Source organism: Bacillus sp. mrc49 (assembly GCF_002803435.1).
Genome location: NZ_PHNG01000800.1, coordinates 115,344 through 172,716 on the forward strand (window position 1 = coordinate 115,344; position 57,373 = coordinate 172,716).

At 41.3% G+C, this 57,373-nt stretch carries 60 protein-coding genes and 1 riboswitch (1 of these 61 running past the window's edge); of the genes, 38 read left to right on the forward strand and 22 right to left on the reverse strand.

Features of this window, described 5'->3' with window-relative positions; all coding sequences use genetic code 11:
• The first annotated feature begins 430 nt into the window (after positions 1-430).
• The 3 genes from CVN76_RS26875 (at position 431) to CVN76_RS26885 (ending at position 6,521) form a co-directional block, all read left to right on the forward strand.
• Positions 431-3,790 carry a CDP-glycerol glycerophosphotransferase family protein gene (locus CVN76_RS26875; RefSeq protein WP_157805815.1) on the forward strand — a complete coding sequence of 1,120 codons (3,360 nt, stop codon included), beginning with the start codon at positions 431-433 and terminating at the stop codon, positions 3,788-3,790.
• Positions 3,772-5,859: a CDP-glycerol glycerophosphotransferase family protein gene (locus CVN76_RS26880; RefSeq protein WP_100533752.1), complete on the forward strand. Its 2,088-nt coding sequence runs from the start codon at positions 3,772-3,774 to the stop codon at positions 5,857-5,859. Before CVN76_RS26875 ends, CVN76_RS26880 begins: the two co-directional genes overlap by 19 nt.
• Positions 5,860-5,920: 61 nt before the next feature.
• Positions 5,921-6,119, forward strand: a riboswitch (cobalamin riboswitch).
• A gap of 162 nt (positions 6,120-6,281) precedes the next feature.
• Complete coding sequence (locus CVN76_RS26885) at positions 6,282-6,521, forward strand: hypothetical protein (protein WP_100533753.1); 240 nt, start codon at positions 6,282-6,284, stop codon at positions 6,519-6,521.
• A gap of 25 nt (positions 6,522-6,546) precedes the next feature.
• On the opposite strand, the gene CVN76_RS26890 is transcribed toward CVN76_RS26885, so the two are convergent.
• The 6 genes from CVN76_RS26890 to CVN76_RS26915 all read right to left on the reverse strand — a co-directional run bounded on the left by CVN76_RS26890 (position 6,547) and on the right by CVN76_RS26915 (position 12,104).
• Complete coding sequence (locus CVN76_RS26890) at positions 6,547-6,735, reverse strand: hypothetical protein (RefSeq protein WP_061143120.1); 189 nt, start codon at positions 6,733-6,735, stop codon at positions 6,547-6,549.
• Between the two features lie 91 nt (positions 6,736-6,826).
• Positions 6,827-7,030 carry a YheE family protein gene (locus CVN76_RS26895; RefSeq protein WP_100533754.1) on the reverse strand — a complete coding sequence of 68 codons (204 nt, stop codon included), beginning with the start codon at positions 7,028-7,030 and terminating at the stop codon, positions 6,827-6,829.
• Between the two features lie 63 nt (positions 7,031-7,093).
• Positions 7,094-8,290, reverse strand: a complete 1,197-nt coding sequence (locus tag CVN76_RS26900; RefSeq protein ID WP_100533755.1) for a YheC/YheD family endospore coat-associated protein — start codon at positions 8,288-8,290, stop codon at positions 7,094-7,096.
• On the reverse strand, positions 8,287-9,660 hold the full coding sequence (locus CVN76_RS26905) for a YheC/YheD family endospore coat-associated protein (RefSeq protein ID WP_100533756.1): 1,374 nt from the start codon (positions 9,658-9,660) through the stop codon (positions 8,287-8,289). Before CVN76_RS26905 ends, CVN76_RS26900 begins: the two co-directional genes overlap by 4 nt.
• A complete protein-coding gene (locus tag CVN76_RS26910; RefSeq protein ID WP_100533757.1) occupies positions 9,657-10,727 on the reverse strand; it encodes a YheC/YheD family endospore coat-associated protein in 1,071 nt (356 codons plus the stop codon). Before CVN76_RS26910 ends, CVN76_RS26905 begins: the two co-directional genes overlap by 4 nt.
• A gap of 3 nt (positions 10,728-10,730) precedes the next feature.
• The gene (locus CVN76_RS26915; RefSeq protein WP_100533758.1) at positions 10,731-12,104 is read right to left on the reverse strand and encodes a YheC/YheD family endospore coat-associated protein; all 1,374 of its coding nucleotides are present in this window, start codon (positions 12,102-12,104) and stop codon (positions 10,731-10,733) included.
• A 455-nt stretch (positions 12,105-12,559) separates the two neighbouring features.
• Between CVN76_RS26915 and CVN76_RS26920 the strand changes: the two genes are divergently transcribed.
• From CVN76_RS26920 to CVN76_RS26930, 3 genes are all read left to right on the forward strand, one after another.
• A complete protein-coding gene (locus CVN76_RS26920; protein WP_061143115.1) occupies positions 12,560-12,916 on the forward strand; it encodes a YlbF family regulator in 357 nt (118 codons plus the stop codon).
• 121 nt (positions 12,917-13,037) lie between these two features.
• Positions 13,038-13,904 carry a Cof-type HAD-IIB family hydrolase gene (locus tag CVN76_RS26925; protein ID WP_100533759.1) on the forward strand — a complete coding sequence of 289 codons (867 nt, stop codon included), beginning with the start codon at positions 13,038-13,040 and terminating at the stop codon, positions 13,902-13,904.
• Positions 13,905-14,032: 128 nt separating this feature from the next.
• Positions 14,033-14,287, forward strand: a complete 255-nt coding sequence (locus CVN76_RS26930; RefSeq protein ID WP_057912515.1) for a transcriptional regulator SplA domain-containing protein — start codon at positions 14,033-14,035, stop codon at positions 14,285-14,287.
• A 174-nt stretch (positions 14,288-14,461) separates the two neighbouring features.
• Here the strand turns inward: CVN76_RS26930 and CVN76_RS26935 are convergent, their stop codons facing one another.
• On the reverse strand, positions 14,462-14,914 hold the full coding sequence (locus CVN76_RS26935; RefSeq protein ID WP_232732487.1) for a DinB family protein: 453 nt from the start codon (positions 14,912-14,914) through the stop codon (positions 14,462-14,464).
• Between the two features lie 239 nt (positions 14,915-15,153).
• On the opposite strand from CVN76_RS26935, the gene CVN76_RS26940 reads away from it, so the two are divergent.
• Positions 15,154-15,552: a hypothetical protein gene (locus CVN76_RS26940; protein ID WP_100533760.1), complete on the forward strand. Its 399-nt coding sequence runs from the start codon at positions 15,154-15,156 to the stop codon at positions 15,550-15,552.
• Positions 15,553-15,620: 68 nt separating this feature from the next.
• Here CVN76_RS26940 and CVN76_RS26945 read toward each other — a convergent pair whose 3' ends face one another.
• The gene (locus CVN76_RS26945) at positions 15,621-16,499 is read right to left on the reverse strand and encodes a dimethylarginine dimethylaminohydrolase family protein (protein WP_198512662.1); all 879 of its coding nucleotides are present in this window, start codon (positions 16,497-16,499) and stop codon (positions 15,621-15,623) included.
• 160 nt (positions 16,500-16,659) lie between these two features.
• On the opposite strand from CVN76_RS26945, the gene CVN76_RS26950 reads away from it, so the two are divergent.
• Both CVN76_RS26950 and CVN76_RS26955 read left to right on the forward strand, forming a co-directional pair.
• Positions 16,660-18,276 (forward strand): long-chain fatty acid--CoA ligase, encoded by a 1,617-nt coding sequence (locus CVN76_RS26950; RefSeq protein ID WP_100533761.1) that lies wholly within the window; start codon positions 16,660-16,662, stop codon positions 18,274-18,276.
• Positions 18,277-18,379: 103 nt separating this feature from the next.
• Positions 18,380-19,171 (forward strand): enoyl-CoA hydratase, encoded by a 792-nt coding sequence (locus CVN76_RS26955; RefSeq protein WP_442857613.1) that lies wholly within the window; start codon positions 18,380-18,382, stop codon positions 19,169-19,171.
• A 74-nt stretch (positions 19,172-19,245) separates the two neighbouring features.
• Here the strand turns inward: CVN76_RS26955 and CVN76_RS26960 are convergent, their stop codons facing one another.
• A complete protein-coding gene (locus tag CVN76_RS26960; RefSeq protein WP_100533763.1) occupies positions 19,246-19,434 on the reverse strand; it encodes a YhzD family protein in 189 nt (62 codons plus the stop codon).
• Positions 19,435-19,762: 328 nt separating this feature from the next.
• On the opposite strand from CVN76_RS26960, the gene cysK reads away from it, so the two are divergent.
• From cysK to CVN76_RS27000, 8 genes are all read left to right on the forward strand, one after another.
• Positions 19,763-20,686, forward strand: a complete 924-nt coding sequence (gene cysK / locus CVN76_RS26965; protein WP_100533764.1) for a cysteine synthase A — start codon at positions 19,763-19,765, stop codon at positions 20,684-20,686.
• Positions 20,687-20,859: 173 nt separating this feature from the next.
• Positions 20,860-22,068: a metallophosphoesterase family protein gene (locus tag CVN76_RS26970; RefSeq protein ID WP_157805816.1), complete on the forward strand. Its 1,209-nt coding sequence runs from the start codon at positions 20,860-20,862 to the stop codon at positions 22,066-22,068.
• Between the two features lie 20 nt (positions 22,069-22,088).
• On the forward strand, positions 22,089-25,106 hold the full coding sequence (locus CVN76_RS26975; RefSeq protein ID WP_157805817.1) for an ATP-binding protein: 3,018 nt from the start codon (positions 22,089-22,091) through the stop codon (positions 25,104-25,106).
• Between the two features lie 41 nt (positions 25,107-25,147).
• Positions 25,148-25,555: a hypothetical protein gene (locus tag CVN76_RS26980; RefSeq protein WP_232732488.1), complete on the forward strand. Its 408-nt coding sequence runs from the start codon at positions 25,148-25,150 to the stop codon at positions 25,553-25,555.
• A 380-nt stretch (positions 25,556-25,935) separates the two neighbouring features.
• Positions 25,936-26,760 (forward strand): ABC transporter ATP-binding protein, encoded by an 825-nt coding sequence (locus tag CVN76_RS26985; protein WP_100533768.1) that lies wholly within the window; start codon positions 25,936-25,938, stop codon positions 26,758-26,760.
• Entirely contained in the window at positions 26,753-27,448 is a 696-nt protein-coding gene (locus tag CVN76_RS26990) for a (2Fe-2S)-binding protein (RefSeq protein WP_100533769.1), read from the forward strand. The genes CVN76_RS26985 and CVN76_RS26990 overlap by 8 nt, the downstream gene beginning before the upstream one ends.
• Before the next feature lie 170 nt (positions 27,449-27,618).
• The gene (gene yhaM, locus CVN76_RS26995) at positions 27,619-28,557 is read left to right on the forward strand and encodes a 3'-5' exoribonuclease YhaM (RefSeq protein ID WP_061143104.1); all 939 of its coding nucleotides are present in this window, start codon (positions 27,619-27,621) and stop codon (positions 28,555-28,557) included.
• Positions 28,558-28,655: 98 nt separating this feature from the next.
• Entirely contained in the window at positions 28,656-28,838 is a 183-nt protein-coding gene (locus tag CVN76_RS27000) for a sporulation YhaL family protein (protein WP_053344914.1), read from the forward strand.
• Between the two features lie 46 nt (positions 28,839-28,884).
• Here the strand turns inward: CVN76_RS27000 and CVN76_RS27005 are convergent, their stop codons facing one another.
• Positions 28,885-29,751 (reverse strand): peptidylprolyl isomerase, encoded by an 867-nt coding sequence (locus CVN76_RS27005; RefSeq protein ID WP_100533770.1) that lies wholly within the window; start codon positions 29,749-29,751, stop codon positions 28,885-28,887.
• Between the two features lie 200 nt (positions 29,752-29,951).
• Here CVN76_RS27005 and CVN76_RS27010 point away from each other — a divergent pair, with 200 nt between their 5' ends.
• Together CVN76_RS27010 and CVN76_RS27015 are read left to right on the forward strand one after the other, a co-directional pair.
• Entirely contained in the window at positions 29,952-30,035 is an 84-nt protein-coding gene (locus CVN76_RS27010; protein WP_081092482.1) for a YjcZ family sporulation protein, read from the forward strand.
• A 184-nt stretch (positions 30,036-30,219) separates the two neighbouring features.
• The gene (locus tag CVN76_RS27015) at positions 30,220-30,303 is read left to right on the forward strand and encodes a YjcZ family sporulation protein (RefSeq protein WP_034314699.1); all 84 of its coding nucleotides are present in this window, start codon (positions 30,220-30,222) and stop codon (positions 30,301-30,303) included.
• A gap of 116 nt (positions 30,304-30,419) precedes the next feature.
• Here the strand turns inward: CVN76_RS27015 and CVN76_RS32000 are convergent, their stop codons facing one another.
• Positions 30,420-30,602: a hypothetical protein gene (locus CVN76_RS32000; protein WP_061143102.1), complete on the reverse strand. Its 183-nt coding sequence runs from the start codon at positions 30,600-30,602 to the stop codon at positions 30,420-30,422.
• Positions 30,603-30,710: 108 nt separating this feature from the next.
• Positions 30,711-31,295, reverse strand: coding sequence for a DUF3267 domain-containing protein (locus CVN76_RS27025; RefSeq protein ID WP_100533771.1), 585 nt, complete (start codon positions 31,293-31,295; stop codon positions 30,711-30,713).
• A 196-nt stretch (positions 31,296-31,491) separates the two neighbouring features.
• Here CVN76_RS27025 and CVN76_RS27030 point away from each other — a divergent pair, with 196 nt between their 5' ends.
• Positions 31,492-31,818 carry a DUF1878 family protein gene (locus tag CVN76_RS27030; RefSeq protein ID WP_100533772.1) on the forward strand — a complete coding sequence of 109 codons (327 nt, stop codon included), beginning with the start codon at positions 31,492-31,494 and terminating at the stop codon, positions 31,816-31,818.
• Between the two features lie 2 nt (positions 31,819-31,820).
• On the opposite strand, the gene CVN76_RS27035 is transcribed toward CVN76_RS27030, so the two are convergent.
• From CVN76_RS27035 to CVN76_RS27060, 5 genes are all read right to left on the reverse strand, one after another.
• Positions 31,821-32,399, reverse strand: coding sequence for an HTH-type transcriptional regulator Hpr (locus tag CVN76_RS27035; protein ID WP_057912500.1), 579 nt, complete (start codon positions 32,397-32,399; stop codon positions 31,821-31,823).
• A 190-nt stretch (positions 32,400-32,589) separates the two neighbouring features.
• Positions 32,590-32,952, reverse strand: coding sequence for a YtxH domain-containing protein (locus CVN76_RS27040; RefSeq protein WP_100533773.1), 363 nt, complete (start codon positions 32,950-32,952; stop codon positions 32,590-32,592).
• A 589-nt stretch (positions 32,953-33,541) separates the two neighbouring features.
• Positions 33,542-34,060: a tryptophan transporter gene (locus tag CVN76_RS27050; protein WP_100533775.1), complete on the reverse strand. Its 519-nt coding sequence runs from the start codon at positions 34,058-34,060 to the stop codon at positions 33,542-33,544.
• A gap of 127 nt (positions 34,061-34,187) precedes the next feature.
• Entirely contained in the window at positions 34,188-35,291 is a 1,104-nt protein-coding gene (gene serC / locus CVN76_RS27055; protein ID WP_100533776.1) for a 3-phosphoserine/phosphohydroxythreonine transaminase, read from the reverse strand.
• A gap of 228 nt (positions 35,292-35,519) precedes the next feature.
• Positions 35,520-35,942 (reverse strand): HIT family protein, encoded by a 423-nt coding sequence (locus tag CVN76_RS27060; protein WP_100533777.1) that lies wholly within the window; start codon positions 35,940-35,942, stop codon positions 35,520-35,522.
• A 659-nt stretch (positions 35,943-36,601) separates the two neighbouring features.
• Here CVN76_RS27060 and CVN76_RS27065 point away from each other — a divergent pair.
• The 3 genes from CVN76_RS27065 to CVN76_RS27075 all read left to right on the forward strand — a co-directional run bounded on the left by CVN76_RS27065 (position 36,602) and on the right by CVN76_RS27075 (position 39,356).
• A complete protein-coding gene (locus CVN76_RS27065; protein ID WP_100534207.1) occupies positions 36,602-37,345 on the forward strand; it encodes an ABC transporter ATP-binding protein in 744 nt (247 codons plus the stop codon).
• Positions 37,338-38,546: an ABC transporter permease gene (locus CVN76_RS27070; RefSeq protein WP_100533778.1), complete on the forward strand. Its 1,209-nt coding sequence runs from the start codon at positions 37,338-37,340 to the stop codon at positions 38,544-38,546. Before CVN76_RS27065 ends, CVN76_RS27070 begins: the two co-directional genes overlap by 8 nt.
• A 105-nt stretch (positions 38,547-38,651) precedes the next feature.
• Entirely contained in the window at positions 38,652-39,356 is a 705-nt protein-coding gene (locus tag CVN76_RS27075) for an EcsC family protein (protein WP_100533779.1), read from the forward strand.
• Positions 39,357-39,386: 30 nt separating this feature from the next.
• Here the strand turns inward: CVN76_RS27075 and CVN76_RS27080 are convergent, their stop codons facing one another.
• Positions 39,387-40,598, reverse strand: a complete 1,212-nt coding sequence (locus CVN76_RS27080; RefSeq protein ID WP_100533780.1) for a M20 family metallopeptidase — start codon at positions 40,596-40,598, stop codon at positions 39,387-39,389.
• Between the two features lie 87 nt (positions 40,599-40,685).
• Here CVN76_RS27080 and CVN76_RS27085 point away from each other — a divergent pair, with 87 nt between their 5' ends.
• Entirely contained in the window at positions 40,686-41,294 is a 609-nt protein-coding gene (locus CVN76_RS27085; RefSeq protein ID WP_100533781.1) for a phosphatase PAP2 family protein, read from the forward strand.
• A gap of 338 nt (positions 41,295-41,632) precedes the next feature.
• Here CVN76_RS27085 and CVN76_RS27090 read toward each other — a convergent pair whose 3' ends face one another.
• Positions 41,633-42,148 (reverse strand): antibiotic biosynthesis monooxygenase family protein, encoded by a 516-nt coding sequence (locus CVN76_RS27090; RefSeq protein WP_100533782.1) that lies wholly within the window; start codon positions 42,146-42,148, stop codon positions 41,633-41,635.
• 297 nt (positions 42,149-42,445) lie between these two features.
• Between CVN76_RS27090 and hemE the strand changes: the two genes are divergently transcribed.
• The 3 genes from hemE (at position 42,446) to CVN76_RS27105 (ending at position 45,244) form a co-directional block, all read left to right on the forward strand.
• Positions 42,446-43,489, forward strand: a complete 1,044-nt coding sequence (hemE, locus tag CVN76_RS27095) for a uroporphyrinogen decarboxylase (protein ID WP_100533783.1) — start codon at positions 42,446-42,448, stop codon at positions 43,487-43,489.
• A 56-nt stretch (positions 43,490-43,545) separates the two neighbouring features.
• A complete protein-coding gene (hemH, locus tag CVN76_RS27100) occupies positions 43,546-44,481 on the forward strand; it encodes a ferrochelatase (protein WP_100533784.1) in 936 nt (311 codons plus the stop codon).
• Between the two features lie 187 nt (positions 44,482-44,668).
• Positions 44,669-45,244 (forward strand): TetR/AcrR family transcriptional regulator, encoded by a 576-nt coding sequence (locus CVN76_RS27105; RefSeq protein WP_100533785.1) that lies wholly within the window; start codon positions 44,669-44,671, stop codon positions 45,242-45,244.
• 142 nt (positions 45,245-45,386) lie between these two features.
• Here CVN76_RS27105 and yhfH read toward each other — a convergent pair whose 3' ends face one another.
• The gene (gene yhfH, locus CVN76_RS27110) at positions 45,387-45,515 is read right to left on the reverse strand and encodes a protein YhfH (protein ID WP_081092480.1); all 129 of its coding nucleotides are present in this window, start codon (positions 45,513-45,515) and stop codon (positions 45,387-45,389) included.
• 168 nt (positions 45,516-45,683) lie between these two features.
• On the opposite strand from yhfH, the gene CVN76_RS27115 reads away from it, so the two are divergent.
• The 7 genes from CVN76_RS27115 (at position 45,684) to CVN76_RS27145 (ending at position 53,207) form a co-directional block, all read left to right on the forward strand.
• The gene (locus tag CVN76_RS27115; protein WP_100533786.1) at positions 45,684-46,418 is read left to right on the forward strand and encodes an MBL fold metallo-hydrolase; all 735 of its coding nucleotides are present in this window, start codon (positions 45,684-45,686) and stop codon (positions 46,416-46,418) included.
• Positions 46,419-46,463: 45 nt separating this feature from the next.
• Entirely contained in the window at positions 46,464-47,453 is a 990-nt protein-coding gene (locus CVN76_RS27120; protein ID WP_100533787.1) for a lipoate--protein ligase, read from the forward strand.
• 179 nt (positions 47,454-47,632) lie between these two features.
• Positions 47,633-49,177: a fatty acid--CoA ligase family protein gene (locus CVN76_RS27125; protein WP_100533788.1), complete on the forward strand. Its 1,545-nt coding sequence runs from the start codon at positions 47,633-47,635 to the stop codon at positions 49,175-49,177.
• A gap of 174 nt (positions 49,178-49,351) precedes the next feature.
• Complete coding sequence (locus CVN76_RS27130) at positions 49,352-49,879, forward strand: HD domain-containing protein (RefSeq protein ID WP_100533789.1); 528 nt, start codon at positions 49,352-49,354, stop codon at positions 49,877-49,879.
• A 198-nt stretch (positions 49,880-50,077) separates the two neighbouring features.
• Complete coding sequence (locus CVN76_RS27135) at positions 50,078-50,740, forward strand: LuxR C-terminal-related transcriptional regulator (protein WP_198512663.1); 663 nt, start codon at positions 50,078-50,080, stop codon at positions 50,738-50,740.
• Between the two features lie 247 nt (positions 50,741-50,987).
• Complete coding sequence (locus tag CVN76_RS27140; RefSeq protein WP_100533791.1) at positions 50,988-52,253, forward strand: M48 family metallopeptidase; 1,266 nt, start codon at positions 50,988-50,990, stop codon at positions 52,251-52,253.
• 144 nt (positions 52,254-52,397) lie between these two features.
• Positions 52,398-53,207, forward strand: a complete 810-nt coding sequence (locus CVN76_RS27145) for a YitT family protein (protein WP_061143078.1) — start codon at positions 52,398-52,400, stop codon at positions 53,205-53,207.
• Positions 53,208-53,375: 168 nt separating this feature from the next.
• Here CVN76_RS27145 and CVN76_RS27150 read toward each other — a convergent pair whose 3' ends face one another.
• Positions 53,376-53,612, reverse strand: coding sequence for an IDEAL domain-containing protein (locus CVN76_RS27150; protein WP_057912478.1), 237 nt, complete (start codon positions 53,610-53,612; stop codon positions 53,376-53,378).
• Between the two features lie 300 nt (positions 53,613-53,912).
• Here CVN76_RS27150 and CVN76_RS27155 point away from each other — a divergent pair, with 300 nt between their 5' ends.
• Positions 53,913-54,473: a competence protein ComK gene (locus CVN76_RS27155; RefSeq protein WP_100533792.1), complete on the forward strand. Its 561-nt coding sequence runs from the start codon at positions 53,913-53,915 to the stop codon at positions 54,471-54,473.
• Positions 54,474-54,880: 407 nt separating this feature from the next.
• On the opposite strand, the gene CVN76_RS27160 is transcribed toward CVN76_RS27155, so the two are convergent.
• Complete coding sequence (locus CVN76_RS27160) at positions 54,881-55,252, reverse strand: hypothetical protein (protein ID WP_100533793.1); 372 nt, start codon at positions 55,250-55,252, stop codon at positions 54,881-54,883.
• Between the two features lie 293 nt (positions 55,253-55,545).
• On the opposite strand from CVN76_RS27160, the gene CVN76_RS27165 reads away from it, so the two are divergent.
• The 3 genes from CVN76_RS27165 to addB form a co-directional block, all read left to right on the forward strand.
• Positions 55,546-56,160 (forward strand): TVP38/TMEM64 family protein, encoded by a 615-nt coding sequence (locus CVN76_RS27165; RefSeq protein ID WP_100533794.1) that lies wholly within the window; start codon positions 55,546-55,548, stop codon positions 56,158-56,160.
• A gap of 32 nt (positions 56,161-56,192) precedes the next feature.
• Positions 56,193-56,753, forward strand: a complete 561-nt coding sequence (gene lepB, locus CVN76_RS27170; RefSeq protein WP_100533795.1) for a signal peptidase I — start codon at positions 56,193-56,195, stop codon at positions 56,751-56,753.
• 192 nt (positions 56,754-56,945) lie between these two features.
• Positions 56,946-57,373, forward strand: the start of a protein-coding gene (gene addB, locus CVN76_RS27175; RefSeq protein ID WP_100533796.1) for a helicase-exonuclease AddAB subunit AddB. 3,070 nt of this gene lie beyond the right edge of the window; only the first 428 of its 3,498 coding nucleotides appear in the window; it begins with the start codon at positions 56,946-56,948; its stop codon lies off the right edge, out of view.

The following is a 57,373-nucleotide window of genomic DNA, read 5'->3' on the forward strand; positions in this document are numbered from 1 at the left end:
TGCGCGAACGGATATAAGAATTTGTTTGAGTGCATGTAAGCTGTTTAGAGACAAGTACAGAAGGTAGCAGGTCCGAGTCCCTTTATTATAGGGGGTTGAAGCATATGGATCAGGAATAATCACCTAAAAGAAGGGGAGTAAAAATTAATCAGTTGAACAAAATTGATTTTCTAAAATAAGGAAAAAACACCCACTTTGGTCTCATGAAGTTTTGATGTTATTCGCATGATTTGGTATAATTTTATGTTTAGAAGCATGCAATCTACTAAATGATAAAAAGGACCACAATATATTAATTTATGGAATTATTAGAATATATTTTAAGCAAGGGATTGTCATGTACAATAAATAACGACTGTTTTCTTATAGGATGATAGTCAAAGAGAATGAACAAAGTGCTACATTACATGGAAAAAAAGGTGATCAACTAGTGGAAGCGATTCATGCAACCGATTTTAATTTAAATGGCTCAAAGATTGAAATAATCCTGAATGGAATTATAGAATCAGCCAACTTGATATTTCGAAATAATGATACAAAGGAGGAACATATTTACGAGCATGTAAATTGTGAAAGTTTGAACGAAGAAACCCGTTTGACCATCACACTTGATAATATGAACTGGCCAGATGTCCATAGGACAACGTATACCATATTGCTTAAAATGAACGAAGAGTTGTTCAGACTGACAAAGCCTACAATTAAAAGATTGAAGAATCGATTGTTCGCCCGCTCTTATTATCAAATTTCACAAACGGAAACTGCGACCATCTTTCTGAACAAAAAAAATACCCTAAGTATAATGTACGGTAATTCAGCAAGCGTATTCCGTGCCTCCTGTAAAGTGGTTTCAGATACTTTACATATTACAGAGATGGAAGTGGCAGGAGATAAGGCAAGGTTTTTCCATGAAGAAGGGGAGTTAGGTAAGTCATTACTCACTATATATGATCCTGTCACCAAGCATACCTCAGCCATTGGAGCAGTGCAGGGCGGAAAGAATTCACTGGAAGTGGATGTATCCAAGCTGGCTGAAATTCCTACGGCTGCCGATGTGTACGTGGAAGCGAAAATCGGCAAGGTTTTGAAGTCATTTAAGCTTCTGTTCCATCCAAACCTTGTTCAGACACATCGTGAGCTCTCCTTTTACGAAATGGATTCTCTAAGTGATGCAATCGAAAGCCAAAAGACGCTGTACTTTGATGAATTCGAAATAAAGGGTGACCATCTTCAAGTTCGTTTGATGGAACCTTCCTGTCAGTCCGCTTCCGTCGTTTTTGAAAAGAGTACATCGGTGGAGTGGGTACAAACGCACGAATTCAAGCAAGATGGGCAACGATTAATCATTGATTTGAAAAAAATATTTAACGATCGTTTCTTTAAAGAGGGTCAAAAGTGGAAGGTTTATGTCAAAGAAGTTATGGCCGGGGAAGTGCAGGTAAGGAAATTAAAACACTTTTCAGCACCTAAAGCTCCTCAAATGGGACAGGTACCTCTTGAAGTCGTAAAAACCCAGGCAATGGCTTATATATCGCCTAAAGCAGAGTTGGGAATATTATTAGGAAAAAGTGAAGAAAAAATCAATAATGCGAGTTTCTATATTACGAAAAATAGACTGCCCATGCATGACTTAAGCTTTCATAAATATGAATTGTCTTTTTCGATAGAAAATATCCAAGATGCCGATATAAACTCCGTGCAGATTGTGATGAAAAATAGACAAAGCGGTGAAATTCATCGGGTGCCGGCTACCGTGAACAGAAACTCCCGGAATATTGGACTCCACTCAAATTTGGAATCATTCATTAGATGCGGAATCACCCCATCTAGGTGGGACGTTTCCATTGAGATAACGTATGCGAATATTATGGAAGTGAATCGGGTTGGTTTTTACGATCAAAAGAAACTTCCGATGGAAGAAAGGTATTTACGTTCGGTCGAGGTCGATGAGGAGAATGTTTTTACACCGTATTTAACAGCACGGAATGAACTCTCTTTTGTTATCGGTACAGAGTTTGCGCTTCGGCATGAAAAATTAAAGTCAAAAATTCTAATTAAGAATGTGTCTCTAAAAAAATCGATACTTGAAATCGAAATAACGCTTTCCTTGCCAGACGCTGAAAGTTATCAAGTGAAGGGAATGCTACTCAGGCATCGTAACAATGAGGCATTTGCGCAGTTCCCTGTTACTGTAAAGAAGAAGAGCATACTAGCCAAAGTCAATTTGGCCGAACATGAATTTGAACAATTTTATTGGGATTTCTACGTATTGGTCGACGTTGAAGGCGAGGATTACGAAATAAAGCTTAAGCGTCCAACAGACCATGTCCGGAAAAAATTGAATGGGACAATCAGGGATCATTCATACCAAAAGGATGCCGATCATGTCGTATACCCTTACATTACAAGGAGCAACTCCCTTGCCTTAACATATAGAATGAAAAGCTTATATGAAGCGCCAATCTACAAGTGGAAAGAAAAATTTTCCTACATCCTTTATCAAATGCTTAATAGGTATTATGACCATAAAAATATCTGGCTCGTGTACGAGAAGATGTCCGAAACTGCACAAGATAATGGCTACCACTTCTTTAAATATTGCTACAACGAAAAACCGGAAAGAAATGTCTTTTATATCATTAAGAAAGATTCTCCTGATATGGCCAACCTTAAAGGGTATGAGGACCGTGTAATCCATTTCATGAGCGTTAAACACTTGGTGTACTTATTCGCTTCCAAATTACTCATCGCTTCTGAAACCAAGGGACATTCCTATGTGTGGCGTGTACAAAAGGGCAAAGTGATGGAGTATCTGAGAAGAAAGCGGATTGTCTTCCTGCAACACGGAGTTCTTGGTTTAAAGAAAATAGACAGTACGTTAAATAAGGGATCTTCAGAGGAAGTGGATTTGTTCGTTACCTCTTCAGATTTCGAAAAAGAAATCGTGAAAAACTATTTTGGATATAATGAGAAGGATATCATCGTAACCGGTTTAAGTCGCTGGGATGACGTAAACAAAGAAGAAACTCCGATAAAACGCCAAATATTCTTGATGCCTACGTGGAGAAATTGGCTTAATGAAGTGTCAAACGAAGAATTCATCGAATCGAATTACTTTAAAAATTATATCGGTTTATTGAATTCCGAGAAATTGATGGATTTACTTAGGATGCACGATGTCGAATTGAAATTTTATGTCCATCCCAAATTCCAGCCATTTATCGAACAATTCCATACAACTTGTGACCAAATCGAGATCATCAAGTTCGGTGATGTCAATATCAGCAAGTTGATCCGTGAATCGGCGCTTTTGATCACAGACTACTCAAGTGTAGCTTGGGATATGTACTATCTTGAAAAACCGACAATCTTTTATCAGTTCGATCTTGAAGAATATACGGAATTACAAGGAAGCTACATGGATATGAACAAGGAGTTATTCGGTGATCAGGCACTTGATCCGGATGAATTGATCACTTCCATTGAAAATAGCGTGCGTAACAACTTTGAGGAACAAGATATCTTCAAGGAGAAAAGAAGCCATTATTTTGCTAATATCGACAATAAAAATAGCGAACGTATATATGATAATATTGTTAAAAATGAAAAAAGATTGAGGCCAAGGAGAGTTTCCTTCTTTAAAAAACTCTCAAAAGTGACCGTGCTGAGAAAGCTGTGGCGCTTGGCGAAGCGAGGGAAAGTAACAAGGAAGCTGGCTTTTTCATTAAGAGATCATTTAATGAATCTGAATGAAAGGGGGATACGCGGCCTATGGAACAGAAGAAGATAATCACGGTGGATAATCTCATAAGTGAAGACGAAAAAATTTCCTTTCAATGCAAGGACCCCAAGTCACTGAATATCATCGGCATTGAAAAAACCATGAAAATCAGATGGACCTTCGAGACGGAAATGATCGATTCCAAGATCGTCATCCACCTGAAAAATTTTTCCGCAGAATATTATCAAGCGGCATCCAGATGGGATTTGTATATGGAAGCAAGTGGCGAATTGCATCGAATACAAATTAGCGGGGGAAAGAATGAGTATTTCCATTCGATCCCCTCTATTGGCGTTCAAGTGATCACCCCTTATATTACGGCATCAGGCGGACTGAGCATTGTCATCAAACAACCGATCCACCTGTCGGATGAGGTCCTTTCAGCAAAACTATCACTGAAATCCTTGCGTTTTAAGGGTACTATTCTGACGGGTACCGTACGCCTTGAATTGAAAGAGGAATATGAACTGGTTGGAATGGTCCTAAAGCAGAGGGATGTTTCGGATAACACGCAGTATATATTCCCTGTTAAAGGAAAAGGTCATAAACTGTCTTTTACAATCGATGTTAAGTCGATGGAATGGCGTCCGTTTTATTATGATTTCTATTTAATGGTCAGGGTAGGGGGGAAGGACCACTATATTCGTTTGAAGAACCCTACGTGCATGGCCTTGAGAAAGTTGAACAAACGACTTTTTGGCATGTCCTATACCTTTGATAACGGATATTGGGTATATCCATATTTGACGGCATCAGGCACTGTGGCACTGACTTATAAGGAAAGAACCGAGTACGAGACGAACATGCACTTTTTTAAAGAAGTTCTGGCTTCGTGGGTTTATAGACTGCTGCTTCCCTACTATAAAAAGAAAAACATTTGGCTGATTTACGAGAAAACCGCTGACAGGGCTCAAGATAACGGATACTACTTCTTTAAATACATCTATGAAAATCATAACCGTCAACAAGCATATTACATCATTAAACCTGATTCGGAAGATTACCCGAAATTGGAAAGCATGAAAAATAGAGTCGTTGAATTCATGAGCTTTAAATATATGGTGTTCATGTTTGCCGCACAGCTATTGGTATCCTCCGAAACTAAAGGGCATGCATACGACATAAGAATTCAAAAGGGCAGGATCAGAAAAGCGATGAATTATAAGCCGCTTGTCTTTTTGCAGCATGGCGTTATCGGATTAAAAAAACTTAACAGCATCTTTAAAAAATCCAGCATTAACGCACCAAGCCTTTTTGTCGTTTCCTCACCCGAGGAAGGCAAGATCATCCAGAATCATTTCGGCTATAACAAAAACGAACTGATTGTCAGCGGCCTTCCCCGCTGGGATGTCATTGAAAATAGATCGAACGGGAAAAGGATTTTAGTGATGCCGACATGGCGCGTATGGCTTGAAAACTTACCTTTTGAGGAAGTGGAAAAGAGTGAGTATGTACAAGTATTCAAAACTTTTTTACAATCAAAAGAATTGAGCAGGTTATTGGAGCAGCATGATTTGACGCTGCATTTTTATTTGCATCCTAAATTCAAGGACTTTATCGAACATTTTTCCATTGATAATCAGCGGTTCACGATTTCCAATGAAGAAGACTTGAATACCTTATTGATGGAAGCATCGATGTTGATTACGGATTACTCGAGTGTCGCCTGGGATATGTTTTATCAAAAAAAACCTGTTGTTTTTTACCAATTCGATCTCGAGACATACAATAAGTATCAAGGAAGTTATATGAATATGGATAATCAATTATTTGGTGATCAGGTATTCACTACAGAAAAGTTGATTTCGACGATTAACGCCTATGCCGAAACCGGTTTTGCGGAAAAAGAAGCATTTGGCCAGTTAAGGAAAACATATCTTCCATATATCGATCATTCCAATAGCCGCCGGGTCTATGAGCAAATTCATGCAAAGCAAGGTCTGTTGAAAAAAATTAAACGCAAGCAGCGGATTACAAGGATTTTGAATAACCCTTTTGTACGTTCACTTTGGAAAAAATTCAACGGTATCAACTTCGTTAAGGGAATGGCGGAAACCATAAGGCTGAAAACGAGATGATCGTTCATCGCGTGAGCGGATTGTAATCCAGGAAATAATTTGATACATTTAAATGGAAAACTAAATAAGTCTAGAAACGGGTGCGGATATGAAACATCTATTTATCTGCTTAAAAGGGAAGCCGGTTGGAATCCGGCGCTGTCCCGCAACTGTATATGTGAGCGATTCGAGTGATGCCACTGTTTTCTGCAAAAGGGAATGGGAAGGTTCGAAAAGCGTTGACCATGAGCCAGGATACCTGCCTGTTTTTAGCACATCATCAAATGCCTACGAGGATAGGGGATGTTACGTGCGAAAATTGGCAAAAGCATGCTTTCATTTTTAAAAATGAAAAAACATGTTTATTTTTGTTATGCTTCGTTTGCATTCAAACAACTTCCTTCCGGGAAGTTGTTTTTTTATTTTTTAAGGGGGGAATACAAATGTTTGGAACGGTTAAATATTTCACGGATCATCTTAAAACCCAGGTTATGTACAATTTTTCGGGAGGGGAAACGATTTCTTTAAGCGGAAATCGTGAAAAACTTACAGAGGAAATCAATGGGCAAACAATAAGTTCCGCTGAAAAGGAATTATTTTCCCGTAATCTGGAAGTCGCCTATGAGAGTGTGGTTCGAGAAATGTTCGGGGAAACAGTCCTGCTCCAAAAAGAGCTCTCCTAAAAGAGAGCCCTGGCAATAAGGTCGTCTATTTATTGATGTTAGGATCGGTCTCGTCATAGAAATCATGTGCTTCTTCAATGTTCCGAAGATCAGCGGCCTCATAAACATTGCCGCCTGCCAAGCCTTCATTGATATAGCGATCGATGTCAAGGAAGGCGGAATCCCGTCCATCATACTCGCTATCCTTTAAAAAAGTCATTTTTTCTTTGTCCAAAATAAATCCCTCCTAACCTTTTCATTAGTATAGGCAATAGAGGGATTTTTATTCTTTTCAAGCTTTCCTAAAAGCAATTGGACGATACGGTTTATTCATAAACATGATAGACCATCAAGTCATGTATCATGGTTTTGAGTTTCGGTTCATCTTCCATTGCAGGTGGGTTGGCTGTCCATTCGATGGTTCCATCTTTATGATATAAAGCCTGGATGGATTGTCTATTGTAATAAAAGGAAATTTTCCACCCTGGCAGGTTCTTATGCAGCGGTGCCCATTGAAAATGACTGATCATATGTATTACCTCCATATATGCTGTCTCACATTACATTATAATGGAAAACGGCAGCAGGAGGTGTTATTTTATTTTCCTGTTGGAAAAAGTTAATTCCATGAAAAGGTTTTTTAAATGTAAAAGCCGATTAGCTTCGATTTCCTCTTCGTCGAATTGCATGGGCTTGGAGTTCACTTCGTAAATGAAGAGCGAGCCCGATTCGTCTTCACCGATATCAATCGAAAATTCGCCGAGAAAGCCAATTTTTTTTGAAAGAATTTCTCCGCATTTTTGGGCGATTCTAGCCAATGTTGAATTTAGCCTTTTTGATTGCAGGTTTTGATAGGGATAAAGCTTACCGCCTCGAGGAGTGTGTGTAGTGATTTCCTGCAGTTGTGACATTCTTACAGCTTTGCCCGTTACTTTATAAAAGCCTTTTTCATAATGGACGAGAACCCTGTAATCGTAACGGTGACCAAGAAGTTTTTTTGGTACGACCGCCCGCTGAGCCAGGTAATTTCTTTTTAATAAGTCCTTTTTTTTCGTTTCCCAGAAAGAAGCGAAATTCGAGAAAGTCTCGCTGTGTTTCAGGCTGTTGAACAAAAGTGTATCATCAGGATTTTTGCGGAGGGTGTAAATGCCTTTTCCCTGGCTTCCTTTACAAGGTTTTAAGTAGATGTGCCGATGTGTATCAAGGAATGACTCCAAACATTCGCGCTTTTGCAGGATCGCTGTTGCCGGCAGGTGCTTGGTGAGGGAGCCATCATCCATCAAAGCTTCGAACATTAGATATTTATCCAGGAAACCTGGATTGAAAATGTTCACATGGTGCTCATTGAAATGGCTCATGAGTGATTGGAATTCTGCCGAAGCCTCATAGCCCCTGGAGGGTATACGATTATAAACAATATCAGGAAGCGGCATCTTACACTCGATCCACTTGTTTGAATCGGATGAAAATACATAACCTCTCATTGAACCGGAAGCAAATTCCTTTCCCGTGAATGCATAGGGTAAAATCCCATGTTGGAAAAGATACAATGATAAATCCTGAAAAAGGGCCAAGTTACCGCCCAACCCTGTTTCCTTTTTCGGATTGAACGAAGTCATTATTCCAACAACGAGCACCCGGCTTCCCGGAAATTCGGTGATCGGGCAGAGTCCTTGACCTGAAAGCTCATTGCTATAGTTTATCTCTTCATCTGCAGCACCTGCAAAAAGTACTGTATCCTTTTGATCATGGCACCAAGTTTCCGAACCGCTATCATAAAAAATATTCATCGCTGCACACTAATGGCGTTTGTAATCGTCTGTTCAGTCAAATAAATGGCATAATCGAGGCTGAGCTTTCTGGTCAACAATTCGAATTCCTTCAATTTGGGATGGGAGAAGATGGAGCGTCCTGGCTTGGAATTCGCTTCAAACATCCAAACCTGCCCTTTTTTATCCAACCCAAAATCAAATCCGATTTCCGCTATGATGCCATCCAGATGCTTTTCCATGCTTTCGCTTAATAAGAGTGCTGCTTCAGATAGTTTGCGTTCCACTTCTTTTGCCTCTTCGTCATCTCCAAACAGTTCGGCAACCGTTTTGATGACCCCGCCGCTTTTAATATGGGTTGTGACACTGCCTGCGCCGGCAATTTTGGCGGCAATTGCGGTTACTTGCCATACTCCATTACTGTCCTTGTTAGTATGAACCCGGAAATCGACTGGTCGTTTTTCGGAACGGATGAGTGAGATGCCCTGTTGGACGATAAGATTCTCTAGCGGTCGGTCATGAAATAGGTGTTTAACGATTGATTCCAGTGTGGAGAATTTTTGTAATTTATTCTCCCTTGCTTCATTTGTATAGCGGCAATAGTAAACATTCTCATGCTTATCATAAAGGATCTGGTGTATGCCGAGGCCGAGGCTGCCATGAATGGGCTTGATATAAACCTGTCGATAATGGGAAAGAAGCGTCTCTACCACGGATATGGATTGAAATGGATAGGTTTCAGGCAGATATGGCAGTGCCTGCTCATCTGCACATAATCTTTCATTTACGTCCCATTTATTGAAAAACCCCGGATTGAACCATGGAATGGTATAGTCTTTTTGGAATTTCTGCTTCACTTCTTTAGGGCCGTCGCGATTTTCGGTCAACCGGTTGGGAAGCCGATCATAAATGACGTTAGGAAATGGGAATTCCTGAATGTGCCAATTATCATTCTCGAACACATAGCCCTTGATTGTTTCTTCATCCCAATTGATGACATTCTCCCCAAAAATGAAGGGGATGCAGCCTGTAGTCCGGCTAAGTGAAAGAAGCTTTGAGAAAAATGGCGATCTTTCACCTAGAGGTTTGTTTGACAGGCCAGTGAAGCCTGAAGAAAAAATACCTACCAAAGGGCCGATATGGATGGTCTTGCCGTATATGAATAAATGAAGGGGGATATCGGTCAAATCGAATTTTAACGATTCCGCGAGACTTTCCGATAGGACGATGGATTGATTGATGGCCGGGTTTTGTTTCACACTGGCAGGACATGAATGCTGTCCGAAATATATCAATTCGATCTCTGCCAGATCTCCAAGTTCTGAAGGGTAAAAGAGAACGTTGCCAGGGATGACGGCGATTTCGACAGGAAAAGTCTTTCTCACTTTCATTCACCTGCCTTCTGAAGATGATTAGCTAAATATTGGCTATATTGCAACGGTGCCCGATGAATATCCTTCATATTCTCCGGCTGCAGTGCCTGGATGATTTTCCTTCCGGGTTTTGAATTAATGTCCATTATCCATAACTGGCCCTTTTTATCGATGCCTAGATCGATTCCCAATTCGAATAGTCTTTCAAACACAGCCTCGATTTCGGCAGGCAGGGTACGGAGTATATGCTGGATCTTTTGTTCGACGGCAATCGAAATGGTTTCCGGATTTTTTTTGATGAAGGCATCCAATGTTATGGCTTCTCCGCCTGTTGCCAAATTTGAGGTGATTCCATCCTTTTGGCCGGTGCGAATCCCTCGGCCCCGTTCCACCCATTGGTTCCTCTCATTTTTTTGCAGCAGGATGCGTAAATCGAACGGTTCATGTTCTTGGTTGCAAAGTTCCAAATATGGCTGGCAAAGGTATTTGTATCGATTCAATAAATGCTGCAGCCATTTGTTCAGCTGTGATGTAGAAGTGAATTGGCGATCATATTTCGTGCCTTTTTTTGTCATGGATACCAAAGTGCCGTCATCGTTTTTGGAAAGAAGGTAAATTCCCGTACCGCCTGCACCGAATTCAGGCTTGATGATGATTTTATCCAGGCGCTCCAGATGACCGATAATATCTTCAGATGTAGATACTTGGACGGTCTCTGGGAAAAACGCTTGAAGAAGGGGGTGCTTTTTCAGGGTTTGATAAACTTCCCACTTACCAGGAAGCCCGAGCCCTAAGAAGCTGGAATGTTCCTTTAACCAATTGATTTTATTTCGTGTTTCCGATGGTTGACGCGATAGACCATGGAAACAGCGATCATAAATATAATCAGGAATATTAAAAGATGCAGCAATCCACGTCTCCTTTTCTGGATCAAACCGTTCGCCCCGCACTTTCTTAAGGTCACTATCAATATTTTCGGGCGTGAATTTACAAACGGTCATATTGAAGGGTTTTGCCGTTTTAGCTATTTCGGTGAAGTAGTGGTTTTCATGTGAATCCGACGTTGCCATTAATCCGATTAACACGTGTTAGCAACTCCTTTTATCGATGTTTTCGCTGTTGAGGGTCAGCATGAAATCTATGATGGATTTTACTGAAGGGCGGAAGGTTTCATAATTGCCCTGAAATTTTTTCGAAGGTTTGGAATTCACCTCGATGATCCATGGATTTGTATCGACATCAAGTGCTAAATCGATTCCCAGCTCCCCGAAAGATTCGTCATGGTGTTCAACAATTGCCTTGGCCGTGTTTTTAGCCAGTCGTATCAGTTTTTGATACAAACGGCCAGAATCGGGGTAATCAAATGCTTCCTTGAGGAAATCCGAGCCGTTTTTCATCAAACCACCTTGTGCAAGATTGGAAACGATGGCACCTTGTTCCCCTATCCGTGCAACCATTGATGAAACCTTCCAGTTTAGCAGTTCGTTTTGATGAAGAAGGATGCGGAAGTCCACCTTTCTTTGATCGGTTTCGTATAAGGAAATCCCTTGTTGCAGAATGAAGGTTTGCTTTCTGGATAGTTTTTTTAATGTATGGAACAATTGCTCATCTGAGTCGGCAAAAAGCAGTTCCTGTTTTTTTCCGGAGGGCTCGATTTTCCATTTTCCAGATACTTGCGTTAATCTGCATATATTTTTACCTTGACTGCCTGATACCGGTTTAAAATAGATAATCGAATGCCTTTCTATGAAGGTCAGGAATGTCTCCTGTTCGCCAAAAAGTATCGTATCAGGCAAATTTGACAACAGCTCACTTTCTAAGCTCAGAAGCTGATGAACATCATATTTGGAAAGGAACCTCCCGTTGAACATCGGTATGGATTGTGCCTTGAGTTCAGTTTTAAACAGCTCGAATGATGGCGATGCTTCAAGCTTTCGTGAATGTATCCGGTTATAAAACACATCAGGAATTGGGATAGTCAAGGTTTGCCAGCCCTTTTGTCCCGCGACAAAACCTTCGATTATCCCTTCTTGAAGAGACTGCACTTTCACTAAATAGAAGGGGATGCCTTGCTGATTACAATAAGATGTCATTTCCTGATAGAATTTTTCCATCTCCCCGAAAGTTCCGTCTTGCAACGGAGATTGATTGGTGAGAGCAGCGAAAGAAGGGCCTATTTGAATTTTCCTTCCTTCCGGATGAAAAAAAACGGATATTGGATCTGAAAAGGCAGGCAGTGATAAAAATTGATTCATATCATATGAAAGTTTCAATGTAGGCCCTGATGAAGGGAATGGCTGCACAAGGACCGGGACAGATCGGCATCCAGCCATGATCGTAACGGGTTCTCCGAAATGAAGGCCCCATTCCCCAAATAGCTTTTCTTCGATAAACAGGAGCGCCTTCTTTCTTGTCACTGCAGGGTTTACCGTAATGAAAACCTTCTGATGGTTAATATTCATATCAATTCCCCGTTTGCACTAAGTTTGTTAACCCTTTCCAATTAAATGATGGGCAAAAGTGGATAACACATTCTATGTTTTTGAGAGTAGAAGGTGTCATGATGCCATCGTTTCATACAATATAAATCACATGTCAGTGGCAGCTGATGTCCACCAGTCATCCAATGTATGTTATCAAGCAGCGGTGTTACTTTACAGAATATGAAAATTTCCGTTCAGACAGAAGTAAAGAACGGGTACAACAGAAAAAAATCCCTCTTAATGATGGATGAAGCAATGCCACGAATCGAAAAAAAAACTCGGTTGATATTCTTGAATATACAAGTGGCTGCTGCTTAGATAACGTCGAATTCCACGATTATCAAACTGTTTGATAAGGAAGACGTGTAATTCGCAAGCGGATTTGTTATAGTGGAAAAGGTGTAGGAATACAATGATACCGGGAGGGGAAATACATGAGTAACGTATATGATGCAGCGTATGAAATGGAAAAGGCAATCCGGGCAAGCAATGAATATGCTGACTTGCAACGATTATATGATCTTGTCAATTCCGATGAAGCAACAAAAGGAATGTTTGAAAACTTCCGCAATCTGCAAATGTCATTGCAGCAAAAACAAATGATGGGCCAGGAGATCGCTCCTGAAGAAGTGGAACAAGCACAAAAGACGGTACAGCTAGTCCAACAAAACCCAACCATTTCTCAATTGATGGAAGCTGAGCAACGGATGAGTATGGTCATCGCCGACCTCAATAAAATAATCATGAAGCCGCTTGAAGATTTATACGGCTTGCCTGAACAAGAGCAATAAGCTACTGTTACTCCCAGCCTCAAAGTGGTTGGGAGTTTTTTTATATGGACCACTATTTGTTCTACTCTGTAAATTTTAGTCATAAATTTTACAGAGGATATTACAGATGGGGGAGATCAGCATGGTATATCGTCTACTTGCGGTCAATATCGACGGGACGTTGCTCCAGTCTAATGGCCGTTTAAATAAATCGACTAAAGAAGCAATCGACTATGTGCACCAAAAAGGTGTCCATGTTGCACTAGTGACGTCAAGAAACTATCATTCAGCAAAAAAAGTGGCCAAAGCCCTAAAAATAAATCCGATGATCGTTGCCCAACAAGGAGCTTTTGTGGGAGCTTCCATCGAGAAGCCCATGATGGTAAAAAGAATTTCAGAAGAACTGACCGCAGAGCTCGTCCAAATGCTTGAAAAAACCGTTTGTCAAATTATGCTCATTCATGAAAAATACTCGCTTGGCAATCGGGTGAACCTCCCTGAGAATTTGCTTGGCAAAACGGTCATGTATTTGAATGATCAAAACTTTTATGCTCAAAATTATGTGGATGATATCAGTGAAGAGCTGATTGATAAGCCAATGGCACCAACGAAAATGGATATTGTATTTTCAGAACAAAGTGATCGAAGCGATATGCTGAAATTGATAAAGGAAATGTTCCCTGAGGTGGATGCGGTTCTACACCCAGGCCATAAGATGACAATCGTTCCGAAGGGGGTTTCGAAATGGAGTGGCGTGCTTTATTTAGCCGACCATTTAGAGGTGAAAAGGACGGAAATCGTCTCGATAGGAGATGGATTGGATGATATGGAGATGATTGCCGGATCCGGTCTGGGAGTTGCCATGGGCAACGCGGATGCGGAAGTGAAGAATGTGGCCAAATGGATCACTCGCTCCAATGACCAAGACGGCGTTGCGTATATGCTGAAGGAATTTTTCCGCAAGCAGCATCCCATCGAATTTTTGCAGAAGATGAATATGCTTAAATGAAACATGAGGCTCCTTCATTCATTAAAGAGGGAGCCTCAAGATTTTTGGGGACTTAGCATCATTTCATAAATAATTCTCCGCACCTTTCCGTAAACTATAGAAAATCAGCAAAGGAAAGGAAGGATATTATGGGAGTAATCAACGCGAAAGAAGTACAAGTAGGAGACGAGGTATTTGTGATCTATAATAATCCCCATGTCCCAACCGTTTCCAATATAAGGGCCGCGGAAATCGTTCCCCATCCAAAGGACCCTAATGCTGTCGCTTTATTCCTGAACGATACATTCCATACAATCGAGGACGATGATGCCTTATTCTCCTCCGAAGCCGCAGCCGAACAAGCATATAATGACTTTATTGAAAATCAGGATCAGTTAACGTAAGGACTCACCCAAAAGCAGCCCCCGCTTCCTTAGCGGGGGCTGCTTTTGAATTTCCTCGCAAATGCCAAACTCATGAATGAAAGCCAAAATTCGCGAGTAAAAGCACAAAACTCGCGAGAAAAATAATAAAAAAGCTGTCATCCATTTAAAAAAAAGGAGTGACAGCTGGCAGAATTATTGATTAGTTGATTGAATGATGATCTTCATTGCGTGAATTTGGCCAATGTGATTAACTTCGTGCTGGACTACGAAATTAATGAATTCGCCTATAGTTTCCATTCCCATGAAAGGTTGTGCGGCTTTTTCTGTCAGGCGTTCTTCGGGAATTTCAAGCAGGCGGCCAAGTTGTTCTTGCAATTGTTGTGTCAGTGTATCGACTGAAGGTACATCGCCGGTCCAGGCGGCAGGTTTTGAGCCATATCCGAATAGCTGGCTGTAATTGGCAGGCAAAGTGCTGCTATCATCCAATAGGAACTTTTCCGCTGCGGTAAGAACGTGTCCTAGATGCCAGTGGATGGTATTATTAAAACCTTCAGGCTGTACATCCATAAGTTCTGGAGTGACTCCCTCGATTTCTTTCAAAAGACTTTTGCGCATCATTGTCAGTTGGTTTTTTACATAATTCATTTTACATTCCCCTTTAATCTATTTTCTAGGTAACTTATAGAAGTATAACAAGGTTATTGGTACATAATCAATTTTCCTTCCTTGGAAACAATGTCAGAATGCAGGTTTGGCTATATCCAAAGGGAAAAGCCCGAATTTATTACGTCCCGCTAACTCCGCCTATTGATAATGTACGGGGAATAGTATAATGAAAAATAATATGGATAATTAATCCACTAATGTATAGGGAGATGACATGGATGAAAAAGAAGCCATTTATACTAGCACTTAGCTTATTGCCCATAGCGTTAGTGACAGGGTGTTCAACAAAGGAGGAACATATCTCGATTCAAAAACTTGAAAACAAAACCTACCATTTCGAGGCCTATAAACAAGAAATAGAAAAGAGAGATTCAGAAAAAGCAAAGGAAATTTTGAAGAATGCGGATTGGCGTGAATATGTGTTGGAGAAAGACCATCCTAAGGCGGATTTTATCTTTTATTTTAATGATGATAAAAATGAAGGGAATATAGCGGTGTATTATGTTTGGATTAATCCCGATGATCATGTAACTGAATTGACGCGGGATCAGCATAAAAAACACGTTAAATTGAATCGTGATGATTCAAAAACCATATTAGATTTGCTAAACGAATGAATAGCCAGCCAGCGAAAGGAAAACCGGACTTCCTGATTGGGATGTCCGGTGAAGAGCAGGGTTTCGTGCTAGGCAAGTCCTGTCATTTTTTTCGTTGTCCGCAATAGAGGCATGGTACAGCAGCGGAAAGAGCCTCCTGACTTGATGATTTCACTTATATCGACTTCAATGATTTCATATCCTCGTTGACGTAGCTGACGATTGACTTGTTCATTACAAGGCAGACTGAATAATTTTTTATTGCCAATGGAAAGTACGTTGGTTCCCAATGTGAATTGTTCTTCTTTTGTCACTTCAATTAAGTCATAGCGCGAAGCTAATAGATCCAACTCTTTTTTTGTGTGGGCTTCAGGAAAAATAAGCGCCTCTGTCGGTGAAATCACATTGAAAACACAGTCTAGGTGAAGGAACTTCTCAATGAAGGGAATGGCGATAATATCATATTCCGGTAACAAGGACTGAAGGTGCTGGATGGATGTTTCGTCCGTCCGATCACTGACCCCGATATAGATCGTTCGGCCATCAATGATGACATCGCCGCCTTCAATATGATTTTTGTGAAGGTTGAAAAACGGAATATCATTCGTTTCAAGCCAGGATTTCAAGATAAGTTCTTCGCCCTGCCTGATATTTGTAGCCATTTCTGCTACGTAAACCGTGTTGCCGAGAGTGAATCCGATATCTCTTGTAAAGACTTGTTCTGGATATGTACTTTCTGGAGGCAGTTTAATGACCTCAATTCCTTCTCGTTCAAGTGCCTTGGTAAAATTGGCATGTTGCTCCACGGCGCGTGCTTGATCTATATTTTCCTCCATGAACTCCTTTTGCGTTTCATTAATGATGTCACGAATCGCCATATGACGAGGTTCACAGACAATCACCCGTGATAGCTTTGAATATTCACTCGCACAATACGCCTCTAATTCTTCGTTTATTCTATTTACCATCAGTGAGCTCCCTCTAAATATAATTGTATCTTTACTATTACCTTTTTTTTCTAGAAAGAAACATAAAAATTCAATCAAAATAAACCTCTAGGGAAAAAGGATTATTTTTTTTCTGGTCGAATATATAATGAAGGCGTTTTCATATAAGGGGGAGATTGTAATGATGGATACTCCGTTGATCATGACTCAAATCATTGAAAGAGCGGAAAAGTATTTTTCGAAAAAAGAAGTAGTTTCGCGTACGGATGGTGGAATCCATACTTATACATATGCCGAGATCGCAGCACGCACAAGAAGACTTGCAAGTGTATTGGGCAAATTCGGAATAAAGACGGGTGATCGTGTCGGGACGCTTGCCTGGAATCATCATAGGCATCTGGAGGCTTACTTTGCTATTCCATGCTCTGGAGCCGTCCTCCATACCATTAATATGCGTCTTTCTCCTCAACACGTTTCTTATATCGTTAATAGTGCAAAAGATCGGTTATTATTGATTGATCCCGATGTGATCCCTTTATTGGAAGCGATTAAAGATGAGCTGCCGACGGTGGAAGGATATATCGTTATGACCGATAAAGCCGAGCTTCCCGAAACATCCCTGTCACCGTTATACCATTACGAATCATTATTGGCCGAAGGGAATCCAAAACAGCCATTCATCGAGGATTTGGATGAGAACGCTCCTGCGGGCATATGCTACACTTCCGCCACGACAGGGAACCCAAAAGGTGTGGTTTATTCACATCGCGGGATATTGCTGCATGCGATTGCACTGGGGCTGGCCGATTCCACTGCCATCAGCGAAAGGGATGTCGCCCTTCCAGTCGTGCCCATGTTTCATGTCAATGCTTGGGGCATGCCTTTTGCCAGTGTATGGTTCGGGACAAAGATGGTTTTGCCTGGACCGTATTTCACACCGAAGATATTGGCGGAGCTGATAGAATCGGAGAAAGTCACCATTGCGGCCGGGGTACCGACGATCTGGCTTGGGTTGTTGAAGGAGCTTGAAGAAACCAGCCATGACACGAGCAGCATTCGCGCAGTGTTATGCGGAGGTTCGGCTGCACCCAAAAGCATGATTAAGGCATTTGAACAAAAACTTGGAATTCCGTTTCTGCATGCCTATGGGATGACGGAGACAAGCCCGCTCGTTTTCATTTCCAAACCAAAAAGCTATCAGGAAGGCCTGCCTGAAGATGAGCTTTATGAATTGAAGGCTAAGCAAGGCCTTGTCGCGCCAATGATCGAAATTAAAGTGGTCGGTCCTGACGGGGAAGTATCACCTGATGGAAAAGAAATGGGCGAATTGCTGATAAGGGGACCTTGGATTGCAGACGAGTATTTTCAAGATGAACGTACAGAGGATACGTTCAAGGATGGATGGCTATATACAGGCGATGTCGTCACGATAGATGAGGAGGGATTCGTGAAGATCGTCGATCGGACCAAAGACCTGATCAAAAGCGGCGGAGAATGGATTTCTTCGGTCGATCTGGAGAATGCATTAATGGCCCATGAAGGGATTTTTGAGGCGGCGGTCATTGCGGTTCCTCATGAAAAATGGCAGGAGCGCCCGATTGCCTGCGTTGTTTTGAAAGATGCATATAAAGGGCAAGTGACCGAGGAAAACATCATCGAATTTTTAAAGCCGCAGTTTGCAAAATGGTGGCTGCCGGATGAAGTGGTCTTTTTGGATGAGATTCCAAAAACGGGGGTTGGAAAGTTTCTGAAGCGGGCCTTGCGAGATCAGCTTCAGGATAAATATATAAAGAATTAATGAAGTGATTTCATATAATCATAACTTTTCACCCTATTCCGATAATTATCGGGGATATATAATTAATTTATGGGATAAGAAGAAGGAGGAAGAAAAATTGAGTATAGATTCGACATCAGCTGCAGGTACTGTATTAGTCACTTATTCAGACAGGACAGCTACAGTTTCCATGAATCGCCCAGAGGCGATGAACGCGTTAAATCCGGAAATGCTGCATGATTTCATTATCGCGCTTAAGGAGGTAAGTGATAATGAAGCAGTGGACGTCGTCATCTTAAAAGGGAATGGGAAAGCCTTTTCCGCGGGCGGAGATATCAAGATGATGCTCTCTCCTGGAAAAGAAAACGCTTTCGACAATTTGATGGATGGCATCAGTGAATTGGTGACCACGTTATATTTCATGCCTAAATTGACGATTAGCGCCATTCATGGAGCTGCAGCAGGGCTCGGTTTGAGTATAGCTCTTGCAACGGATCACCTTATTGCAGATTCGGAAAGCAAGGTTGCGATGAATTTTATCGGAATCGGACTGATTCCGGACGGCGGAGGACATTTCTTCCTTGAGCGCCGTCTTGGTGAAGTGGGCGCAAAGGAATTGATTTGGGAAGGCAAGGTGCATACGGCGCTCGAGGCTAAAGAAAAGGGCCTCATTCATGAGGTGGCAGACGGAACCTTGGAACAGGCGGTGGAGAGAAAAGTGCAAGCTTGGCTGCAAAGCCCGATTACTGCCATGATTAAAACGAAAAAAATCCTTAGTGAAAAAAATCGGCCATTATTGATTAAAATGCTTGAGATAGAAAAAGCGGCACAAATGAAAATGCGTCAAACGGCGGATCATCAAGAAGGAATAAAAGCTTTCGTCGAGAAAAGAAAACCGAATTTCACCGGTAAATGATAAATATGAATCAGAAGAGGCCGTCACGCCATTGTGACGGCCTCTTGAATTATATGAGTGCGCTTCCAATATTGTCAGCGGTGAAAAAGCAAGAGCGCTCCTGCTGGGGATATGCATCGGTGTGTATGGTCTTGATAGTTTTTTTCGGTCAAAAGCTTGTGACCTAATTCTTTTGCATTTTCATCATTTTCGGCGGTAAACGATTCATCCAATAGTTTTTCCCCCGACGGTTCAAATACGGTTAGCTTGTATAGTTTGCTCATGTTCAAAAAACTCCTTTTTCGAATTTGTATAGATGATCATGATAGAAACGGCTAAGAAAATTCTATCATTATCTGTCAATTTTGACTATTATTATCTGAAAGAAATATAGGAAACCAAAGGATATTGGAGTATAGCGGGATTTTATAAAAAAGGATCGGGAAAAATTATATCGAACAAACTTTAAGTGTTGTTTTTTTAAACGTGTAAGTGAAAAAAACGACTGTAACGATCGGAATTCCATCATTAAAATAAAAAATCATAAATGATATAATAGATTAGGAGAAAAGAGTATGGGGTTTGTGCATAGGCCGAAGGGAGTTAGATGGAATGACGGTGAAAATCGTGAATAATATAACGGAATTGATAGGAGATACACCAGTTGTAAGGATTCATCATTTAACAGGGAGGGATGATGCGGAAGTCTTTGTAAAGCTTGAATATTTCAATCCGAGCCGAAGTGTGAAGGATCGGGCTGCGTTTAACTTGATTAAGCAAGCGGAGCTGGATGGGGTCATTCAATCTGGTTCCACGATCATCGAGCCGACTTCAGGCAATACAGGTATCGGCCTTGCGATGAATGCAGCGGCAAAAGGCTACAGGGCCATCATGGTCATGCCGGATAATATGTCAAAGGAAAGAATCAATATTTTAAAAGCGTATGGCGCGGAAGTTGTCCTCACTCCGGCTGCGGAGCGGATGCCAGGTGCCATTCGCAAAGCTCAGGAACTGGCTGCAAAGATTCCGAACAGCTTTATTCCTCAACAATTCGAAAATAAAGCCAATCCTGATATTCATAGAGTGACGACTGCTGTCGAGATTTTGGAACAGATGGATCGAAAGCTGGATGTGTTTGTGGCGACTGCCGGTACAGGTGGGACGATAACAGGAACGGGTGAAGTCTTAAAAGAACAGCTGCCGCATTTAAGGGTCGTCGTGGTCGAGCCTAAAGGCTCGCCGGTTCTTTCAGGCGGGAAGCCTGGTCCGCATAAGTTGGTCGGAACAAGTCCCGGTTTTGTGCCAAGCATTTTAAACACGGATGTGTTCGATGAAATTGTCCAAGCAGCCGATGAGGATGCAATTTCAACGATGAAGGATATGGCGGCAAAGGAAGGGATTCTAATTGGACCATCAGGCGGCGCCTCTGTCTGGGCTGCGCTCAAGGAGGCACGGCGCCTTGGTGCAGGTAAACGTGTCCTGTGCATAGCCCCTGATAATGGTGAACGCTATTTAAGCATGGATATTTTCCAATAATAGTAGAAGGCCGAACGCGGTGCATGCGACAATGTACCAGCCATTCGGTCTTTTTATTTAAGATTGTGGCGATACTGTTTATAACATTAATCGACGCGACAATTCTGATATTTGGCGGGAAAGTATGTTCTGTTTATGTTAAAGTGAAAGAAATGAAATACCGAGGTGAGGCAATGAGCAGCGTGAAATTCATTCATGCGGCGGATCTCCATCTGGATAGTCCATATACAGGGCTGAAGGATTTGCCGTCAAGGATAGTAAAGGAATTAAGAGAAAGTCCATTCAAAGCCTTTCAAAAGATCATTCATGAGGCCATTTTCCATCAGGTTGACTTCATCGTCCTGTCTGGCGATGTGTTTGATGGTGAAAATCGCAGTCTCCGGACACAGGTGCGTTTTCGGACTGAAATGGAAAAACTACGGCAACATCAGATACCTGCCTATATCATTCACGGAAATCATGATCATCTCAGCGGAACATGGATTACTGTGGAGCTCCCGGAAAATGTCCACATATTTTCAGGGCAAACGGAAGTGAAACTGTTCGAAAAAGCGGATGGGGCAAGCGTCCACTTGTATGGATTCAGTTACCCTCGCCGCCACGTAAAGGAGAGGATGATTGAAACCTACATGAAAGCTGAAGGCGCGGATTATCATATAGGGCTGCTTCACGGAAATTTGGAAGGCAACGCTGAACATAGCCCCTACTCCCCTTTTTCCCTGAAGGAACTGGCTGACAAGGATTTCGATTATTGGGCGTTGGGGCATATCCATAAGCATCAGGTGGTTTCAGAGGACCCGCTGGTGATTTACTCCGGAAATATCCAAGGCAGGAACCGCAAGGAATCTGGAGAAAAGGGATGCATGCTGATCGAACTCGATGGTGACTTGAGACGACATTCATTCATAGGGACCTCTGGGGTGATATGGCATAGTGAAACAATCCAAGTAACAGCAGATGGGGGTTTTGATGCAATCTTCAAGCAATGCCAGGAACTCATTGAGCAAAAATGCTTGGATGGAAGAAGCTATCTTTTGGAAATAAAGTTGGACGCCGGGGGATATGCAGGGGAAATTGCGGAATATCTTGACGAATTGACCCGGATTTTACAAGAAGAAGAGCAAGCGGAAGCGTTTGTCTGGGTGTATAAAATCAAGCTCATCCAGGCAATGCCGATGATAAGGTCAAGCAAGATATCTCCATTTGTGGCTGAGATTTCAGAGCTTGCATCAGAATTTGAGGATACGGAGGCTGCCTATGCCGCTCTTTATCATCACCCGATTGCAAGAAGGTTTCTTGATTCGATGGAACCAATAGAGCAGAAGTCACTTTTGGATGAAGCGGAAAGATGGCTTTTGAATGTGTTTGAAACGAACGAATAGCTAAGGGAGGAGGAGAATCGTTGATCATAAAGGACCTCCATGTTTATGGTTATGGCAAACTGGAAAACCAGCTTTTCCCGCAACTGGGCCGGATGCAGGTATTCTTTGGCGAGAATGAATCTGGCAAGTCGACCATCATGTCTTTCATGCATAGTATTTTATTTGGGTTTCCGACAAGAGTTCAAAATGAACCGCGCTACGAGCCTAAGATGCATGCCAAATATGGGGGGAGGCTCACTCTTTTAACAAAAAATCATGGGGAAATCGTTATTGAACGAGTGAAGGGAAAGGCGACTGGGGATGTATCGATCACCTTCGAAGATGGGAGGGTCGGGGGGGAAAAGGAGCTTAATGAAATTCTCCATGGCGTAGATAAAAACTATTACCAAGCCATTTTTTCTTTCGACCTTCAAGGACTTCAAGGTATACATACGCTAAGTGAAGGAACCATGAGCAAGTATCTGTTGTCAGCTGGACTGGTCGGGAATGATAAGCTTCTTGAAGCAGAAACGAAATTGCAAAAAGAACTCGATCGGCTATTCAAGCCATCAGGCCAAAAACCCATTTTGAATGTAAAAATAAAAGAACTTAAGGAATTGCAGAAAAAGGTTAAGGCATCAGAACAGGAGCAGCAGTCATATACCGCATTTTTGCAGGAAGAGAAAGAACTTAAGGAGAGGCTTGCTGAAATTACGCAAGCTATCCAAGAGATAGAAAACGATCTTATGAATGTGGGTACGTTCCTGAGAATCAAGCCCTTGATTGAGGAGAAGGCGAAAATTGAATCGGAGATAAGCAAGATCAAGGATGTAAGTTTTCCTGTTGATGGTTTAAAAAGGCTTGAGCAGCTCCAAGCAGTGGCAATGCCGATGAAGGCGCAATTATCAGCATTGACAGAAAAACTGAACAAACTTGAAGGGAATCTCGTTGAATTCGAAATAGAACCGTTCATCAAGGTGCACAAAGAGCAGATCGAACATGCAGTCAACCAAGGCACTTTATTGGAGAAGCTCGAGCTGGACATTCGGAGGGCGGAACACGAATGCCTGATGGAAGAAAAGTATATCGAAAAGGTGAAGCAGGATCTATTCCTCGATGAACCCGATGATGAAATGAGCAATCTCGATATCAGTACATTCATGAAGGAAAAGATCAAGCGGACGGAGAGGGATAAGCATCAACTCCAAAATGCCAAAAAACAGCTGGATGAGAAATATGGGCTGCAAAAGGTCAGTTTGGAGACGGCAGAAGCCCGCTTGAAGGAGATAGAATCCCAGTTAATGTCCGTGGAAAAACGAAGCAAGCTTGAATCTTTATACAACAAGCAACATAACCGTGAATTTAAAACAGTGAAAAGGCTCATTCTTGATGAGCAAATACTTGAACTTGAGAAGCAATTGGCCCTACAGGAGAAGCAGAAGGCTCATGATCGCAAACGTTCCCTCATCATGAATGGAAGTATAGTAGCACTGCTATGTTTAGGTGCGATCAGCTGTTATTTCAGTGAACAGTTGCTGCTTTCCATGATACTTCTGGCCGCGGCGGCCCTGTTTGTGGTTTCCAGATATCTTTCCAAAGGAGAAATGATATTATCAGGGAATATCCGGCAATTGGATGACATGAAACGAAAAAGGTCGGCACTTGGCAGTGAAGCCAATCAGGATAGTGATGGAGAGTCGATGGGACAATTACTGGAATTGGATGACCGTCTCCAAAGACAGCTGGAAACGGAAAGGTTCAAGTATGAGGAACGGGAGGAGGCTTTCGAAGCGACCATTCAGGAGTATGCGGCTTGGGAAGCTGGAAAGGACGAATTGGATAAAGAAATGAAAAGCATCTTGAACGGATGGGGCATGTCCTTTCCTGGCATGGAAATCAATCTTGAGTCTGTATTTGAAATGCTTGAAGATTGGAAAAATGCCGTTGAAAGGAAATATGAAGCGATCAAGCGGCATCAATATTTAAATGAAGAATTTGATACCAAAGCGAAGGTTTTATTACATTTTGCCCACAGCCTTGATGTTGAGCCATCTACTTGGCGTGAAGCGATTGGCCTTTTAAAGCGGGAATTGAACAATGCTTTGGAGGTATCCGTCCAGCGAACGCAATGGCTACAGGAACGAATCCGTTTGCGGAATGAAATCGAGCAGCTGACGATGGAAAAAGATTATCTTGATGCCGAAATCGAGCAGCTTTTTGGATTAGCGAAGGTCAATGATGAGGAAGGGTTCAGGCATCACGCTGCCTTGTCCGAAAAGAAAGGCTCCCTGCAAAATCAACTTGGGTTGATTGCGATTCAAATTGAGCAATCGAGAATGCTTCCGGAACAAATTCAAACATATGTTAAACAACGGATCACCACTTATGCATTTGAAGATTTAGAGCGGAAACAAAAGGATGCTGTAAAGGTGAAATCAGCATTATTGGAAAAAATGACTGACACGAAGCATCAGATAAAACGTCTTGAATCATCAGGTGTTTATGACGATTTACTTAATAAGTTTTATGAAGAAAAAGCGGCGTTCAATGAAGAAGCGAAAGAATGGGCGAAATTGGCCATAGCCAAACGCTTATTGAATAAAACTTTGGATCGATATAAAAGGGAACGTCTGCCGAAGGTCATCGCAGATGCCGAGCGACACTTTGCCTTTTTGACGAATGGGCGCTATTCGAAAATCATCCTTGATCATTCAGGAGAAGGAATTTTTGTACAGCGAAGTGACGGCTTGAGATTCGGGGTGGAAGAGGTAAGCCGCGGGACAGCCGAGCAAATTTATGTTTCCCTAAGGCTCGCCCTTGCAGATCATACTTTTGACAATGATTCTTTCCCGCTTATCATCGATGATGGTTTTGTCAATTTTGATGCAACAAGGACAAAAAGGATGCTTGAATTATTGAAAAAAATTTCTCTAAAACGGCAAATCTTCTTTTTTACCTGCCATCGACATGTAATGGAGGGTTTCACGGAGAAGCAAGTGATTCATCTATCCAATTCCATATTGAAAAAAGATAATGATTTGATCATTCGAGGAATATAATCGAGTGAAAACTATGAATAAAGAGAGTGAAGGCATTGGATATGAATGAGTTTGTAAGCCGGCATGATTCGTCATTACGATTAATCGTCGAAAACGAGTTCCCTGGAAAACGATGTGTGGGGGGGAAATATTCCGCCGAAGATCATACGATCACTTTATATAAGAAAGATATCGAAATTCAGTGTGAGCGTTTTCTAGGTTCGCTTGATGCGCTTGAGGAATATACATGGGTCATTCTTGCGCATGAAATGGGGCATGCGCTGGATACAGAGCTAGCTGTGCTGAGTGAGGAGCTTTGGAATACGGGCAGCTCGGAAATCCTTTATCAAATTGAGGTCAACGCCTGGAATATCGCAGCTGAAATAATGCCTTTGGTCAATCGGGATTTATTTACTTTCATCAAAGATGAATCTCTGGCACATTGTACGAAACGCCTGCTCGTAGGTTAAAGACCTTTCATAGGGAGGGCTGACATACTGTAGATAAACTCTCGATAATGAGGGAGTTTGTCTGCAGTTTTTGTGTTTTCCCTTTGTACGTTGCTTGCCAATGCAGGCACTTGTTAGCCCTTGAAACGTCTTTCCCGCATAGTCACGCGTCTTCCGCTCCACTCCACGTATTTGAACAGCCGAGCAAAAAGCATCAGGGTGAAATGTGGATACCATATTTTTTATGTTTCGGAAAAAAAGCACTTGATATCTTTACTTGAATGTCCGCCAATAAGTGACTTATTGGCAGGATGTTTTTGGTTCAATATGCTCATTAAGATTGACAGTGATAATCATTTTCATTAAACTTAGATTATTAACATAATAAGGGGAGTATTTTTATGCGACCAGTTATTAACACACAGTCTTTATCGCTCGGATATGGTGATAAATTAATAATAAATGATATGAATTTGGATATACCCAAAGGGGAGATCACTGTTTTCATCGGTGCCAATGGTTGTGGGAAGTCAACACTACTACGATCGGTCGCACGCTTGTTGAAGCCGCAAGCGGGTTCGATCGTGCTTGAAGGCAAGGCGATATCGTCTTTGTCATCCAAGGAGGTAGCAAGAAAAATGGCGATTCTTCCACAATCGCCGACAGCTCCTGAAGGCCTTACCGTCTATCAGCTCGTGAAACAAGGAAGGTATCCGTATCAAAGTTGGTTGAAACAGTGGAGTACCGAGGATGAAGAGAAAGTTCAGAAGGCGATCGAAGCAACGAACCTGTCTGAATTGAAAGAACGTGCTGTCGACGAATTATCGGGAGGGCAGAGGCAGCGGGCATGGATCGCGATGACGCTGGCACAGGATACGGACATCATATTGCTGGATGAACCGACTACATATCTCGATATGACCCATCAAATCGAGATTCTTGACTTATTGTTCGATTTGAATGAGCTTGAGAATCGAACGATCGTTATGGTTCTGCATGATTTGAATTTGGCATGCCGTTATGCGGATAATTTGGTTGCGGTTAAAGACGGGGCGATACATGCGGAAGGACGACCAGAGGAAATCATCACGCCCGGGTTGGTTCAGCAAGTATTCGGGATGGAATGCCATATCTCCTTTGATCCCATTTTCGGCAGTCCCATGTGCATCCCATATGGGAAGGGGCGTTACGCACAAAGCCGGATGAAAGCGATGGCCAATGGTTAAGCTCACACCAACCATGGAAAAAGAGCTGCAAGGCTTTCGCGTATCGGTACGTGGAAACGAAGACTCAAAGACCATTTGTAATGTTGAAGAGCTAATATCGTATGCACAAGCCCGGACAGGGGCGGAGACGTCAAAAATAGCCATGTCGATGTGGTTCAGACGATATGCTTTTTTTGTTACGGCACAATTGTACATGGTCAGTAAGCATCGGCTTGCCTGGGAGGGCACACTGAGGGACGTGGGAGTTTTGGATGATCCGGAAGATGAACATTGGCTGCCGGATTTTTTATTGAAAAAAAACCGGTGGGGAATTGTTCAGGAAAAGGAAAGTTCCGTTGCCCTCCAGACGATATTAAGCAGGTTTGGTGCGGATGCCATTACCCCGGTTATCAAAACCACAAAAATATCGAAACTTGTACTGTGGGAAACGATTTGGAGCTATACGGTATGGATGTATAGCGAGTTATTGAAACTGTCTGATATAAAGGCACGTGTTGAAGCGGACATAAATTGTCTGCTGGAAGATGAAATATGGCAGAATATCGAAAGGCGTTCACCATTTAAGCGATTTTTAGGGGGTAAAACCATCCCGGAGTCGATGAATCCTTATAAACGAATGACATGCTGTTTATATTACCGGATTGATGGACAGGAAAAATGCGCGTATTGTCCGAATAAAAACAGTTAATCAGATGGAATGGAAAGCCAGGCTAGGTAAGAGCCTGGCTTTTTTGCTTGTGAAAGGTGACAACATAGCTTCGTTTCCTTATAATATGTCCAGCACGATTGATAAAACTAAACGCACTGAAAGGGTTCATATGTTATAATGTTGATATTTAATCGAACGGGGGCAGTCGCATGGGAAATGGGATCATTCACTATGGAATTGGTGAAGTTGTAGATATATATATGTATATAAAAACGAGTACAAAGGCGGTTGCAAGTAATGGAAAGCCGTTTTTAACATTGATTTTGTGTGATAAAACCGGGGAGATCGAGGCGAAGCTATGGGATGTCTCCGAGGCTGATGAGAAAACGTACAGTGCCGAAGCTACGGTGAAAGTTCAAGGTGAAGTCCAGAATTACCGGGGCAGAAGCCAATTGAAAATCCGCAATATAAGAATCACATCTGATGCTGATGGCGTAACAAAAGCCGATTTGATTCAAACGGCACCTTTAAGTCAGGAAGAAATGATGGAAACGATCACTCAATTCATTTTTGAAATGAGGAATCCGAATATCCAAAGGGTGACTAGACATCTTATTAAAAAATATCAGAATGAATTCTTGACGTTTCCTGCAGCGACGAAGAACCATCATGAGTATATGTCGGGTCTCGCTTATCATGTAGTCTCGATGCTGGGTCTGGCCAAAGCTATATCAACCCTTTACCCTTCGCTCGATCGTGACCTCTTGTATGCAGGAGTCATACTGCATGATCTTGGGAAGGTACATGAGCTATCTGGACCTGTGTCGACCGTTTACACGGTGGAAGGGAACTTATTGGGCCATATAACCATCATGGTGAATGAAATCGGTAAAGCAGCAGAGGAGTTAGGGATTGAAGCAGAAGAAATCATGATCCTCAAGCACTTGATATTAAGCCACCATGGCAAAGCGGAATGGGGCAGCCCCAAACCGCCAATGGTGAGGGAAGCTGAAGTGCTGCATTACATCGATAACATGGATGCCAAGATCAATATGATGGACCGGGCCTTGGAGAAAGTGAAGCCTGGTGAATTCACGGAAAGAGTCTTCGCACTTGATAATCGCTCATTTTATAAACCTACATTTTAAAAAAATATGCTTCTTTCCGTTGGAGAAAGAAGCATATTTTTTTTGTTCACGCATATTCTCTAGTAAATGAATAGTAGATTTTTTGGGAGGTAATGGACATGCCAATTTGGATTTGGTTCGTGTTTATTGGAATAATTGTCAGTGCAGTCATGTCAATTTGGACAGCTAGGCAGGAGCGTCTCATAGATGATGCTTGGATAGAGAAGGAAGGCCAGAAGTACATTGAACGTATGGAAGAAGAGCGTGAGAGGCGTAAAAAGGATATCAATCAGGGAGCATAACTAAAAAAAGCGACAGGACCAAGTCCTGTCGCTTTTGCTTATCCGATTATTTTTCGGCTTTGGTTGCGTCACCAGAAGTGATGGCGTCTTTAAGATCTTTATCTTTAATTTTCACGTCAGCTTTTTTCACTTCAGCATTCAAAATATCTTGAACCTTGGTTTGGTCAATTTGCGCGACTTTCAAATCATATTCTAGATCTTTTTTCATATCCTTGTACGATTTCTTTTCTTTCATATCTTCAAGTTGGATGATGTGGTAGCCATAATCCGATTTAACCGGTTTACTGATTTCGTCTTTCTTCATCTTGTAGGCTTGCTCTTCGAATGCAGGAACCATATCACCTTTTCCGAACCAGCCAAGTTCGCCGCCTTTTTCAGCAGACCCTGTGTCTGTTGAATATTCTTTGGCAAGTTTGGCGAAGTCTTCACCTTTATCCAATTTAGCTTTCACTTCATCAGCTGTTTTTTGGTCTTTGACAAGAATATGCCTAGCTTTGATTTGTGGTTTGTAGTCTTCATAAGCTTTTTTCACATCAGCTTCTTTGACTGTAATATCAGCAACGGCAGCTTTTTCTTGAAGCATGCCGATCTTAAGTGCACGTTTAAGATCATCTTCGCTCTTATATCCGGAAGAGGCTAGGGCCGTTTGGAAATTATCACCCATTTGCTCTTTAAGTTCTGCCGTTTTAGCCTTAACTTCTTTATCCGTTACTGTATATTTTTCAGAAAGAACTTTTTCATAAACAAGTTCCTGAAGAACGGTGTCACCATAACGGTCCTTCATGACATTGTAAAATTCTTCTTTCGATATATCCCCCGCTTTAGTTTCCACGACTGCCTCTTTGTCGCTGTTGCATGCTGTAAGTCCAATCAGCCCTGCAGTCACAGCAATTGATAATGCCCATTTCCTCATTGAGAACAACTCCTAATTTTAAGTTTCTGGTTTACTAATCTTCGTATTTCCACAAAATTAACTATAACATATTCTGGTTACTTTACAAAAAATAATATATTGATGTATGAATAAGAATTTTTTTGAAAATGGGCAGATGCCTACCCAGATCATGAACATCTACATATGATAAATCGAGGACACCAAAAGGAGGTAGTATAATGAGTAATGGATTTAACGGAGGTTTCGCCTTGTTAGTAGTGTTATTCATTTTATTAATAATTGTAGGAGCAGCCTATTGCTAAACAATTGCAAAAATATAATGGAAAGTGCCCACTCCTTTTGCCATGGAGTTGAATAGGATAGGGTAGCCGCTCAACAATAAAGAATATAGTGATTATCAAGCTATGAAAGGGATGAATTCCTTTTGGCGGATATAAGAGTGTGCATGAAACTGCTATTACTTAAGAATGGAAAGGAGGAAGATCAATGTCTGGAGGAATAGGTGGAGGCTTTGCTCTAATTGTCGTTCTTTTCATCCTGTTAGTCATCATTGGAGCTTCTTGGTTATAAATGCATAAACAAAAGGCGAAGCTTATCGCTTCGCCCTTTTTCTTTATTATTTGAATAATGCGCCGGTTATCACCAATGTATGTAACAAATGATGGTCGATCATTTGTTGCTCATCTCTACGTATACAAAATTTCAATATAGGAGGATAATAACATAATAGTAATTAATACATTAATGGTCCTGAATACTTTAGGCTGCCGGTCTTCAGCAATTTCTTTTTGGATACATAAAGAGTTGGTCATTCTATTAATATTATAAAGAATCAAAATGGCAACGACAATAAACCAGAATGAGATCAAAACCTAAAATCCCTCCTTGCAAAACATCATGTATAAATACGATACCAAATTATAATGAAAAAAGATACTTAAAAATCTTTTCAGTCACCTTTGCGAAATGAAGTGGAATCACTTTTGGATAAGGATGTCGTATCCTTCCCGATGTTCTTCAATAAATGAATGTCCTGGTGAACCAATCAGGTTCTTTATATAAATGAAATCCGATACACATAATCCGGTATGCAGGGATAATAAAATGGTGAAATAATGGATGTAATGCGGAAAACCAAGTGCACAACCGATTAATAACGCCGACATAATGAAGAAGGGTAGGACAAGGGTCAAGAGATATAGATGCTTGCGTATCGGATAATGCACATTTACATTGCATGTAAGCACAAGTTTCCACTTAATGGACCAAGAAGTTTTAACTTTTTTGCATAATAATCGTAAAGGTAAATAGTGTAATAGTTTGTGAACAGGATATAATAAGACTAATAGGCTAAAAAAAAGCATTGTTTGATCGTCATACAAAACAACCCGGGATGAAACGGCACTTAATAATGTATAGATCAAAACAAAAGACATCAATATAGTAAAAACTGAAAAAAAGATCAGACGGCAATTCCCATATTGTTTTGCCACGTCAATTGTTTTCCACGAGTTCATTTTGAAATCAGCCCTCCAAAGACCGTTGAATTTACTTACATACATTACGATGAATGGATGGAAAAAGCAATAGAATTCTGGGATTTAGTTATAAGATAATAATTACCACAGAATGGACAAAGATTAAAGGTGATGATTGGCGGCTACTGTCCAATGGGAGGACAATTTCTGATTGAGAAACCACTAACGTTTTTGCGTGATTAAGGTTAAATATGAATGATTGATTGGGGACTAATGATGTATGAGAAATATAAATGAAGAAATAGATATACTCCGTTTTCATCAGGGGCTTTTATTGAACTTGATACGCAATCCAGAGGCAAGATTGGACTTTTTGTTTGTGGAAAAAAATTTCACGAAGTTGGAGGCGGAAGCGCTGCTGGGTCTATGTGATATTTTGAGCAAACGCTATGAAATAGAAAAAGCGGAAGGATACATGAACTTTCGACCGCTTTTTAACCAACTTGAAAGAAAGGTCAATCCAAAAATAACGACAAAGGAATGTATTGACGCATGCCTCTCACAAGGTTTATATGTATCCTTCATGAGGGAAATGGATAGAGTGTGAGGCTAAACTGGCTCAGTTTCTTTCTCTATCTTTTTTTTTGTGATTTTACCCTCCACATCAGTAAACTCCTGATCAATATTATCGAAGGACCTCTCAAAGATTTGCATGAAATCTTCCCCGTATATATTACGGATGACAGCCATCATTTCTATCATATCGGGGAACTTACCATAAAGCTCACGAAGTGGAAGGGCACCTGAGAAAGCAGAATTTTTACTAGGGTCGTAAGTCTCCATCAGATCAAGAAGAATCTTTTCTCCTTCAGGTGTGATCTCAATATACGTATTCCTCTTGTCATTTTCTTTCTTTGAAAATGTTAAAAAACCGCGTTCCTCTAATTTCTTTGAAAAGTTAAATGCCGTAGAAACATGCATGACCCCAAATTTTGCAACGTCTGAAATGGAAGAGCCATTAAGATGATAGGCAATCCAAAGTATATGGTGCTCATTGATATTTAAATCATAGGGCTTAATCCATTGCTGCCAATCTTTTTCAATCGATTTCCATAATGCTTTGCTTAATTGTGCAATTCTTTGACTAAAAATCATTGCTTCTTTCATAGAATAATTTTTATTCTGCATATTATGGGCTCACCTACTTATAAGATTCTGTATATTTATTATGACAATAAAATAAAAATTAATAAAGATAATATTTGCAAAATTTTTAGAAAATTTTAGTTTTTTTAATCGATTCTCCATTTTTCCTTTATATATAATGTTAATTATTGGGAAAAATGGAGAATTCGACTTATGCAACCACGTTTAGCAATTATTTTTTAGAAGTAGGGATGGCCGTTTCCAACTGTTTTAATGAAGTTTCAATTTCTTGAATGTTCTTCATTAATTCATTCTTATTCGGTTCGATTTCCTGCTTCCAGTTCTCGATGACCACCTGCACGTCCGAAATGAAAGTTTTTACCGTTTCTTTGCTGATTTGAGTGGCTTCCAGCGAGTCATCTTTAATATTTTGCATCTTTACCTTCAGTTCATCAATGGTAGTCTTCATTTCTTCCGCATTCGTTTTGATGCGATTCCGCAAGTCCTTGCCAGAGCTCGGCGCTGCAAGCAAAGTTGCGGCACCCGCTACGACTGTTCCGGTTAAAAAGCCAATTAGTAATGATTTTGCTTTCATTAGGATCACCTCATTAATAATATTGTTTTCGCGTTACATGGTCTGATTCCCTGCTGAAAAAAAACTCAATTGGAAATTTTGATAAATAGGGTTGGAAATGCTATTGATAACAAAATACCATAATTTTCTTTCCTATGGAAGAGTATCTACCATTTTATCTTTATATCACAAAAATATTTTTTTAAACTTAAGCAGTCAATATATAATATTTAAAAATAACTTGGAGTTTTATAGAAAACGCTTCATATAAAGGAAGGAGGAGCATATAGATTATAAAAACAAGCTGTCGGAACATGGATGGCACTGGTGGGTTATTAATGAAAATCATTTTTTTGTTAGGCCTGGTATGCCTGTGCGGGATGGGGTATTTCCTAAGAAAAGCAAAAACTCCAGGAATCTACCCGCCTAAGAGGGTGCTCCAGGCTAGAGCCTACGCTTTTGCCTTGCCCGGGGGCCTGCTGCTTTTCATTTGGTTGATGTGGTTGTTCATTCATTGATTGCAGAGGGCGGCTTATTTTAGATCCATAGTGTTGAAAAAAAAGCACCGGACTCTGCTCCGGTGCTTTTTAAGTATGATGATTTAGCTGGTTTAAGCATTAATGGTTACATTCGATTTTTTGACGATGCCGTTCACGATTGGATATATGATGACCATCGCTACTGTATTTAGCAGTACGGCAGGAAGCACAACAGCTCCGAAAAGGGCAACGAAAGGACCTGGAAGGGATACGAGATAATATGCCGATCCAAGGAAGACAGCGCCGGAAATGATTGTTCCTACGGCAGTCAAGATACTTACCGTCACAACGGATGTTGAAAACTTCTTAAGACTGATGAATAAAAGGTAAAACAGAAAGGCTGTTGCCAATTTATCTATGATATTTGGAATCTGTCCTCCAGGAAATGTGGTTGTCATGGCAGAGATGGCTCCAGCAGCCAAGGCAACAATGAACACATTCTTTTTCTCAGGAAACAGGGTGATCGCCAAAAACATCATCAACAGCATCATATCCGGTTTCATTCCAAGGAAGAAGCCTGGAACGATAAAATGCAGGGCAGCCCCGATCCCGATTAATAGGGACAGTGATACAAGGGTTTTCGTTTTCATTTACTCATCTCTCCTATTCTCATCTCGACTAACATCTTTTCTTCAACAATGCACTGTTGCTTGTTGCAAGAAGTATAAGATAGTATACCATAAGACCTATTTTTTTAGAAGTAATATTTGTACACAATTAAAGAGTATGAGCTTCCTTCGCGTTATGTGCTTGCTGGAATTTTTTCATGAAAGCCGCAAGTTCCTGGCAATGGGATAGGGGCACGGCATTATAAATGGAAGCCCTGCAGCCACCGATGGAACGGTGACCATTCAATCCGACGAAACCGGCCAACTTCAGTTCTTTTAGAAATTGTGCTTCAGCTTCTTCAGATGGAAGTGTGAATGTTATGTTCATGAAAGAGCGGCTGTCAGGTTTGGCATGGCCTTTATAAAAACCATCGCTTCCGTCGATGGCATCGTAAATGACTTTTGCTTTTGCCTCGTTGTTTTCAGCGATCTTCTCGACTCCGCCTTGTTCCTTTGCCCAATCCAATACAAGCGACAATAAATAAATGGCCAATGTCGGTGGCGTATTGTATAAAGAATTATTTTTTGCATGAATGGAATAGTTCAACATGGATGGAATGCTGTCAATATCCTTTATTAAATCTTTACGGATGATGACTAACGTGATTCCTGATGGGCCAAGATTTTTTTGTGCTCCTGCATAGATGAGGCCGAATTTACTTACATCGATTTTTTTGCTGAGTATATCACTGGACATATCCGCCACTAAAGGAACGTCACCTGTTTCAGGGAATTCCTTCCATTGGGTTCCGTAGATCGTATTATTGCTTGTAATATGAAGATAAGCAGAATCCTTATTCAATTCGATATCTTCCACTTTAGGGATGAATGTATACTTATCTGCTTTTGATGAAGCTACTACTGCCGTTTCTCCAACTTTTTTGGCTTCTTTTAATGCTTTTTCCGACCAAGAGCCAGTGAGGACATAATCAGCCCTTTTCCCCTCAGGCAAGAGGTTCATCGGTATCATGGAGAATTGAAGACTTGCCCCGCCTTGCAGCAGAAGGACCTCATAATTTTCAGGAATGTCCATAAGCTCTTTTAATGATTGTATGGCACGGTTATGGATTTTTTCGAACTCTGCACTCCGGTGGCTTAATTCCATGACGGACATGCCGGAATCCTCGATATTCAACCATTCGTTTTGGGCTCTTTGTAAAACTTCCAAGGGCAGGGCAGCCGGCCCAGCGTTAAAATTGCGTGCACGTTTCAATTTTTTTCCTCCTATACGATAGTGTGTTAAAGTAATTACATCTATTTATCTATCCTAACAGAAATTGAAATTCAATTGGAGGAATTTTTAGAATTTTAAGTGATGATTCCGCTGAAATGGATCATAAAAGAAAAATGGCCCAGCACCTTTTAAGTGTGGACCCAATCAACATTCATTTTATTCACTGCAACACGATCTCTGGATGCCTTCCGAACAGAGGCTATTCCTTCATTCAATATGCTGGGCAATGGAGTCGGCAATCTGCTTCAGGTCATCGGGCGAATAAGCGCTGGCATTCGTTTTCCAGACTGCCCCAAAGCCATCACCTTCTCCATATCGCGGAATTAGATGCATATGAAAATGGAAAACGGATTGTCCTGCCGCTTCTCCGTTATTATTCAAGAGGTTAAGGCCAACGGGGTTGAATTCCTGTTTCATCGCGCGGGAGATCTCCGGTACGACTTCAAATAAATTCTTCGCAATTTCCGGTGTCAATTCATAAAGATTTTCCTTATGTACTTTAGGAATTACCAGCGTGTGCCCTTTCGTTACTTGACTGATATCGAGAAAGGCCAATACATGTTCATTTTCGAATACTTTGGTGCTCGGAATTTCCCCATCGATTATTTTGCAAAAAATGCAATCGCTCATTAAAATCGCTCCTTTGGTAGTTAGTGTATTTGGTTAATCGTACCATAGCATCAATCGTTGCGAAAAGAAAAAATCATAAAAACAGGATGCAACATTGAGTTGCACCCTGTCCTAGAAAAAGGGGGTTTTGCTTCAAAAATTCGCATTAGCATAAATTCTCTGCGACAAACACCTCATCTACAATAAAGTAAAATACGGTTATCTGGTTAGAGTTTTTCCATTCAAAGCAACCATCTCCTATATCTTTAAAGTTTCATCAACTTATAAAGCATAATTGATAATCATTGAATGATTTTTCTGCTTTTACGTGCAAGAGAACCATCTCCTTGCTCGAAACGATTTTTTAATAATGAAGCTTCTGGTTTAATTCAGTTATACGTCTTTAACTGACACCTCATTTACAAGATGATATGAATCATTTGTAATAAAACATTTGGGCATTTCAGTGTAATACGTCTTTAACTGACACCTCATTTACAATATGATGTGAATCACACGTAATGACTAACCCCTTCTTCCTTATTTATGATAGCCACTAAGCAGGAAAATTATAATTAGTTATTTTTGGTAATTTTCTTCCGGGAACACTCGACTATATAAATGAAGGAGAATTTGTTAAAATGGAAATAAGAACCTCTATAATAGAAAGGATCGTTAATATGTCCTTATTGGAAATAAAGCAATTAGTAGGCGGATACACGAAAACGCCCGTCTTAAAAGGGATAAGTTTTGACATTCAACCCAATGAGCTGGTGGGGTTGATCGGTCTCAATGGTGCTGGGAAAAGTACGACGATCAAGCATATCATCGGACTGATGGAGCCAAAGGGCGGAAGTGTATCAATACACGGTAAAACGCTTGCGCAGGATCCTGATACATATCGAAAACAATTCACATATGTTCCTGAAACGCCCATCTTATATGATGAGCTGACACTTGAGGAGCATTTAAAGCTGACGGCCATGGCGCATGGATTGGCGGAAGCGACATACAAAGAAAGAATGGATGCCTTGCTTAAGGAGTTCCGTATGGAGAAAAGACTTAAATGGTTTCCGGCCCACTTCTCCAAAGGGATGAAACAAAAAGTCATGATCATGTGCGCTTTTTTGGTGCAGCCCTCCTTATATATCGTGGATGAACCATTCGTGGGCCTGGATCCATTAGGCATCCAATCATTGCTTGACTTAATGAAGAAAATGAAGGAAAGCGGAGCGGGGATATTAATGTCCACCCACATACTTGCAACTGCGGAGCGGTATTGTGATTCCTTCATCATCCTGCATAATGGAGAAATCCGTGCAAAGGGCAACCTTGAGCAGCTTCGCGAGCAATTTGCGATGCCAGGAGCGACGCTTGACGATTTGTACATTCAATTGACGAAAGAAGAAATCGGACATGAATAGTCAAAATCTCTGGAAGGAAAGATATTTGGGCTATATAAATGAAACGCAAAAATACCTTCGTTATATTTTTAACGGACATCTGGTTTTTGTGATGGTATTGGTTTTAGGTGGACTGGCTTATTATTACAGTGATTGGGTGAAGACGCTGGACGGTGACTTCCCCGCCGAATGGATCATGGCCGTTGTTTTTTCAATCCTTGTCACAAGAAGTCCGATAAATACCTTTTTGAAAGAACCCGATACCGTATTTTTGCTACCCCTTGAAACGAAGTTGAAAAGTTATTTTAACAATTCGCTGCGCTTGAGTTGGGTTATGCAAGGCTTCATCCTGCTTGTTGTCCTAATTGCATTCATACCGATGTATACGAAGGTCACCGATGCCGGCGGCAGGGATTTTGGAATCATCCTCGCTGTTTTGCTGATTTTGAAGTTTGTTAATTTAATCATTCGCTGGAACGTATTGAAATATCAGGATCCTTCAGTCAGCCATTGGGACTCACTTATCCGCTTTATACTTAATGGAGTGATGCTCTATTTCGTCTGTTCAGGGGCAAATATCCTTTTTGCTATCATTACGATGCTCATATCGATCGGGCTTTACATGTATTACCGAAGCGCAGCCAAAGATTTTGTCTTGAAGTGGGAGCGCCTCGTCGAACTGGAAAATAAACGGATGAATTCGTTTTATCGAATAGCAAACATGTTTACGGATGTTCCTCATCTAAAAGGGAAGGTGGCAAGAAGGAAATGGATGGACTGGCTTTTATCATTCATTCCATATGGTGAAAAGTCCACTTATACCTTTCTATATGCCCGCACCCTGCTGCGGTCCAATGATTATGTGGGGCTTTGTTTTCGTTTAACCATCATAGGATCTGTCATCTTAAGCGTATTCATGAATATCTGGGCCCACTTGATCGTTGTTTTTTTGTTCCTATTCATGACAGCCCTGCAGCTGCTGCCGGTCTGGAAGATTCATGAATGGAAAGTGTGGGTTTCGCTGTATCCATTGCCGGCAAAAATGAGAGAGTCTGCAGTCATTAAGATTATTTCATATTTCTTATTATTTGAGGACTTTGTCTTTAGTATCGTCCTGCTTGTGAATGGGGAATGGATGTCTGCTTTGGCCGCTTTGGTGCTAGGTCTTGTTTTCTTGGTCGGCTTTAAAATTTACGCAACAAGGAAAATTAAAAACTTTTGAACGGGAAGCTGATTTTTCATAAAATCAGCTTTTTCGTATAAGAAAAGGAAATGAACACTAAAAACCTTGAGAAAAGTATATACATACATAACGGGGGGTGCTTAAATGAATGAGTATGAACAAAAGGCCTTAGCGGAGCTAGTTACATGGAAAAAGAAGATGACCAAGAAATCAGGCAAGTTCGAACGCATGTCAAAAAAGGCGCAAACGAAAGTGAATGGTTTCATTCCGGACCGTGTGCACAAAATGATTGCAGATAGCATTAAGAGCATGATCGAGGCAGTATTATCAGGATCTAAATATATGTCCAAAGAGAAGAATGTAATGCTTCTTTCCTTACAGCAAAAAGAAGAATGGGTTACGGAAACGGTCGCGGCATATCGTAAAACGGCTATTATAGAGGGTGTGGGGACAGGTGCGGCAGGGCTCTTGATAGGTCTGGCTGATTTCCCTTTACTTTTAAGCATCAAGATGAAGTTATTATTTGAAATATCCCGTTTATATGGTTTCGATCCAAATAAATATGAAGAACGTTTGTTTATCCTCCATATTTTCCAAATGGCATTCTCAAGCGAGGAGAAACGGTTGGAGACATTACATGTGATAGAAGAATGGGGTTTGGGGGGTGTACCTCAAATTGATTGGCAAGAGCTTCAGCAGGAATATCGCGATCATATCGATATCATCAAGATGTTCCAGCTCGTCCCGGGATTGGGCGCCGCTGTCGGTGCATATGCTAACCATCATTTACTGGAGCAGCTCGGGGAGACGGCTGTCAATTGTTATCGGATCAGGCTGCTTAAAGAATGAAGGGAGGGGGAGTAACCCGTCCCTTTTCCTTTACCGCAATAAAGATTCGTTCGCACTGAGTGCTGATTGATCCTTAGTATGATAAGTTACCGCTGCCGTGCCTAAAATTTTTGCTGCAATGAGCATTGCCTTTTCATCAATATCAAATAAGGGATGATGGTGAGGGTACGTTTGTGCATCATTTGGCCTGGCACCTGTAAAAAAGAATGTTCCTTTCACCTTTTGTAAATAATAAGAAAAATCTTCTCCTGTCATATCCGGATCAATTTCTTCCGTAACCAATACTTCCTTGATGGCCTTGGTGCTCTCGATAAGGAATTTCGTTTCCTCGTCATGCGGGATAACAGCCGGATACCCTTGGAAGTACTGATAATCGTAGGTACAGTCCGCAGCCATGCAGGTTCCTTTAACAACTCGCTCTATCTCTTCGCTTATAAATGAACGGACGTCCTCCTTGAAGGTCCGGACTGTCCCGATTATTCTGGCTTTATCAGCAATGACATTAAAGGCATTATCAGCTACAAAGGAACCGATGGTGATGACTGCAGAATCTATCGGATTCAGGCGGCGGCTTACGATTTGCTGCAAGTTCGTGACTAGCTGGGAGCCGGCGACGATTGCATCACGGGTTTTATGTGGCTGTGCTCCATGTCCGCCTTGTCCTTGAATGATGATTTCAAAACGGTCAGCAGCAGCCATAAGCGGTCCGTAGGTGTATTGAACAGTTCCAGTCGGCACCGTAGCCCATAAGTGGGTACCGAAAATTACATCCACCCCATCAAGGCAGCCAGCCTCGATCATGGGCTTGGCGCCACCTGGAGCATATTCTTCAGCATGCTGGTGGATGAATACATAGCGGCCTTCGAGCTCATCCTTCAGCTCATTCAGGTTTTTAGCTAGGACAAGGAGTGCCGCAGTATGGCCATCGTGTCCACAGGCATGCATGACGCCTGGTACGGTGGATTTGTAGGAAACCTCTTTTTCATCTTGAATGGGTAAGGCATCGAAATCAGCACGCAATGCCACCGTTTTACCGGGTTTGCTGCCAGTGATCGTTGCGATGATGCCATTTCCGCCTATATTGATTTTGTGCTCGATTCCCAGTTTTTCATAATAGTTAGCGATGAAGCCGGCAGTTTTTGTTTCATGAAACGAAAGCTCGGGATGTTGATGAAGATACCTTCTGATGGAAACCATTTCATCGTAAGAACCTTCCAGAAGAGCGTGTAATTGGTGTATCATATTGTACCTCCCATGATTGGTTTAATGTTGAATAGTATATCATATTCTGAATAATCAGAGTAAAATAGTCGCTGAGGAGAGTTTTGCATGGTTAAACACTCATGGATTGCAATAGTTCTGCTGTGCTTATTGCTATTCTTTTTGCTAGTGCATGAGGTTCTGGGTGAGCGGACCTTGGCGCTTGATACATACTTGGACTTTGCCGTTGATGAACATACATTTTCGTTCTCGTTTTTAAGGTACATCACCTATCTTGGGAAGTCCATCGTCATTGGTTTTGGAAGCATACTGGTTGTTCTCTATTTATGGATCGTTAAGAAGGATTACTTAAAGATGGCCTTATTCTCGATCGGAATGGGGGGAGCCGATATAATAAATAGGAGGATGAAAAATCAAATCAAAAGAGAACGGCCTGACGATCAGCTTGTGGAAGCATCCGGATTCAGTTTTCCAAGCGGCCATGCCATGGTTGGGCTGATATTCTTCAGTCTCTTGGCTTATTTCATCATAATAGAAGTTAAGAGAAACTCATTGAAATGGGTGGTGGGAATCGGCTTCTTTTTCCTCATCCTTTTAATCGGGCTCAGTAGGATAGCCATGAATGTCCATTATCCAACAGATGTTTTGGCAGGTTATGCTTTAGGTGGCGCAATCACTATAATCTTGTTCAACTTATATAGGGTGCTGGTGCAATAAAGACGCTTCAAGATGAAATATATGTTAATAATTGTTGATTTCCCTGGAAATAAACAAGGGTTTTGTCGGATGGGTAATACATTCACCTACAAGTTCTTTTTAGTTTAAACGATGAAGACTTTAGAAAATCATAACCAACATGATTGGAACGGAGTGGAAGACTCCTGCTTTTTAAATGAGATCCTAGGAAATCCAGCGGAAAAAGCTCCGAGGGCAGACCGCCACTTGATAAGCGAGTGTTCGTAGTGGAAAGAAACGGGCAAATCTAGAACCAGAAAAAATCATGCAGAATGAGGCCCGTTCTTAATAGAACGGGCCTCATTCTGCATTGAAAGGAACTATTCTTCCGAATCTTGTACCAATGTATATTGTGTTACATAGGCATCACCAGTAAACAGCTTCTGACTGGAGTTCGTAACGGCAGGTTTAGCCCCGCTGTCATGCGCTTTCTGGAAGGAAGCGGACTTCTTCCAGTTCGTAAAATCAGCCTGTTTCTCCCAAATCGTCAAAATGACATACGTTTCGGAATTTAGCGGACGCAGGATGCGCAGAGCGACGAAACCTGGTTCATTTTCTATGAGCCCTGCCCTGTTTTTAAACTGATGTTCAAATACAGGCTGTCCTTCTTCACTGACCGGGATATTGTTCATGACTACATAACCATGATCCTGAAGGTTTCCCTTCCCATCGACGACTTCATACTTTCGTGGGGAGCTAAAAAGCGTTTTACCTGTAGTTTCATGTAAAAGGACGGCAGATTCAAAATTTTGCATCAGTAATATCTTTTCATCCGGATGCTTCTCTTTCTTATTTTTCATAAATTCGTAAGTGCCGGACGTGATGTATACATTCATTTATTTCCCCTCCAATTCCTATATAGTACCTGTATACCCATTTTACCCAATGAATAGCGCTTTTACCATTTGCATTTTACTGAATATTTTCAAGTCCATTATCCAGACTAGGTGGAGATTCGTTTTTGCAACTAGACAAAAAAGTCGAATTTCTGACAAATATATAGGTTGGCTATACTTCCATTATAGAAAAAGCTATAGTTGAAGGTGATTCAATTTGAAATTCAACATCCTTCTGATATTCTATTTAAGGAATGAATGAAAATAGAAACGTGATTGCTTGAAAGGTGGATATTAATGTCTAAGGAAATTACGAATGATACATTTCTAAAAGCTGCTAGAGGAGAAAAAACGGATCATGTGCCTGTTTGGTATATGCGTCAGGCTGGCCGTTCACAGCCGGAATATCGTAAATTGAAAGAGAAGTACTCCCTTTTTGAAATTACCCATCAGCCCGAATTATGTGCTTATGTGACTAGATTGCCCGTAGAGCAATATGACGTGGATGCAGCCATTTTATATAAAGATATAATGACACCGCTACCAGCCATCGGTGTGGATGTAGAGATTAAGTCGGGAATCGGTCCAGTCATCTCGAACCCGATCCAATCAATTAAAGATGTTGAGAAATTGGGGGAATTGAACCCAGAAGAGGACATTCCTTACGTACTTGACACGATCAAATTATTGACCACGGAGCAATTGTCCGTGCCTTTGATCGGATTTTCTGGCGCACCATTCACGATCGCTTCCTATATGATCGAAGGGGGCCCTTCGAAAAACTACAATCGGACAAAAGCCTTCATGTACTCCGAGCCTGTGGCATGGTTTGCACTGATGGATAAATTAGCGGATATGATCATTGTTTATGTTAAGTCCCAAATCAAAGCAGGTGTCAAGGCCATCCAAATTTTTGATTCATGGGTCGGGGCATTGAACGTTGAAGATTATCGTGTATTCATCAAGCCGGTCATGAATCGCATCTTTTCTTCATTGCGTGAAGAGAATGTGCCCCTAATCATGTTCGGTGTCGGTGCAAGTCACTTGGCACTTGAATGGAATGATCTGCCGATCGATGTAGTCGGACTGGATTGGAGGCTTCCAATCGCTGAAGCAAGACAGATGGGTATCCAAAAGACGGTGCAAGGCAATCTTGATCCTGCCCTGCTATTATCATCATGGGATGTCATTGAAGAGCGGACGAAACGGATCCTTGATCAGGGCATGGAACAGGACGGCTACATCTTCAATCTTGGACATGGGGTTTTCCCTTCCGTAAATCCGGAAACACTGAAGAAGTTGACTTCCTTCATTCATGAATATTCATCAAAAATGAAGTAACCGAAAAAACCTTTAAAGGGTGGAAAATACGAAATTTTTAAATGAGGTGTAAATTCATGTCAAGAAAAAAAATGGGCCTCCTCGTCATGGCTTATGGGACTCCATACACTGAAGAGGATATTGAAAGGTATTATACACATATTCGTCATGGAAGAAGGCCGAGCGACGAATTGATTGCCGATTTGAGAGGGCGTTACGAGGCGATTGGCGGTTTGTCCCCACTGGCAAAAATAACGGCTGGGCAAGCTGAAGCGCTTGAAAAGCAATTGAATTCGATTCAAGAAGAAATCGAATTCAAAGCATACTTAGGATTGAAACATATTGAACCCTTTGTTGAAGATGCAGTGAAACAGATGCATGATGATGGCATCAAGGAAGCGGTCAGTATTGTATTGGCTCCGCATTTTTCAACCTTCAGTGTCAAGTCTTATAATGGACGTGCACAGGACGAGGCCGCTAAATTCGGGGATATGACGATCACTTCCGTCGAGAGCTGGTATGATGAGCCAAAATTCATTCAATATTGGGTGGACCAAGTAAAAGCAGTGATTGGAAGGATGACTTCGGAAGAACGCGATAATTATGCTTTGATCGTGTCGGCGCATAGCCTTCCAGAAAAGATATTGCAGTTGGGTGATCCTTATCCAGATCAACTGAAGGAAACGGCTGAAATGATTGCAAAAGGTGCAGGAGTTTCCCATTATGCAGTTGGATGGCAAAGCGCGGGACAAACGCCAGAACCATGGTTAGGACCAGATGTGCAGGATTTAACGAGAGACCTTCATCAAGCGAAAGGCTATGAAGCCTTCATATATATTCCGGTTGGATTTGTAGCTGAACATCTTGAAGTTCTTTATGATAATGATTATGAATGTAAAGTGGTGACGGATGATATCGGTGCGGCATACTATCGTCCGGATATGCCTAATGTAAAGCCGGAATTCATCGATGCGTTGGCGACAATCGTCTTGAACCGCCTGCAGGAAAATTGATTAGCCTGTTCAATTTACAACGGGGCTTAGTGGTTTAAATTAAATACTTGGTTTGGAAAAGATGGCTGCCCAGATTTTGGACAGCCATCTTTTTCTGCAGATAACGAAAAAATGATTGAAAAGACTGAATATTTTTGGTAAGATATTATTGACTGTTTTGTCCGTTTGGTCAGAATTGGGGTGGGAAATGTCTGTTGATCGTAAAAAATTAATTTTGGAAGCTGCGACCAAATCTTTTTCACTTTTTGGCTACAAGGCAACGACGATGGATCAAGTCGCTAAAATTGCCAATGTGGGTAAAGGGACCATTTACACTTTTTATAAAAATAAGGAAGAGCTGTTTAAAGAAATCGTTCAGCGGATGATCGAGGAAATGAAATATGAGGCTGAACAATCTTTGGACGAGCAATTTTCCTTCTTTGAAAATCTGCACCGGGCCGTCTATCGAATCCTCGAGTTCAGGCAGGAACATCAATTATCATTAAAGCTCCTTCAAGAAGAGCGGGAGATTGGTACCCCGGCCGTTCAGGAAATGGTCAATGAAATGGAAGAGGCCATCGTATCCTACATTAAGGAAAAACTAAAAATAGCGATCGACAAGAAATATATCCAGCCTTGCGATCCAGAGATAACTGCTTTCCTGATGCTGAAAATGTACCTCGCCCTTATCTTTGATTGGGAGAGGAATCATGATCCATTAGGGAAAGAAGAAATTGCTGAACTATTCAAGATATACTTATTCAAAGGTTTATCCGTTCTCTAACTAAAGTGAACCAGATCATATAAAAAGAAGAGATGCCGTTCGTTCAACGGCATCTCTTCTTTTTATATGGCGATGTGTTTCATGCTGTGCGACTATGAGATCATCCAGCTATTGGGGAAGCGGATGGTGCAACACTTACTGATTACTCTCCAGAAAGGCAATGGTCACAGTGCATTCCATAACATTCGTGCTGTTCATCAATTTTTTTTCCGCATTCCACACATTGTTTAGGAGGCAGGTTTTTGAAGAACTCGACGCTACTTTGAATCATGAACATCATCTCCTGAAATTTTTTATTTTTTTTCTGTATCTGTATTGTATTATAACAGATTTTTTATGTCAAATATGTTTTATAACATAAGTAAAAAAGGTGAAATAAAGGCGGGAATAGTTTATATTAATGGGGAAGTCATTGAGAGATAAAGAGGAGTGCCGATGCATGAAAATCACCGTAATTGGCTGCTGGGGCGGATATCCAGCTAAAAATGAGGCAAGCTCTGGCTATTTGCTTGAATATGAAGATTTTCGCATTTTGCTTGATTGTGGCAGCGGTGTACTATCACAGCTCCAAAATCATATGAAGCCCGAAGACCTCGGTGCAGTCGTTTTATCCCACTATCATCCGGATCATGTAGCGGATGTCGGTGTCCTGCAGCACGCTGCACTCATTCAGCAGATTTTGGGCAGCGAAAAAAGGGCCATACCCATCTATGGCCATGATTTAGATGAAGCCGAATTTGAAAAGTTAACGTATAAAGATGTGACAAAGGGAATTGCTTATTCTGTCGATGAACCCTTGACCATTGGACCGTGCACCTTTACATTCATGAAAACGAAGCATCCAGTCCCTTGTTTTGCGATGAGGATAGAAGCTGAAAATCATTCGATTGTTTACACAGGTGACAGTTCTTATATGGATGAGCTGGCGGATTTCGCAAAGGATGCAAATGTTTTATTGTGTGAAAGCAATTTTTACAGTGATATGGATGGTTCCAAGGCGGGGCATATGACGGCTAGGGAAGCGGGCATGCTAGCAGATAGGGCAGACGTGCAGCTTTTGCTGTTAACTCATCTCCCCCATTACGGAGATATCAATCAATTGAAGAAAGAAGCATCAGAGGTATTCAAACGGGAAATAGCTGTGGCGAAAACCAATCTCGAATTCCAGCTATGATGGGAAAATTACTGATGCGAATGAAGCATACAAGGAGGAACAACTGTGCTTTTTATTGATAATAAGGGAATTACGGATCCGAGAATTAATCTTGCCATTGAAGAATATGCGCTTAAACATCTGAATATTGATGAAACCTATCTTCTATTCTACATTAATCGACCTTCCATCATCATCGGGAGAAATCAAAATACGATTGAAGAAATCAATGCCGATTATGTAGATGGAAATGGCATTACTGTTGTTCGAAGGCTTTCCGGAGGCGGTGCGGTTTATCATGATTTGGGTAATCTCAATTTCAGTTTCATCACGAAGGATGATGGTGACAGTTTCCACAATTTCAAGAAATTCACCCAGCCTGTCGTGGAAACCCTTGAGAAACTAGGAATCCATGCTGAGCTAAGCGGCCGTAATGATATCCTGGCTGAAGGGAAGAAAATTTCGGGTAATGCGATGTTTTCGACGAAGGGCAGAATGTTCAGTCATGGAACCTTGTTGTTCCAATCGGAAATGGACCATATTGTATCCGCTTTAAAAGTGAAAAAAGATAAAATCGAGTCTAAAGGTATTAAATCGATAAGAAGCCGAGTCGCCAATATTGCTGAATTCCTCAAAGAACCGATGTCTATAGAGGAATTCCGTTCATTCCTTCTGCAAAATATATTCAAGGATAGCGGTGAGGTCACCGAGTATGTTCTAACGGAGGAAGATTGGGAGCAAATCCATAAGATTTCGGAAGAACGGTATCAAAGCTGGGAATGGAACTATGGAAAATCGCCGAAATTCAACTTGCAAAATTCGCATAGATTTCCTGTGGGGTCAGTTGATATCCGTCTGGAAGTGAACAGGGGGATCATTGGAAATTGTAAAATCTACGGTGATTTCTTTGGGGTCGGAGAGGTTGCGGATATAGAACGAAAACTTACGGGGATACGCTATGAAAGGGACGCCATCAGTGAGGTTTTGGATGAGGTAGATGTTCAACATTATTTTGGCAATGTAACGAAAGAGGAAATATTGGCTTTAATCTATTAAGCCTGAAAAGCCGTCCTGTCTTGATAGGGCGGCTTTTGTGTCTGATAATGACAGTAATTGCTTGAATATGGATAAAATTGTTGCTGTAATCATTTTCTTTTAATATAATAAAAAGGTATTTAGTTTAATATAAAAATGAATGACTATTCATTCATGGTGTAAACTGGGGAGGGAGAACGATGAATTTATCCGAAAAGCTTCATCAAACGGCTTTAAGGCAGGCTGAAAAGCCAGCTTATTATTTTATGGACCAATCAACCTCGTATGGGGAATTGGACAGCGCCGTTACAAAGTTTGCCGATGAACTACATAAGCTTGGTGTTTCGAAAGGTGATAATGTTGCGCTGGTTTTAGGGAATTCTCCACATTTCATCATTTCATTGTATGGAGCCATACGAGCAGGAGCTACCGTAATACCCGTAAATCCAATTTACACACCTGATGAGATTGGATACATCCTGAACAACGGCGATGTAAAGGTTGTCGTGGCATTGGATAAACTGATACCCTTATTTGAGAAAATGGACCCAATTCTTTCGAATGTAGATTACTATGTTATGTGTGAGACTGAGCCCGATATCGGGGATCGTGGTGAACTGAGCATTTATCAAAAAATGAAATCGTTTACAAAAATGGTGGGAGCGGGGGATACGAGCTTCCAAGGCCCGGAATTGGATTCCGACGATACGGCCATCATCCTCTATACTTCCGGTACAACAGGAAAACCTAAAGGGGCGATGCTCTCACACACCAATATCTACTCCAATGCACAAGATGTAGGCGAATATTTGAAGATTACGGAAAATGACCGTGTCATTACCACATTGCCCATGTTCCATGTTTTCAGTTTGACGGTCGTCGTGAATGCACCATTGCTGCAAGGAGGTACGCTTTTAATTGTGCCGCAATTCAGTCCGAAGGAAATATTCAGGCAAGTCAAAAAATATGATGCAACCGTTTTTGCTGGCGTGCCAACCATGTATAATTTCCTGTTCCAATATCCGGATGGGCACAAAGACGATTTAAGGTCATTGCGTATCTGCATTTCAGGCGGATCAGCCATGCCGATATCTCTGCTTGAATCATTCGAGCAAAAATTCAATGTTAGGGTTTCAGAGGGCTATGGCCTCTCCGAAGCTTCTCCTGTTACATGCTTCAATCCCCTTGATCGCCCTAGGAAAGCGGGATCGATAGGAACATCCATCCTCAGAGTGGAAAACAAGGTCGTTACGGAGCTTGGCGAAGAGGTGCCGCCGAATGGGGTCGGAGAATTGATTGTCAGGGGTCCTAATGTCATGAAGGGGTATTATAAGATGCCTGAAGAGTCGGCAGCTGTGTTGAAAGATGGCTGGTTATATACAGGTGATTTGGCCCGGATGGATGATGAAGGGTACTTTTTCATCGTAGATCGCAAAAAAGAACTGATCATTGTCGGTGGATATAACGTATATCCACGGGAAGTAGAAGAAGTTCTGTATGCCCACCCTGAAGTAGTTGAGGCAGCAGCGATTGGCGTTCCCGATCCAAACCAGGGAGAGGTGGTTCAATGCTTCGTGGTCAAGAAAAACGAAGCATTGACAGAGGAAGATCTCCTGGATTATTGCCTGGAGCACTTGGCTAAATATAAAGTCCCTGCAAAGATTGAATTTTTGGATGAACTGCCTAAAAACACAACAGGAAAAATTTTAAGGCGTTCTTTAAAAACCCATGTTACCCAAAACTAAAATGATTGATCAAGGGCGACCATTGCCAAACCGGCGGTGGTCGTCTTTTTGTACAAACAAAGCGTAATGCGCTGCATAAAATATATATGGGGTAAGCTTTAAGTATTGATTCTTTATTCTAAAAGAGTTATGATTGACATTAAAAATTTCCACATAATTGTAAGGAGGGGTTAGATGAGAGATGTAAAGCTGTTAGATGTTTTTACACATCCCATTGCTCAAAAATACTTGAACCGCTCAGGACTTGCCCATGCGATAGCGGTGGCATACCATTCGTTTCACCTTGCCAACGAATATAACATAGATCCGGATATAGCGGCCAAGGCAGGCCTTTTGCATGATATGGGTCACTTCACCTGGTACCGCAATGGAAAATGGGATTATGACCTGTACAAGCAAAATGACATCCATCCGATTAAAGGCGCGGAAAGAGCACATAAATTGTTGATCCGCCTCGGTGAAAATCCGATCAAGGCAAAGACCATTTCCCTCGCCATATTATTTCACACCGATTCATTCTTACCTTCAAATGATATTATCCGGACCCCACTGCAGCAGGTCGTCAAATGGGCAGACGAAAAAGATGAAGAAGAGGGCGGAAAGCACCATTACCGCAAAATTGATTTCCTCAGGGCAAAGGAAAGCATCATGAACCTTGACAAACTTATTGATGAGGAACAAAAAAAAAGGCTATCATCCTGAAGGCAAACGGGTTGATAGCATTATTTATATTCAGGGAACTATCCTTTTTTCACGTGTTCTTACAGTTTAAATTTTGATTTTACATATAATGCACTTATATTGTTATCAAGTGAATTAAGAAGTAAAATATAGTTCAAATGAACTACTTGATGCAACCATGAAAAAATTTAGCCAATAATGAAAAGAACAGGTGAAGATATGAAGTTGATTAAGCTATTGATAGTCAGTAAACAAGGGGGGCTTAAGGGAATCATCGAAAAGGAGGAAGACATTACGGTCATTGGAGCCACTGAAACTGAAAGGGAATTGCGCAGCCTTGATGTTACAGCGGCAGTCATGCCTGATATCATTCTTTTTGATGTCCGCTCATCATGGACACATGGACAGGAAATGATGGTGATGCTAAAGGAAAAACATCCTTCCATCCCGATAGTCATCCGTGCTGCCTATCCCGAGAATCACTATCTCATTGAAGCGATATCCCATGGCGCAGCAGGTTACGTGTTACAGGATGGCGGAATGGAACAAGTTGTGGCGGCGATCCGGCAATGCGCCAACGGGCAAATCGTCTATCCTGCCTCTGTTAAATCTTTTCTGATGAGGAAGCTTCAGCAGGAAGGGATGGGGCATGAGAATGCGGCTTTGGAAAAGGCAATTGGGAAATTGGGTTCCTTTTCCAAACGTGAGTATGAACTGCTCATTCTCCTCACCGAAGGACAAACGAATCAGCAGATTTCCAAAAACTTATATTTATCCATAGGAACGGTCAAAAATTATATCAGCCGGCTTTATAAAAAAATGAATGTGAGCAATCGTCCGGAACTTATGGCGCTTTTGTATAAATTTCAAAATAGGACATGAAGGGCTGACCAGTCAAAACTTTAATCAACAAGGGCCTGGGCAATGCTTGTTAGCTGCCGGAGCTTTACTGCACCTCGCTTTTTTGCACTCATATTGGGTTTAATGCTGTATGTCATTGTCGAATGGTCCAGAGCTGGTTAACGGTAATAGGGCTTGACGGAATGAATAATATTGGATGGAAATGCGGTTCTAACCTGTCCGTTTTGGATTAAACTATTATGAGGGAGAGATTAGAAGGAGGGGCATCATGGTTAGAAAATGGGCTGGGAGAGCTATTCTAGTATATATCCTTTATGTAGCAGTGATGTATTGGTATATTTTTTATGGGGCAAATACAGCCATTCCCGATGCATTGCGAGGTACTGCAGCAGATCCTGCTACATTCTTGAATGCAAGGGAATTAAAACTTAGCGAAGAATATTCGGGATTGCGGAATTTCATATTTTTCGTTTCCACACCATATGAATGGCTGCTGTATTTTTTCGTTTTATTATTTGGCATATCCAGGGCATTTGAAAAGTCGGCATCGGCCGTTACAAAGCGAAAAATGATCCAAACAGGCATTTATTTATTCTGGCTTTCCATCATTTCTTATTTGGCACTTTTTCCAATAAGCTTCATTGGCTATTGGCTTAGTAAGAACTACCATATCAGTACACAAAGCTTCACCTCATGGATGAAGGATGGAATCATTGAATTCTGGGTGAATTTCGGGATGATGTTCATCATTGTCTCCGTCCTATATTGGTTAATGAAGAAAAGTGCAAAGAAGTGGTGGATCTATGCATGGATGCTATCGATCCCTTTTACGCTGTTCTTGATGTTTGTTCAGCCTGTATTAATCGATCCTCTGTATAATGAATTTTATCCGCTCAAAAATAAAGAGTTGGAAACGGAAATATTGTCACTCGCCGCACATGCGGAAATTCCGGCTGAGCACGTGTATGAAGTTAATATGGCGGAAAAGACGAATTCATTGAATGCCTATGTGACAGGCATAGGTTCCAACTCAAGAATCGTCCTTTGGGATACGACCTTGAACAAACTGAAGGAAGACGAAATCCTTTTTATCATGGCACATGAAATGGCTCATTATGTAGAAAAGCATATCTATTTCGGCATTGCCGGTTATCTAGGAATGACCTTGATCGGGCTGTGGCTGACATCGAGAATCATGAATTATGTCATTAAGCGCTGGGGTCATCTGTTAAAGGTGCATTCGGTAGGCAGCATTTCTTCCTTGCCATTATTTCTTTTGATCACGGCAATGCTGCTTTTTGTTTCCAGTCCGCTCTCGAATTTCGTGTCCAGATACGAAGAAACGAGGGCTGACCGGTATGCCATCGAAATGACTGGGGATAAGGAATCAGCAATTACCACATTTCAGGAACTCACCAGATCTGGGTTAAGTCAGGTGAACCCGCCATTTTTGGTGAAATGGCTGCGATATTCACATCCAACCATGCTCGAACGGATCTCCACGATCGAAAAGGCAAATGCAAAGGGTGATTGAAGCCAGCTGAAGAACAGCTGGTTTTTTTTATCTGATCTGAGGATATAGATAGCCGGGATTTATCAGAAAAAACTTTTATTTTATAAATGCCGATGTTCTCCACTATAATTAATTAAATTCTCAGCTCGATTAAGGAGATCGGTTATGTATAATGTACTTCTCATCACCTTAGGCTCAGTGCTTGTTGCAGTTGCCTATAACTTATTTTTGATACCTCATTTAATTTTAAGCAGCGGACTTAGTGGGATTGCGATCATGCTGGGAATCATCACTCCAGTGAATACAGGTATATTGAATTTTCTGTTGAACCTGCCATTGCTGATTCTTGGATACCTCAAATTGGGAAGGCGGTTCATCACATATACGATATTGTCAGTTGTCGTAATTTCCATCAGTTTATACCTAATCCCAATTCATGGAGTATCCACTGAACCGATTTTGTCCTCTTTATTCGGCGGAATCATTTCCGGGTTCGGTATCGGGATCATCTTCCGTGCTTCAGGCTCCTCCGGCGGGTTTGATATCATCGCAATGCTTTTGGCTAAGAAGAGCGACTTCCCGCTTGGTTCATTACTATCGGTGATGAATGCAGTCGTGGTGGTCATTTCAGGCTTCATTTTTGGCTGGGATGCTGCACTATATACATTGATTTCCATATATGCAGCAGGAAAAGTTATCGATACGATTCACTCCAACCACATAAAATTAACTTTGATGATCGTTACGAAAAAGAGTGATGAGATGAAAACGAAGCTCCTGACCAACTTATATCGCGGGATTACAGTCATGGATGGTGAGGGTGCATACTCGGGGGAAAAGAGTAAAGTGATGATGACGGTCATCACCCGTTACCAATTAACCGACGTCAAAACGATGATAAAAGAAGTGGACCCAAATGCCTTTGTCAATATAACGGAAACAGCCGAGGTCATGGGAATGTTTCATAAGGAATAATCAGCAAAGCCCTTGACTGCACTGGTGACTTGACGTTTCCCAAGTGCCGGCGCTCCCGGTGTCACTTTGTTACAAGCGTGTGAGTAGGACCACTTTTGTATACGAACTGAAGCCTCCCTCATGAAGGGAGGCTTTTTTGATGATTCGGTTGTCATTTAATCACGGGTGTTAATTTCCAAATTGTTTTAGTAAAACGTTCATTTCAGAACTAAGTTTCAGAAATAAAGGTTTGTTTTTCATATCCAAGGCTTCATCAATTTGCTTCGCAAGGATATTCTTTTTGGTAGTAAGGACGGCTTCCAGAATAATCATATCAATCAACATTTCCTGAACCACGGCATCGTTTTTCATCTCGCTCATTGATAAGGACTTCACTGACTCTGAATAAGATTTTTCATTTTTCAAAGTTACCACCCCTGACCCTTTTTATTAGTATATGGATTTGCGCGGATAAAATCAACTGAAAATTTAAAAAATTCTAACATTAATAGAAAATGTGTCATATAGATGGCGGAACGACCGCTTTTTGAAAGAATTTTTAATTTTTTGTGAACTTTAATTTTCTCATAATTTATTGTGCTATTATAGTGAGGAAATTTACTTATATGGACTGGTTCTCTTCACCCAATTGTCGGTGAAAGGGGTCGAATGCCTTTAGTAAAATGTTGAATCTTAATGCAATGAGGAAGAGGTGGGTTAAAATTGATGCAACACAACGAGGGAATCATAGAGGAATATGAAATAACGCCCCAAACACTTATGGTTGCACCGCTCAACTATGGCAGTAAAATTTATGCCCGTATCGTTGAAATGGAGGACGAGTTCATATCCCCTTTCAAGCCGTTGGAAATTATCAAGAGAAGCTGTGAATTCTTCGGATCCAGCTACGAAGGGCGTAGACAAGGCACTAAGCAGCTCATAAACATCACGCATAAAGCACCGATCGCGATTGATCCGACCAGTTCGATTTTCTTCTTTCCAACTACATCTCCGCTGCGTCCTCCATGCATCTGGTTATCACATGAGCATGTCGTAGCCTATGATCGCCTGGACTCCAAACATACAACCGTTACATTCCGGAATAAACAATCGATCGACTTAGAGGTATCGTACAGCTCGTTCGAAAATCAGCTGCACCGGACATCCTTTTTAAAAACGAAACTGATCCAGAGGATTGAGGAAACCAAGAGAAAGTCTTTCTATTTATTCACCGATGCCAATGGAGCCAAGGCTTCAGAGTTGAAGTCAAAATATATTCCACGTTAGAGGAGGAAAAGTAAATGTAAGGAAAGGCTATATCGAATGTAGAGAAAATGGATTGAAAATGAATGGAACAAGTTTCCTTACTATTAATCGCTACAGTGCTAAACGGGGTACGGTTCCATTGAACCTGCCGTTTTATCATATCAGGTCCTCCACGTTCAAGTGGGTTTATCCTGACCAAAGCTTATACATGCATAAGTCACCGATTTGGACTCGGGGAATCCATCATTTAATGGCTTTTCATTTTTAAACCGGCGAATGGAGGCGTGTGAAGTAAATAGGTTATAATCATCAAAATGAACTCCCTTATCAGAAAAAGATAAGGGAGTTATTTATGGTACTATTTACTTACATTCATTTCCTCCACCCTAAATATCCGGCATCGACAGGATAGGTATGCCTGTAACCCGCTAATTCGTAGGACGGTGGCTTCTCTCGAAAAAGTAATAACATAACAGGTCTTCAGTTTTGTTGCGAAGGCGCGGATTGAAATAATTATGATGTTCCTCGTATCCTTTGTATAAGAAACAATACATCGTGAAGGATTCATCGCGTTTGATTTCACTTACCTTAATATTCTCCTTGCGCAGATATCGACGAACCTCGGCAAAATCGTCCTGAACGATTTTTAGGATGTGCTCGACTAGCTCGGAATAGGGTCTCCTTAATTTAAACGGACTGATTTCGATGACTTTGAGATCCCGGTTTAAGACTGTAATCACCATTGGTAGGTAGATGGCTTTTTCGATCATATTCCGGTCATCCTCTGGAATGCGGGTCATCATGACCGCCCCTTTCTGACAAAACACTTTTTTACTATGAATATGTAACATTTATAACGTATAGAACATTCGTTCCCGTTTGATTATCCTAATGTATTTTCAATCGATATGCAAGCTGTTTTGAAAAATGGTGAAAATTTCATTAACAAGATTATGATTTCCTGAGATAGGGAAAGTATGAAGATATATGGATAATAATTCTTGCAATTTCAGAAGAAAGTGATATATCTAAAATAAACATCTTTTTAATAAGTTTATGCTGCTTTGACGGCAGCATGTCGAGGGAGATAATTATGGACTTGGAGACAATACGTGAGTGGTTTACACTTGATCATATATCGGGGCTTATTCAGCAATATCGCTCATTCGGCCCGATTCCCGGTATCTTACTGCCGATGCTGGAAGCGTTCTTGCCCTTTTTGCCTTTAGTTGTGTTCGTATTGGCTAATGCAACCGCTTTTGGCCTTTGGTGGGGATTTTTATTTTCCTGGATTGGTGCGGTAGCGGGGTCATTTTTAATCTTTTTAGTCATAAGAAGATATGGTCAAATGAGGTTTTTTCGGTTTTTACAAAAACATAAGCAGGTTCAGCGTTTGATGGTTTGGGTGGAAAGTCATGGATTCGGACCTTTGTTCATCCTGCTCTGCTTCCCTTTTACACCTTCGGCCATCGTGAATATCGTTGCGGGGCTGTCAAAGGTCAGTCCGTTGCAATATGGACTTGCGGTCGTAGGAGGAAAAGCGGTAATGATCTTCACGATTAGCTTCGTAGGCTACGATTTAGTATCATTAATACATAAGCCAATACGCACGATCATTATCGGGGTCGTCATATTCGTCCTTTGGTATGTAGGAAAAAGACTGGAGACCCGATTAAATAAAAGCATGAAGAGGGAAGATGGACAATAAGTTAGAATATAAATGTAGTAGGGGTTGACGAGATGGGAAAAAACAAGAATTCTTTATCCGATTGGATAAAAGCAGCCATGATAGCTTTTGTTGTTTACATCTTGATCCGTACATTTTTCTTTTCAAGCTATGACGTTGAAGGGAAGTCAATGCAGCCGACCCTAGAAGATGGCAACAAACTTGTTGTGAATAAAATCAATTATCAGATTCACGATATTCACCGGTTTGACATTATTGTTTTTCATGCGAATTCACAAGAAGATTATGTTAAACGAGTGATCGGGATTGCAGGAGACCGCATCCGTTACAAGGATGATTGGCTTTACGTAAATGGCAGGAAAGTGGATGAGCCTTATCTCGAGAAATGGAAGGAAGGATTCCCAGATCAGGATTTTACGGGGGATTTCACATTAAAGGAATTGACGGACGAGACCACCGTTCCGAAGGGAAAGCTTTTTGTCATGGGTGACAATCGTCTTGAGAGTGCGGACAGCCGCCACTTTGGCTTTATACCAGTGGGAAATGTCGTCGGTAAGGTGGATGTTCGATATTGGCCGCTCAAAGAATTCAATTATAGATTTACAGGTAAATGATTGGCAAAGCCCGAGAAAGCAGAGGGCTTTTTCTGTTGGGAAAACACGAACGTACGATTGGTGTTTTGGATTGGGAAACGGTAAAATGATAGAAAGTGGTCCTTGACTGGAAAGGATCCTCATCAAAAAGTTGAAGGATTTTCTGGTATGATAGATCTAGACATAATGTTGGTGTATAAGGGGGAAAAAGAGATGTCACTCCGTTTTTTACTGGGAAGATCAGGTGCAGGGAAAACCTCGAATGTATTGGGCGAAATCCGCTCCAAACTGGCAGAAGATCCCGAAGGCAATCCGATCATCTATCTCGTTCCTGATCAGATGACGTTTCTATCTGAATATAAATTAATTAAAACGCCAGGTCTTGCCGGCATGATCCGGACACAGGTTTTCAGTTTTAGCAGGCTGGCTTGGCGGGTTCTGCAGGAAACAGGGGGAATGAGCCGCCTTCATTTGGATAGTGTTGGCGTGAACATGCTAATCAGGAAAATAATGGATGATAAAAAAGAGGAGTTCAAGCTGTTTCGCCGGTCTGCAGATAAGCAGGGTTTCATTGCCCAGATGGAACTAATGCTGGCTGAGTTCAAGCAGTATTGCATCGAGCCGCGGGACATTCAAAGCTA

What these genes read in the sequence shown, in the direction of transcription:
- CVN76_RS26935 (WP_232732487.1), bottom strand. Translation starts at nt 14,914, where the DNA reads ATGAATTATGTAAAAAACCAACTGACAATGATGCGCAAAAGTCTTTTG.
- CVN76_RS26915 (WP_100533758.1), bottom strand. Translation starts at nt 12,104, where the DNA reads ATGAATATTAACCATCAGAAGGTTTTCATTACGGTAAACCCTGCAGTG.
- CVN76_RS26925 (WP_100533759.1), top strand. Translation starts at nt 13,038, where the DNA reads ATGGTATATCGTCTACTTGCGGTCAATATCGACGGGACGTTGCTCCAG.
- CVN76_RS27165 (WP_100533794.1), top strand. Translation starts at nt 55,546, where the DNA reads ATGGACTTGGAGACAATACGTGAGTGGTTTACACTTGATCATATATCG.
- yhfH (WP_081092480.1), bottom strand. Translation starts at nt 45,515, where the DNA reads ATGATTCAAAGTAGCGTCGAGTTCTTCAAAAACCTGCCTCCTAAACAA.
- yhaM (WP_061143104.1), top strand. Translation starts at nt 27,619, where the DNA reads ATGGGAAATGGGATCATTCACTATGGAATTGGTGAAGTTGTAGATATA.
- CVN76_RS27085 (WP_100533781.1), top strand. Translation starts at nt 40,686, where the DNA reads ATGGTTAAACACTCATGGATTGCAATAGTTCTGCTGTGCTTATTGCTA.
- CVN76_RS27025 (WP_100533771.1), bottom strand. Translation starts at nt 31,295, where the DNA reads ATGTATGTAAGTAAATTCAACGGTCTTTGGAGGGCTGATTTCAAAATG.
- CVN76_RS27080 (WP_100533780.1), bottom strand. Translation starts at nt 40,598, where the DNA reads ATGATACACCAATTACACGCTCTTCTGGAAGGTTCTTACGATGAAATG.
- CVN76_RS27140 (WP_100533791.1), top strand. Translation starts at nt 50,988, where the DNA reads ATGGTTAGAAAATGGGCTGGGAGAGCTATTCTAGTATATATCCTTTAT.
- CVN76_RS26980 (WP_232732488.1), top strand. Translation starts at nt 25,148, where the DNA reads ATGAATGAGTTTGTAAGCCGGCATGATTCGTCATTACGATTAATCGTC.
- CVN76_RS27060 (WP_100533777.1), bottom strand. Translation starts at nt 35,942, where the DNA reads ATGAGCGATTGCATTTTTTGCAAAATAATCGATGGGGAAATTCCGAGC.
- CVN76_RS26920 (WP_061143115.1), top strand. Translation starts at nt 12,560, where the DNA reads ATGAGTAACGTATATGATGCAGCGTATGAAATGGAAAAGGCAATCCGG.
- CVN76_RS27135 (WP_198512663.1), top strand. Translation starts at nt 50,078, where the DNA reads ATGAAGTTGATTAAGCTATTGATAGTCAGTAAACAAGGGGGGCTTAAG.
- CVN76_RS26895 (WP_100533754.1), bottom strand. Translation starts at nt 7,030, where the DNA reads ATGATCAGTCATTTTCAATGGGCACCGCTGCATAAGAACCTGCCAGGG.
- CVN76_RS27035 (WP_057912500.1), bottom strand. Translation starts at nt 32,399, where the DNA reads ATGCAGAATAAAAATTATTCTATGAAAGAAGCAATGATTTTTAGTCAA.
- CVN76_RS27065 (WP_100534207.1), top strand. Translation starts at nt 36,602, where the DNA reads ATGTCCTTATTGGAAATAAAGCAATTAGTAGGCGGATACACGAAAACG.
- CVN76_RS27005 (WP_100533770.1), bottom strand. Translation starts at nt 29,751, where the DNA reads ATGAGGAAATGGGCATTATCAATTGCTGTGACTGCAGGGCTGATTGGA.
- CVN76_RS26905 (WP_100533756.1), bottom strand. Translation starts at nt 9,660, where the DNA reads ATGAAAGTGAGAAAGACTTTTCCTGTCGAAATCGCCGTCATCCCTGGC.
- CVN76_RS26885 (WP_100533753.1), top strand. Translation starts at nt 6,282, where the DNA reads ATGTTTGGAACGGTTAAATATTTCACGGATCATCTTAAAACCCAGGTT.
- CVN76_RS27010 (WP_081092482.1), top strand. Translation starts at nt 29,952, where the DNA reads ATGAGTAATGGATTTAACGGAGGTTTCGCCTTGTTAGTAGTGTTATTC.
- CVN76_RS27090 (WP_100533782.1), bottom strand. Translation starts at nt 42,148, where the DNA reads ATGAATGTATACATCACGTCCGGCACTTACGAATTTATGAAAAATAAG.
- CVN76_RS27130 (WP_100533789.1), top strand. Translation starts at nt 49,352, where the DNA reads ATGAGAGATGTAAAGCTGTTAGATGTTTTTACACATCCCATTGCTCAA.
- CVN76_RS27105 (WP_100533785.1), top strand. Translation starts at nt 44,669, where the DNA reads ATGTCTGTTGATCGTAAAAAATTAATTTTGGAAGCTGCGACCAAATCT.
- CVN76_RS27000 (WP_053344914.1), top strand. Translation starts at nt 28,656, where the DNA reads ATGCCAATTTGGATTTGGTTCGTGTTTATTGGAATAATTGTCAGTGCA.
- CVN76_RS26945 (WP_198512662.1), bottom strand. Translation starts at nt 16,499, where the DNA reads ATGGTAAATAGAATAAACGAAGAATTAGAGGCGTATTGTGCGAGTGAA.
- CVN76_RS26970 (WP_157805816.1), top strand. Translation starts at nt 20,860, where the DNA reads ATGAGCAGCGTGAAATTCATTCATGCGGCGGATCTCCATCTGGATAGT.
- CVN76_RS27070 (WP_100533778.1), top strand. Translation starts at nt 37,338, where the DNA reads ATGAATAGTCAAAATCTCTGGAAGGAAAGATATTTGGGCTATATAAAT.
- CVN76_RS27125 (WP_100533788.1), top strand. Translation starts at nt 47,633, where the DNA reads ATGAATTTATCCGAAAAGCTTCATCAAACGGCTTTAAGGCAGGCTGAA.
- cysK (WP_100533764.1), top strand. Translation starts at nt 19,763, where the DNA reads ATGACGGTGAAAATCGTGAATAATATAACGGAATTGATAGGAGATACA.
- CVN76_RS27155 (WP_100533792.1), top strand. Translation starts at nt 53,913, where the DNA reads ATGCAACACAACGAGGGAATCATAGAGGAATATGAAATAACGCCCCAA.
- CVN76_RS26940 (WP_100533760.1), top strand. Translation starts at nt 15,154, where the DNA reads ATGAAAAAGAAGCCATTTATACTAGCACTTAGCTTATTGCCCATAGCG.
- CVN76_RS26985 (WP_100533768.1), top strand. Translation starts at nt 25,936, where the DNA reads ATGCGACCAGTTATTAACACACAGTCTTTATCGCTCGGATATGGTGAT.
- lepB (WP_100533795.1), top strand. Translation starts at nt 56,193, where the DNA reads ATGGGAAAAAACAAGAATTCTTTATCCGATTGGATAAAAGCAGCCATG.
- CVN76_RS26990 (WP_100533769.1), top strand. Translation starts at nt 26,753, where the DNA reads ATGGTTAAGCTCACACCAACCATGGAAAAAGAGCTGCAAGGCTTTCGC.
- CVN76_RS27030 (WP_100533772.1), top strand. Translation starts at nt 31,492, where the DNA reads ATGAGAAATATAAATGAAGAAATAGATATACTCCGTTTTCATCAGGGG.
- CVN76_RS27145 (WP_061143078.1), top strand. Translation starts at nt 52,398, where the DNA reads ATGTATAATGTACTTCTCATCACCTTAGGCTCAGTGCTTGTTGCAGTT.
- CVN76_RS27075 (WP_100533779.1), top strand. Translation starts at nt 38,652, where the DNA reads ATGAATGAGTATGAACAAAAGGCCTTAGCGGAGCTAGTTACATGGAAA.
- hemH (WP_100533784.1), top strand. Translation starts at nt 43,546, where the DNA reads ATGTCAAGAAAAAAAATGGGCCTCCTCGTCATGGCTTATGGGACTCCA.
- CVN76_RS27160 (WP_100533793.1), bottom strand. Translation starts at nt 55,252, where the DNA reads ATGACCCGCATTCCAGAGGATGACCGGAATATGATCGAAAAAGCCATC.
- CVN76_RS26880 (WP_100533752.1), top strand. Translation starts at nt 3,772, where the DNA reads ATGGAACAGAAGAAGATAATCACGGTGGATAATCTCATAAGTGAAGAC.
- CVN76_RS27050 (WP_100533775.1), bottom strand. Translation starts at nt 34,060, where the DNA reads ATGAAAACGAAAACCCTTGTATCACTGTCCCTATTAATCGGGATCGGG.
- CVN76_RS26950 (WP_100533761.1), top strand. Translation starts at nt 16,660, where the DNA reads ATGATGGATACTCCGTTGATCATGACTCAAATCATTGAAAGAGCGGAA.
- CVN76_RS26930 (WP_057912515.1), top strand. Translation starts at nt 14,033, where the DNA reads ATGGGAGTAATCAACGCGAAAGAAGTACAAGTAGGAGACGAGGTATTT.
- CVN76_RS27015 (WP_034314699.1), top strand. Translation starts at nt 30,220, where the DNA reads ATGTCTGGAGGAATAGGTGGAGGCTTTGCTCTAATTGTCGTTCTTTTC.
- CVN76_RS26900 (WP_100533755.1), bottom strand. Translation starts at nt 8,290, where the DNA reads ATGAATATTTTTTATGATAGCGGTTCGGAAACTTGGTGCCATGATCAA.
- CVN76_RS26960 (WP_100533763.1), bottom strand. Translation starts at nt 19,434, where the DNA reads ATGAGCAAACTATACAAGCTAACCGTATTTGAACCGTCGGGGGAAAAA.
- hemE (WP_100533783.1), top strand. Translation starts at nt 42,446, where the DNA reads ATGTCTAAGGAAATTACGAATGATACATTTCTAAAAGCTGCTAGAGGA.
- CVN76_RS27040 (WP_100533773.1), bottom strand. Translation starts at nt 32,952, where the DNA reads ATGAAAGCAAAATCATTACTAATTGGCTTTTTAACCGGAACAGTCGTA.
- CVN76_RS27115 (WP_100533786.1), top strand. Translation starts at nt 45,684, where the DNA reads ATGAAAATCACCGTAATTGGCTGCTGGGGCGGATATCCAGCTAAAAAT.